A 57,671-nucleotide genomic window follows, 5' to 3' on the forward strand; every position below is an offset into this window, starting at 1 on the left:
GTTTCAGTTTTTGTTTGCTTTTCTAAGCAAACGAAGGGTTTTTGTAATGAGTAATAAACAGGAAGTTGAAACTCATTATAGATATCGAATTTATCTGGCTCTAATAAAATCGGAGTCTGCTCAATTCGATATATTTCCTGATAGGCTAATTGAATTTCATTTAAAGGTATAAAAAAATCATCAGTAGATGGTCTGTAACCTAGGTTTGCTCCTAATAAAATCCCTAAGATGTGCTTAGTTGTTTCATTCAAATAAGGATTAGAAAGAATATTATAAGTATCTTGGGCTTTTGAAAAAGCAAAATTATAAAAGAAATAATTTTTATCATGTTCCCAGCTTTTAATCATTTTCTCAATGAGATATTTTTGTACTGGTATCCACTTAGAATCATTTTTTAGACTATCAATCCATTTAGAAGAAAAAATTAATACTTTTGCTCGCCACGGGCTTCCACTTAGTAAGCTTATTTCTTTAAAAACTTCCCAATGATTTTGTATGTCTTTTGGTGTAGAGCAAGTAATACCTAATTGTCGTTGAAGATGCATATGTTTTTTTTGATTACCAATATTAGGAAGCATAAAAGCGCTTCTAGTGCCTGCAGTGCAAGACATTATTGAACTAGAAATATAAGTTCTTGCAGCTTTTTCAGCTAAGAGCTGGCGAGTTCCAATAAAAAATCCAGGGCCTTCAATATAAATAGGGAAAGAAGTATTTTCTTGAAAGTCAGATATAAACCACTCAAATTTTTTATCTAGAATCATCATTAGTGGGGAATTTTTAATACCATAACCTAAATTTTCAAATATGTCTTTTGGCGTGTTAGAGTCTCCAAGATGATAGAATTCTCCTGATTCATTTTTCAAAATTGTGCCTTTGCTATCTCCAATTGTTTCACCATAGTTATAAGATACTAAATAGAGTGGATAAAGATTACCTGGAGCTAACTGATCAACTAACTGATAAAATTTATTATCAATATTTTTTACAACCTTTCTAATTTCATTCCAATAAATTTTTTTTATTTCCATTTATTTATCCATTAAATAACAAAGCGAAAGAGAGGATATATTTTTTATATGATATTTTCCCATAGTTTTTACCATGCTAAAAAACTCATTTAATAAATAATAATTATATGGCTAAATAAGAGCGCAAATAATATAAGGTAATAAATTGAAATTGAAAATTTCAAATTAGCTCAGGATCAATAGCATGAATGCAGTAAATAAAGAATATACTTCGCGTAATTATCGATTATCTTCAACTAAGTCTAAAATTAATTTGAAAAATAGAGTAAGGAACCAAAAGAAAAAGCAAATTTTTAAAAACCCTCTTCCTAAATTTTTGAATTGGATTAAAAGGAGGATAGACTCTGGGGATAGAGAATATGCTCTAGATGCTCAAGACCTAATACTTTATAAGCCATCCCAAGCTAATGCAAAACTTATTTTCATTTTACCTGAAGTGTTTGAGCGATATTATCGCTACTCAGGAATATCTGCAAAGTTAATTCAAGCAGAGCTTAAGAAAGCATTGATGATAAATTTTACTTATACCATCGTCAGGAACGAAAAAGTTATTGAAGTATTTCCTTATCAACTTCCTCTACCTAAAGAAGATAATTAAATTAGTGCAGTCAAATAGATAATTACTTTCAAGAGAATTAAAAAATTAAGTTTAGTATAGTAATAAAATATACACCTTTAGAAAATTTCATATGAAATGGAAACTATCAATTTCTATATTTAACTTGATACGCTATGGAATATGAGCTCGTATCAGCAAATTTTTAAATATATGACTATTTTCCAATTGAGTGCTAGCCCTGAGTTGTCTTTAATCACATCAATATTTACCTGGCTTTAATTAAAAGAACAAGAGCCAGCTAGCATGGAAAAAGCCTTTTGAAGAGGCCTTTTTTTAATTAAATCCCTTGTTACAGCAGCGCCAAGTAATTTAACGAAACTCAGGAATAATGTTAGCTGTTAGGGTTGAGCTTGTTTGATTTTGATTACCAAATGACGACTTAAAAAATGAAAAATAATGAGTAGCCGGTTGCGATAAAGAATGAGACACACTGGGTTGAGCTGGATATGTTTCTTTCTTTAGGCTGGCTTGATTGCTTAAGTCAGTTAACAAGCGTTTCACTTTGGCACGATAACGGTCTTCAGGTAACTGGTAGGAGGGTAATAAGGGTTTAAGTTTAGTTAACAGAGCAATTCTATCCTGATGAGTGAGGCCTTGAGGCAAGCAGGATGCGATCTGTTTGTTTCTAGCTAAGAGGTTTTTAATCTCATCATTATCGGCACCTTCTAATGCAAGCAACGTATAATTGGATTGCAACGCATTCGCTAAATAGCTGATGCCCTTAGCACCTATTGTATTGTGACTTAAATTAAGCTTAGTTAGGCTAGTATTGCTTTTAAGTGCCGTACTTAGGTCTTTTATACCAATATCGCTAATGTCATTGAACGACAGGTTAAGATTAATGAGGCTAGTATTACTTTGAAGTGCTGCACTTAAATTTTTTACGCCAGCATCACTAATATTGTTGCTACCAAGATTAAGGTTAATGAGGCTTGTATTGCTTTTAAGTGCGGTACTTAAGCGGTTTACGCCAATATCAGTAGTATCATTGTGGGCAAGGTTAAGCTTAATGAGGTTGGTATTAATTTTAAGTGCGGTACTTAAGTGTTTTACGCCAATATCAGTAATCTCATTGTAGGCAAGGTTAAGCTCAATGAGGTTGGTATTAATTTTAAGTGCGGTACTTAAATGTCTTACGCCAATATCAGTAATATCATTGTGCTTGAAGTTAAGCTTAATGAGGCTAGTATTTTTTTTAAGTGCTTCACTTAAATCTTTTGCATCAGCAGCTTTAATACAGTGGCCAGAAAGATTAAGTTCTTTAACGCTTTGGTCATTATTGCGCAATTGCACCAAGATAACTTCAAATCGATTTTTCATATAATGTTGTACATTCTTTAAAAAAAGGGATTGGATAATATACTAATAGATTAATTGAAAACAAGAAATTTATTTAATGATCATGCAGGCGGCTGCAGTTAATACTGAAATTTTAAACTGTCGGTATAAAACGTCACTGCAAGCAAGATTCATCAGTGCACGAATTCTTTTCTTTGGTGGAGTTAGTTATAAAATGAAAACAAATCTTTATTGAAATTTAATAGTAGCTGATGTTAATTCACATAAACAAATAAAATGACTGTTTACGTGACATTCATTAACTGTTCGGATTGTCATCAATGCAGATTGATTTCATACCATCAACTATTGAGGCGCCATTACTTTAACGCCCTAGAATTTTAAATTCTGCATTGATGAATACATCTACCTATATTAAGTTACTATTCAATACTACGTTCTTAAATTATTTTTACATAAGTGAAACAGAAGGCTGCTCTATTGCTTGTTCTTCTTTTTCTTTAACTTGCTCTTTAAACAGATGCGATAGATTCTGTTTAATTTCATATAAGGTTCGCGTTAAATTATCTACAATTTGAGCAGAGCTCATCGTTGAAGCTGGTAAGTCATTTAATGAAGGATAAGTTTGAAGGCCGGGTCCGGCAATTTCAATAGGAACCTCCTCAGAAAGATTTTTCTTAAAAGCGCCAGTCACTGTGATGCCTTGCCGATCTAAAAAGGGTTGATGAGATAAAGTGACTACAGAAGGAATGGAAGGTAGCTTAAACAACAGATTGGCCGTTTTATTCTTCATTTTAGACACAAAAGTTGGAAAATAATTTACTGCGGCTTCCGCTTCATGATTAGTATTGCTTGGGTGCGCTAATGCTTGTTTTATTAATAATGGTTTTTTGTTTTCAGGCCAACGTAAATTCTCTATAACAAAACACATTGTCTCATGCATTGTAATTGAAGAGGGTATGTCTTTTTCAGATAATCCTTCTCGAAAATACTCTGGATGTAATTGCATGACCGCTTTCAATGTATCCATAAATTTGTCATACGGTTCAGTATTACCAGAAATGAGTACTTCACCTACATTAACCCCTTCTTTAGTAATTGCATCAAATAAATAAAAGAGTCGCTTACAAATATTGACTGTTGATGTTCCTAACAATAAAACAAGGTCAGCTTGTTTAGGAAAAGACTGGGCTTCAATTTGGTTATAGTCATTTAGAAGGATAGTTAAATCTTGTTTTTTCTTTGCGCTAAAATCATTATAATTTTCAAAAGCCCACCGTTGATTTTCTTTTCTTAAAAAATTCTTTTGCGTATAATCAACCATTACCTGTAAAGGTATCTTATTTTTATACGTTTCCATGAAAACTTTACTTTGCTGTTCATCTAACAAAGCAATTAATTTTAACCAAAGCTCAGACGCATAAAATTCACGTGTTTGGCTATCATAGGTCACATAATTTTTTAATATTATACTTGGCATGCATATCTCTTTATAGGTTTTTGATTTTTAATGGATTTTATTGATTGAGTGCTGGAAAATCAAGTCTAATTTGTTTGTTATTTAAGTGCCGGCTTAAAATTAAATAGTATTTAGTAGAAGCGCTTACTCAATTTATGCTTGATGTTTTTTTGACATCAATAGTCTATAAGGTATTAGGTGTAAAGCGACTAATCGTTTTAAATATATAAATGATGATAACCAATATATTGCAACAATTGCTCTTAAACCTACAATCAATTTTAGAAAATCAAATGATTGGATTGTATGTAGGTGGCTCGGTGGCAACAAATTATTTTAATGAAAAAACGAGTGATATTGATTGTTATATTATTACAACAAATGAACTTTCTACAAATACAATTCAACAACTTCAAGATATACATGAGCAATTTTATTTGAGTCAAACTCTGTATGCCCAAAAAGTTGAAGCTTCCTATATTCCTAAGTCTATCCTTATAAATTTCAATTCGAAGGATGTTCGCCCTTATTTTAACGAAGGGAACTTTTATCTAGCACCGTATGGTAGTAATTTTGTTATTGAATTATATGTATTGCGAGAGCAGGGAATTAGAGTTTTTGGTCCTGATATAAAAAAGTTAGCGAAAGAAATCACGATTAACGATTTAAGGCTTGCCATTGAAAGTAATTTAAATGAATACTGGCGGCCTATGTTAGCTAATGTAGAAAAATTAAGCAGAAGTGACTATCAAGTATTTGCCATTCTAACTATGTGTAGAACGCTGTATACATTAGAAACGAATAAGATAGCGTCAAAACCTGACGCAGCGCATTGGGCAATAGAAAATACGCCAGGAATGTTTAAGGAACTTATTGAAAAAGCGCTTAGTTGGCAACCTAAGCATTTTTTCGATCGATTCAAAGAGACTCAGTACTTTATTAACTATGTATTGAATACAAGTAGAGAGCAATCTAGCTAATTTCTAAAATCATAAGTGCTTACCATAATATTATTTGAAATGACTAGTTAAGTGACTAATTTACGAGATACTGTGAATTAGCTAGGAATTGTTCTGTAATCAGTCGTTTATGTGACGATAACTTCTAAGAGATTAATAAAGTGTCACCTTAATATTAATTAAATAACATGTGCCTATTTTTATTAATAGCTAGTGTAGCCTTGATGAAACGCAGTGCAATCAAGGTTTAATATGATTATTTTCATCAACGTATATTAAATACATTCAGCTGAAACCTTGATTACGCGTTGCTTCATCAAGGCTACATTGGCTAGTTCTTCAATCTGTTTTATAGGTTAAATTTTATATCATGGCTTAAGGCGTGACTTTCAAGAAGCTCAACTATCTCTTGATGATCCATAACCTGCGCAAATTGTAATGCAGTCATTCCAGCTGCACTATCATTTAAATCGGCACCGTGTTTTAATAACAATTTGACAATATCATTATGCCCAAAAAAAGCAGCAGCATGCAAAACAGTAAAGCCTTCTAATGAAGTAGGCATTGAGAGATCGCTTAAAGGGCCACTATTTTTAAGTAATGCTTCTAAAATTGACTTTCGGCCACATTTTTCAGCTTTTCCCAATAAAATATTGGTTGAGGCCTTTATGGGCATATCCACCTTTGCACCATGTTGTAATAAGAGTTGCGCCATATCTTTATGTCCATTTTGTGTAGCAATAAATAAAGGTGTAGCGCCATTATTCCTTGCTAAATCTGGATTGGCACCATGTTGTAACAAGAGCTGCGCTGTTTCTTGATGTCCCATTTGTGCAGCCATAGATAACGGTGTAGCGCCATTATCATTCCTTGCTAAATTTGGATTGGCGCCATGTTGTAATAAGAGTTGCACTGTTTCTTTATGACCATTTTGTGCAGCCATAAATAAGGGTGTAGCGCCATTATCATTCCTAGCTAAATCTGGATTGGCACTATGTTGTAACAAGCGTTGCACTGTTTCTGTATGTCCATTTTGTGCGGCAATAAATAAGGGTGTAACGCCATTATCCTTTGTTGCTAAATTTGGATTAGCATGATGTTGTAACAAGAGTTGCACTGTTTCTTTATGACCATTTTGTGCAGCCATATACAAGGGTGTAGCTCTATCATCCGTTGTTGCTAAGTCTGGATTGGCACCATGTTGTAATAAGAATTGTACGATTTCTTTATGCCCTTTTTGTGCAGCAATAAATAAAGGTGTGGTGCCATTATCCGTTGTTGCTAAGTCTGGATTGGCACCATGTTGTAATAAGAATTGTACGATTTCTTTATGTCCCTTTTGTGCAGCCATAAATAAAGGTGTAATGCCATTATCCTTTGTTACTAAATCTGGATTGGCACCATGTTGTAATAAGAGTTGTACGATTTCTTTATGTCCCTTTTGTGCAGCCATAAATAAAGGTGTAGTGCCATTATCCTTTGTTGCTAAATTTGGATTGGCGCCATGTTGTAATAACAATTGTACGATTTCTATATGACCATCTTGTGCAGCCATATATAAGGGTGTAGTGCCATCATTCTTTGCTAAATTTGGATCTACTCCCCTCTTTATAAGTTGCTTGACAAGACTTATCTGATTAGCTTCAGTAGCTAATAATAACCATGAAATATGAAATTCAAACGCTGTTTCGTTAAGATATCCCTGACTATCGCTAATTAAATCTGATTGAAACATCAATTCTGGTTTTATATACGCTTGTAATTTTTTTTCTATCTGAGTCAGTAGGGGGTTGATAGGATTTGTTTTTAGCTGTAGTTGGTTGATTTCATGAAATAATGCTAAGGCCATCTCGAAGCGAGAAAGTTTACGAAGATAATACTGCTGAATTAATGAGTTAATTGTTGGATAAGGCGTCTCATTTTGGCCTTGCTTTAGTTCGAGAAGAATATCATCTAACTGTCTGTTTTTATTCCCGAAAGTAATAAAGTCTAGGCTAAATGCTAGATTGTCTTCTTGATACAAATAGTCCGCGCAATTTTCATAAATTTTTTTCGCTAATTCTTGTTCATTTTTTAAAATGGGGAATAACGTAGCTGAATCAATTTCATTGGGTTCAAATAGGTAAAAACCTTCTTTAGTCTTTTCAATATAAAAAATATGTCCACTAAATGATACTAGGGCTATTTCTCCAACTTGAATGTTTCGTTTCTTCAAAAATTGAGTTAACTTTTCTTTAGGACAGATAAAACTATACGTTTTATCCCAGTTGGCATTAATTTGTAAAATAGATTGATTAGCTTGAGAACGGGAGACATCTTGTAAAAAATTACAGACTGTCTTAAAAGAAATAGCAGGACTATTAGCTTGTAGTTTTATCTCAATATCATGTTTTTTCCAAAAATCAGGACCTTTAGTTAAAATATTATCTAAGGCTTTCTTAAATAAGTCCATATTATTTGATTTATTTAATAAGCTAACAAATTGTAAGCATTTGATAAAATCAACTCGACGGTCTGATTTAGCATAAAGGGCATAACAGTATGTAAGCCCTCCACAAGTTCCTTCCTGGTTTAATTTATCTAGGTTTAATTCAAATTTTTCAAGGTAGTCAACTAAGTTATTAAAATTATTGATAATAGAATTTTGAGTTATAGATGGATAATGTAAGAAAAATTCTTCAGGAGGAGGTATATAACGAAAAAATCTGCTAAACATATACACTATCCATTGGCCTTAAGATTGCTATTTTTTTAATATATTAAATTGTATAAAATTCATTCATATATATTAAATTATAGACTTTTCTGCGGTTTTTAATGTAGCATATGTTCCAAGTTAATTTTTTTAAGCTATTTAAATAGTTATTGCCTCTGACTTTCTACAACCTAGCGCTTCTGTTAAAAAGAAATTTAGGGTGTGACTCATAATATATATAGAATAATCCTCCGTTTAATACTTAAACCATTTTTGTAAGGTATTAGGTGTAAAGCGACTACGGCGTTGGGTTTGAAAAAGCGGCTTGGTGCGGGCCATGGCTTTATCTTTCAATTGATTGACATGCGCTTGCAACGCCTCACGAAGTTTTTATTACTCAAATAAGCATAACGCTGTTTTTCTCTGGTCATGTCCCGCTTTAAACACACTTCATCAAGCATAGGTAGCTCGGTCGCAACAAATTATTTTAATGAAAAAACGAGTGATATTGATTGTTATATTATTACAACAAATGAACTTTAATTATAAGTGCTTATCATACTATTATTTGTGATGCTAATTAGCGGTATTCGTTATCAAATTCATCGATTAATTCTTCAAACTATTTATCTAGTTGTAACTTTACGGCGCAAGCTCTGAAGTTCTAGACTCTCTGACATCTATATCGTCTTTACAAGACTTTTCTTGTTGCCCCTTTAATTTCTTTTTTATAACGGTTGTTTGATACGTAAGATCACTATCATCTTGGGAATATTTAGCCGCTTTGTCTTGGAAAAATAATATATTATTAAGGTACTTTCCATTTTTTATAACATAGCCATTTTTTAGGATGTATTCTTCATGGAATTTTTTACAATGGTTTTGAATAAAATTCTCGAAAACATGGTAATTATTACTACGAATAATATCAATCAAACTTGCTATCGAGGCAGGTGAAAAATTAACACGACCATAATGTAATCCTATTAAGTCTGATTTTTCTGCTCTTGTTAAAACTAGATTTTTATTAGCACTATTTATTATTTCTGGGTAATTATTGTAATGAGAATGTAACCTTTTTAATAATTCATTATAAGTAATAAAAAATGCTTCACCGACATGTGGAATACAAAAGAATAATGGTTCTTTTTGGTTATTTAATCCCAAAAAAATAACATTTTCACCTTGGCTTGATCCAGTAGGGTGTTTTTTCGTATACTTTTTTATTCCACCAACCCAAAATCGAGCCCCTATATGACTATCAGCTTCAGATTGCAGGTCTTCTAAAGTAACTTCTTTATGTGTACAAAAGCTATAAAGTATTGAGTAATCGTACCAGTATGGCGTTGGATAATCACTCATTACTCCAAGGCGCAATCGATTAAGTTTCTGAAATGTTTCCGTTGCAGATTTTGAGCCAAAAATTTGATTAAAATGCCTAGAACCTTCTTCCAATCCAAAGACTGATTTTAATAGATCAAGTAACGTTAGGTAGTAAACAATTTGTACTCCACCACGGCATTCAAAAATGGTATGAGAAAATAATAAATCAGATAAGGTTTTAGCCGCATCTTGGCACTCGTCATCTAATATATATGAACGTGGAACAATATAAGCATTATTATCATCATGATAGATAATAGGCTTTAGCGAAGAGAGTGATGATCCAGTTCCGAGATCTTTCCAGGCATAAGGATGGGCAGGCTTGACAGCATGTGCCAAATCATTTTCATAATGTAAGCTTCCACGCTGAAATGATCTACAGACAAGGTACATGTTTAAGATATTTTTATATTGTATCCATTTGTACAATACATCATGATTAATAGATTTATCGCTATCTTTATAGGTGGAAATTATTTTATTTAATTTTTCTATTTCTTCTTTTGCTTTTTTTAATAGCTCATGCATTTGATTGCCTCTGTAAAAAATTATGACTTATTAGTTTTTTTTGTTAAAACAAGAAAATTAAGGCGCGCGAGCTTATCATATAAGTTTGATTTTTAATAATTTTAATTTAAGATTTTATCTACTTAGAATGTTACATATTTAGTTTCAGTTTGGCTGACTAGACTAAAAACTCAGTATTTCTGAAAATTACATATTAATAAGCATAATTTGCTACCTCAAAATAATACTTCATTGTAAGATATTGATTAATTGGTCTAATCTAGTTATCAGCTAATTATCTAAATTAGATAGCTAATTTTTGTTTTTTAGCAAAATTTTCTTCTTGCGCTTCAATATAAGTAAAAATTTCACTGCGCAAATCATAATTTGGAATAATATTAATGACTTGCAAGTCTTGATTAAGTGGGCATGGTTTCTGCATAAGGATTATGGTATAGCTAAAGTCATATAAATTGATTATAGTCATAATTTTTTTAGTTATGATTTGTAATGACTCATTCAGTAGATTTTAGACGACATGTACTAAAGGTAAGAGAAGATGAAGGTTTGAGTTTTGAGGAAACAGCAAATCGATTTAAGCTAAGCAAAAGCAGCCTCTTTCGTTGAAGTAAACTACTAGAACCTAAGTTAAAACGCAATAAACCGAGTGTAACAATTGATATGGATAAATTAGCGCAAGACATTGCCCACTATCCTGCCTATCAATATGAGCGAGCAGCACGTTTAGGCGTTAGCCAGTCAGGTATTCGCTGGGCTTTACAACGCTTAGGTGTAAGCTATAAAAAAAACGCTTGTGCACCCGAAAGTCGACGCCGAGAAACGATTATTATTTCAAGAAAAAATAAATCACTATCAAGCTGAAGGATTTGATATTGTTTACCTTGATGAAAGTGGATTTGCTCATGATATGCCACGTACCCATGGCTATGCGCCTATCGGCCAGCGTTGCTACGGCACTCAGGATTGGGGTTCCGTGGTCGAACGAATGTCATCGGCGCCTTGATAGGACAACGCTTATTAACCGTTAGCCTCTTTAAAACATAGGTTGATACGCTTATCTTTGAAAGTTGGCTTGCTCAAGACTTACTGCCTAAACTACCTAAACAGTGTGTCATTGTGATGGATAATGCTGCTTTTCATAAATCCTTAACCACCCGCAAGCTCATTGAAGCACACGGACATATTCTTGAATATTTACCACCTTATTCGCCTGACTTCAATCCAATTGAGAATAAGTGGGCCCAAGCTAAAGCTATTCGTAGGGCTCATCAATGCTCTATAGACGAGCTTTTTCAATGCCCTTTTATATAATCATTTTATATGACTTTATCTATAAAGGTGAATAGGTATGGAAAAAGGCCTTTGGAAGAGGCTTTGTTCTTAAATAACTTGAAAATTAATCCCTGGTTACAGCAGCGCCAGCTAGTTTAACAAACTCTAGGGTTAGCACTAGTAGTATTTAATTTCTGGATAATAAGAATAGAATTAAAATAAAAATAGTAATCAGCAAAACCCAAAGCTGAGTTGTTTTCTTATTTCCCTCATCTATTTTATTACATAATAATAAATTATCTGATGTAAGCCTTGTGCTTAGAATTATAGCAAGTGAACGGATTAGTGAGTTTAATGAGTGTTGAAATGGTTGTGATCTTAATAACCGAATTGATAAGTGTAATAATTTAACAGGTGTATTTGCTTCTACAGTTAAAGAGCAAGGCTGCTCTTTAATCAAACGCATCTCGCCTAAAGACTCTCCTGAGCTTAGAGTAGTAATTAAACGCCTCTTTTTTCCTTCCCTACTCATTTTATAAAGATTAACTTCGCCTAAAATAATTATATAAATATCATCACTATATTCGCCTTCTGTCAGCAGAATCTGGCCTTTATTGAAATTAAGCACCTGAGATACTTTAATTATTTCTTTAAATTCATCTTCAGTCAGTGACTGAAATAACAGGCTATTTTTTAATAAGGAGCGCTCCTTTAACGTTAGCTCATTCATGATCATATTAATTTGATTGTCTGATGTAAGCTTTGTGCTTATCATTTTGGCAAGTGACAAATGCAATAAATTTAATAGGTATTGAAACGGTGGTGAGTTTAGTATTTGAATTGATAAACGTAATAATTTAACAGGCGTATTTGTTTCTACAGTTGAGGAGCAAGGGTGATCTTTAATTAAACGCCTTTCGCCTAAAGATTCTCCTGAGCTTAAAGTAATAATGAAGTGTCTCTTTTTTTCTTCGCCACTCATTTTATAGAGATTAACTTCGCCTAAAATAATTATATAAATATCATCACTATATTCGCCTTCTGTCAGCAGAATCTGGCCTTTATTGAAATTAAGTACGTGAGATATTTTAATTATCTCTTTAAAGTCATCCTCAGTCAGTGACTGAAACAATGGACTATTTTTAAGTAGAGAGCATTCCTTTAAAGTTAATTCATTCATTATAATTCCATTACCTTAATATTCAGCTAAATTATAGTTGAGATTAACAGGTAATGTATTAACTTTATTAAGTTGGTATTTTGGTAAGCTTAAGCTAATTAATCTAAATATCAAATTTATCAATTATTATTTTTAATAGGTAATTAATACCTTGATTATGATGAGGATGCGATAAAAGTACCAATGTGACAAGGCTAATTAAATAAGGGAAATTAGTAGGGAACAAGGGCCTTTGGAAGAGGCCTTGTTCTTAAATAACTTGAAAGTTAATCCCTTGTTACAGCAACGCCAGGTAGTTTAACAAACCCTAGGACTAGCACTAGCTGTGAGTGTTAAACTTGTTTGAGTTTGATTACCAAATGATGACTTAAAAAAAGAAAAATAATGAGTAGGTGGTGGAGACGAAGAATGAGGAACATTGGGTTGAGTCGTAGGTGTTTCTTTCCTTAAGTTCACTTGATGACCTAAGCCAATTAATAAGCGATACACTTCGGTACGATAGCGGTCTTCAGATAATTGATGGAAGGGGGTAAGGTTTTAAGTTTAGTTAACAGCCATCTTATCCTGATAAGTAAGGCCTTGCGGTAAGCAGGATTCGATTAGTTTGTTTTTAGCTAAATGTATTTGAATCTCGTCACTATCAATACTTTTCAATTCAAGCAACGTGTAATTAGATTTTAACGCCTCTGCTAAATAGCCGATGCTCTCAGTATCAAACAGGTTGTACTTAAGGTTAAGGCGAGTTAAGCTAGTATTGCTTTGCAGTACTTTACTTAAATAGTTTACGCCAATCTCACCAATGTCATTATACGCTAAGTTAAGGTTAATGAGGTTAGTATTGCATTTAAGCGCGGCACTTAAATGTTTTACCCCCTGATTACCCATATTATTGTACGAAAGGTTAAGCTCTTTAACGCTTCGGTCATTATTGCGCAATTGTATTAAGATATCTTCAAATCGTTTTTTCATGTGATTTTGTATATTATTTAAAAAAGGGATTGGATAATATGCTAAGGGACTAATAATAAACAAGAAGATTATTTAATAGCCATTGAGATGTTTAATTCAATTTGAGAGTTAGCGTTTCTTCTTGCCTCTTCATGTCAAGTCGACTGTTATAAAAACTGGCAACCTAAAGCAAGGTTCATCATAAAGCGATTAAATCTCGCAGCTAGCCTATATACCTTAATTTTTTAAAATAAAACCTTAAAATATGCAAATTTTTTTGCAATTAAGTTTAACTTGAGACATTTCTGTTTATTAATTGGATTGAAAAAAATAGGCCATGTGATATGCTTGCCGCCAAATAAATTATGTTAAGGATTAATTCAACATGAACAAAAAAAACCTTCCCGTATTTTTTATAGCCAGTAGCCTTGTAATAAGCCCTCTATTTGCTGCTAATATTGTTCCTAAATTTCCTTTTGCATCATCAAAAAAATCTAGTGCAAATTTAAAAGAAAATTCAGGTTTTAAAATAGAGAAGAGTGCTAACGACTATATAGACTTCTCAGGAACTTGGGTAGGAAAATGTGATGATTCTGACGAACCTGTTACGGTCGTTATCAAAAATAATGATGATATTTTTACGTGGGATGGCGATCAGTTTAAAATTGGCTCATTAGAAACGCGCTCTAATGCCAATGAAGAAAATACTTCTTTTTCCCATACCTTATTAGAATGGAATTCGAATCATTCTCGACTATTATTTACTAGTTCATTTTTTAACTATCATCATACCCAAGAAGGTAAGGGAAAAGATTTTGGCTATAACTATGGTTTCATTATATTGAAAGATAATCAATTAAGAATGAAATTTGATTTTCACTCATCTGAAGGAAATTTCACTTCCATTTGCACTTACGATAAGCAATAAGAATTTCACGAAGGAAATGCGCGTACCGCACGCTTGCTAGCTGACTTAATAGTTAGCAAGTAAGCCCCATAATTTTATAATCAGCTAGTGTAGCCTTGATGAAAACGCAGTGTAATCAAGGTTTAGTATGATTATTCTCATTAACGTATAGTAAGTACATTCAGATGAAACCTTGATTACGCGTTGCTTCATCAAGGCTACGCCTGATAATGAAATTTATGACTCCGTAATTAATTCAACTCTTGGATATCAAACATCTTTTGATTCGAAACGTTTGCGTAATTGTCAGATGTCGATGTCTCCTAAGTTGCGGCAAGATTATATCTGCCTAAAGTCCAGTATTGTGTAATGGGCCTTTATTTTTTATCTCATCCTTCTCAGTCGCATATTCCTTTATTAATTTATCTAAATCTTTCTCTAAATCTGATTTAATATTTCTTTCAAATAGACCGCCTTCGTTTTTTCTAGAAGAATATTTTCTACTTAATAAATCACTTAATTTATCCTTTAACTCTTCCTTTAGCCCTTCATCATTATAAGGTTTTTTTTCTTGAATAAATGTGATTATTTCTTTAAGCTTAGTTTTTTGTTCTTCACTTAATCCTTTATATTTAGTTTGATAATTACGTAAAGATTTCAACACGTTATAAACCCAGTTTTTACCTATATCATCTGAGGTAATCATTGATTCCTTGAATTGAGTAAATAATTTTTTAGAATGCTCAACTGTTTTAGAGATAAATGGAATAGGTGCTGCTCTTGGTTCAGTTGATGCTTTAATAATTACATCATGGCCTTTTTCAGCTAATTCTTGTAATAAAAGTTCAGCAAAAGCCGGTTCTCCCTTATGACTTTTAGCACCCGCATGGCAAGCGATTAAACTAATTTCAACATTCTTGGCTTTACCATCTGGGAATTTCCTAGCAAAGATATTATCTAATGCTTGAGCAATATCTTTATAATCAATATTAAATGTACGACCACCTACTTCTAAAGATTGAAGGGTTGTACTGCCATAATCACAGTGTCCAGCAACATATATTTTTAATCGTGTATTGTCACTAATATTCGTATTGATGGCTTCTATACTATCCTTATCTTTATAGTACATAGCGATTTGACCGAATTCCTCCATAGCTGTTGAGCTTTCGTTCACCACCAAAGTATCTTCACCTATTGTATCAAAATCATCATGTGGATTAGCTGCAATTTTCTTAGCGATAAGGCTATCATCTGCAGGAAATAATTGTACTATGCCCCTCTTATTATCTTGTGTTGTATGTTTACTAGCAAGTCCTTCATAAAGATCATAGACATTTCTTAAAAAAACGTGATCACCGACACGCACAATTAAGCATTGACTAGAGAACTCTTTTTCCCTCATTAAACTTTCTTTTTCTATATTTTTTCTATGCATTTGAATGCGATCATGTAATTTTTCACCCAGTGATTTAGTAACATTTTTTTCTATCAATAACTCATGGGCTAATAGACCGCCAATACCATAGATTGGCAACGTAGCTAAAAAGGAGATCCCAACAACAATTTTTTTGAAAAACCGGGTTAACGAACTGTCTCTTTTTGCAAATAATATTTTTTTATTTTGCTCATCATCTAAATGGCTTAAAAAATCTTCTGTTGTGGTTTTTTCTTGGAAAGATTGAACAAGTCCTAATTTTTTCATACCAAGTAGTACATTAACAGCATCTTTTGTTAGCTTATTATCCCTTGATATTAAAATATCCCTATATTTATCAGGAAATGGGCTTTCCATAAATTGCCTTAAAGCACTTAGTAATTGTTCTTTTTGTTCAGGTATCTGTTCAGATATGAGCTTTGCTCTTACAAGTGCCCCGTATACCTGTCTTAATTCATTTTCATTTAATTTTTCTAATTCTTTTACTAGATTTATTTTAATAGTACTTTCATATTCTTTACAGGATTCTTTAAAAATAAATAGTGCTTTTTGCTCATCTGGTGGAGATAATTTTGGATACTCACTAAGTGATAAATCAGCTGCTAAACGTGCGGATATAGTTCTTGAATCTTCCATCTTATAATACTAATTTTATAAATATCGTTAAGTATAGAATATAAATTAAATTTTTAACTAAATTTGTACAGTAATCCGCAGTGAAAATGGCATAAATAACCCTAACTATTTATATATTAAAAGATTATTAACGTTATCTTAACAAGTGAATTATGTTTAAGCCCCAGAATTATAAAGAAATTTTTTTAAACACAATTCATAGTATGAAGTATTCTAATCAGGTTAAAGAAAAGAAGAGCAAATAGAAGATTTTTTAGATGCAGCAGAGAAGCTAATGAACTTCGAAAACCCCTATATGATATTCAGTATGAAATTAGAATGATTTTTAACGATGTATTAGGATTCCAAAAGATATGAATTACATGATATATCCCATTATAAGTTAGCAATAAACGAAGCAATAATTGATATCGATGGGAGTACTTTAATCAATAAACTACTTGAAATAAAGAAGGATTTTGTTAGTGAATTTGAACAGACATTACTTCAAATTGAATAGAGTTGGTTTAAAGATATTAAGAAATTTGCAAGTGTTATTAAAGGCTTTGTCTTTATGTATCCGTTTAGTCGCCTGAATTTTAATAGCTTGAGTGCTTGAATGATGTTAATTGACCAGTTAAGTGACTAACGTTAGAATTTTTTAGAGTGTTATCCTAACCGGTCATTTAGATGTAGTTGTGGTAGCAAAGGCTTATCTGTGACTAATCCTTACAAACACAGCCGCGAGTACCACGATGACAACGAATGCCATTTACATCGCGACACCACTTGCCTATTTTATTCTGTTGGCAGACACAGTTTTGCGTTCCGGCGTTGCAAATTTTGCCATCTATTCCTACGCATGGGCTTCCTGGCATGCCATTTGCGAATGCTAAATTTGCCATTGCGAAGCATGAAATACCAAATATTGTTGATAATAGTTTTTTCATAATAACTTCCTTGTTTTAGTCCATGAAGCACAGCATCCAAATTAAATTTTAGTTAACTATAAGCGCAAATCAATTTAAATCACTAAACTAAGCGGTAGAAAATAGGCTGTGTATATAAAATTAAATGACTAATTCTGCTGAAAAAGCTGTTTAAGTGGATGTTAAACAGCTTGAACAGGCTTTTTATATGCCTGAAATAATCCTATCTTGATAAGATCACTATTTTTTATTTTCTGCTCATACATTAAAATCTCGCTTAGCTTTTTGATAGGGTTTAATCATTTTACTGCTAGAGCAAGTTTAACCAGTTGATTGCAACTGATAACTAGTAAATAAGCTATGGGCCGCTAGTGTTGAGAGTTTAAGTCTTTTTATTGTAAATACGTCATGAAAATGAGGTTCGAAGTAACTACCACTATTTTGCTCATAAATATACTAAAAATATGCACCTCACAATAGAGTAGTTACAAAGATAATCATGTATTAAAAGCTACCTAGTTAATATTCACTTAATCTTTTTGAATTATACTTCCGCAAATTTTTCAAAATAAATCCAATTTATGCTATTACATCTTATTTTATGGGATTTATATAGAGCATTAATTTATAAAGAGATTTCAAATGATTCTGTAGGTCTATGTCATGGTTTCGCAATACGCTGGCTAGAAGCTACTTTTCTAGGTGAGGAAGAACGACAGAGGTTTGAAAATCGCTTAATATTTATTGAAAACACGCCCAGAGATCAATTACTTGATAAACTCAAGCAGGCTCAAGCCAAAAAAGGTGAGGGGCTTACTGATGAAGATAAAAAAGTGTTGGATATACTTGCTTTTTTCAACAGTTTAGAATTGTTTCATTCTCCAGTAGAGCATAAGATTTTATTTAATCATTCTTCTTTTGTAACTCAGCAATCAATTGAACTCGTTTCAACAATAGCATCTTCATCACTGGTTGAAATGAAAAGGGGATTAAAGGAGATTTATTCAGAGCCTAATATTTTAACTAAGGAAGAGCTTCATGATTACCTTCTTAACCTAAGTAAAATACTGGATGAAACATTAAACGATGTTAATACGCCTGTAGGTCTTTTATTAGGGAGCCATAATCATGCTATAGCTTTAAGCTATAGCACTAGCCAAGGCTGGTTATTTCGAGACATTAATCAGCCGTTAGAAGCAACAACGTTTGACCAAATAGCCGAGAAAATTAAACGAAGTTTTATTGATACTCACTCATCATCCTACGTAGCGTTTAATACAAGTATTTTTCTTACCGGGGATAATAAGAGTAAAGCTAAATTAGAAAAATTAACACAATTAAGACCAAGCAATGATTTCATTAAGGCGCAGTCCTTACGTAAGTCAAAAGATGGCGTAACTTTAGCTTTAATTGCTGCTCAATTTGGTCATTCTACTGTTATTACGACTTTAGCCGAGGCAGGCGTAAATTTAAATATAGCTAAAGAAAATGGTGAAACGCCCGTTTTCGTTGCTGCTCAAAATGGTAAGGCAGATGTAATTACAGCCTTAGCTCAAGCAGGGGCCAATTTAGATATGGCTAGAGAAGATGGCATGCCCCCGATAGTTATTGCTACCAAATATGGTTGTATTGCGGCCATTAAGGCCTTGGCTGAAGGAGGGGCAAATTTAGATAAAATGACAAAATATGGCGTAACTGCAGCTTTTGTTGCTGTTGCCGATGGCAATACTGAAGTAGTTGAAACTTTATTAAAGAATCACTGTAATTTTGAAATTCCCATTGAATGGAAGGCGCAGGATTGGATAAATCTTGCGATGGGATTAGCGAAAATAAAAGGAGATTCACGCATTATTCAGCGGATGAACGAATTTTTACAAGAAAATAAATCAGAGCGCGTTAAGATACGGCCATATGATATGGCTAAGATAATAGGCCAGGAAGAAGTCATTAAGTTTATTAAAGAGCATCTTGAGTTAACAAAAAAATGTGCAGGTATAGAACAATTTCAGTCTATTAATAATAATTGCTTCTCTGCAAGCCATACTTTTTTCGTTGCTGATAAAAAATCAATACAAAAGCCAGTTCAGGAAGAGCATAAATCTATTGTTAAAATAAGCGGTGGCTAATAATTATCCTATACATTCTTTGATAGATGACAAAGCGGATTCATTTCATGAAATCTGCATAAGCTTGATAAGTTGTTTAAGCAGTTTCTAAACATTTTATCTGCAAATAGCTAACAGATGTTATTAAGTTTTCGTCCGGTTTTAATTTTTTAAACAGCTTAAATATTATATACTAGCTTGCGTAATGAGCTGGTGGCCACTGTATAAATCCTGTAAGTTTGAATTTTTATTCACCATAAGTTGTCTAATACAATCAGGGTCAGTCGTCTCCCTATACACCATATCAAAGTAATAATCGAGTCCCGTACCAAATAGGTTTACGCTAAAATCTGCACCTAGGCCATTCAATGAATCATCCTTATTAGTAATAGGAAACTCTTTCATAGCGCCACCCCCTCTGAATTTATAAGTCCGGGCAATGTCTTTCTTATCTATTACATAATGAATTCCCTGCGCCATTGTGCATCGATCAATCCCTGGTAAGCGTCTCATTTCAAAACCAATCAATTGGCGCCACACTAAATCAAGCTTGTTATAATTATTTCCACTCGTTTTGTATAGTTCGGCCCTTTCACGGTCAAGTATTTCAAAGGCATGCATAAGGCTGGCATAGTTATAATGCATGCAGGGCTCGTTCAACACGCGAGGTGCCCAATCCTTGCGAAATTGAAGGAGCGTTCTACCTAGCTCAGTTTCAGTGGTTGCCTTTTTATTGAGTAAGGCCATTATTTCTTTAGGGGGAGCTTTTTTAATTAATTCAATTAAGGCTGATAGATCGTAGGGTTTTTGGTTTAGTATGCTGTCAATATGAGGTTTATAGCGCTCATATTGGCGCACTCGTTCTTGTTCGCCATTGTTTATTTTTGCAAAATAACCTTCTACCTTCTTTGCCAGCCCATAATCACCTGCGCCTAATAGAAATTCATAGACAGTGACACGCCTTACTTCATCCCCACCTGGCGTTTTCACATCGCCTGATTGCAAAAGTAGTGAAGGATTTTCTTTTAGTAGCGTAAGAAGTGCTTTTACATCTTCTGTGCGCGCGAAAGCTGCGTGTTGTAATGCTTTACCAATATCGCTATTAGAATCTCTATCGTAACCCATATTGATGATATGTGCACAAATCTCTTGTGGCAACCAACCAAGCGGGTTGTTATGTTCAAAACGACGATTTTTTATCATTAATACTGTAATACTTTGCTTTTTATCTAGCACGAGAGATTCTCCTTTCTTATTATTTATGACCTTCAGGGCTCAACATGGGGGGGATATTATGGCTACGTTGCAAAAAATTTAAAATCTAAAAATATAAATTTTAGTGGTAATTTAGTCGGATAAACCGAGGTGCTCATGAATAAAAAAACTTTTGTAAGCTAGATTTTCGTCGCTATTGCTTCTATTGGTTTGACAGCCTCTTGCAATTTATTAATACCCATAGACACATTCAAATCTTAAGTTTTAAAGGCTATCTGCTTATAGAATAATAATTTCTATTGTGCTAAAGTTATACATGTATTTTATATTTTGAACCAATTTTATATAAATTAAACTATAGTTATTCGTGAATTAAATTATTTTCAGAAAACTTATATGAAACGTAAAGGCAGCGAACTTCAAGCAAATTTTAATAAGAAAGCTAGAAAAAGTGAAATTTTGCTCTTTGGCCACGCCGGCTGGAACAAAGAAGATGGTTATGTCACTGTGCCTGAAAATACTTATCTTTATATGTATGCACCTGATGGCTCGATGCTTACTTCCTCGATTCCTAAAGCATTAGCCAGTGGAGAAAAAATTGAAAAGGGCGATTTGACTATAAAACGTTTAGATCCCATTACCCTCTTTAATCATGGATTTGCTGATGTTGGAGAATATGCTGGTGATTATAATAGCAGAGATGAAGAGATGAAAGGCTACCCTCTATTATATGGGCCAGGGGATCAAATTAAAAATTATAAAATGTGTTCCTCTGATGAGAAAATTACCACAAGTAATAATTGTTCAATTGTTATTCAAAATATTGATACCCTAACTAATTTAAAAAATTTATTAGAAAAGCATAAAGGTAATACGTGTCATTTTGGTGGTTGCTCCTGGATTAGAGAAGAAGATAATTTAAAAAGAAATGCTGTTCAATTTAAAGATCAGCACAGAGAAAATAAATATAAAAAAACATTAACCGAAGAAGAAAAAAAAGCAAGAAGAAGCGAGCGATTTGGTAATTCAGGTAGTATGTAGTTTTACGTATGCCGTTTCTGTTTTTTAAATTAAATATATTTAATTTTTAATTATTATTAAGTAGTCAACATTTGAATGCTTTTTTCAACTAAATCATTGATTATTTTTATAGTTGAATTTTACTACATAATTTTTCATAAAAGAGGGTAGCGGAGTAAATATTAAGCGCCTTTACCTTTTAATAATAAAGTAAGATTACCTCGAACTTAATAATTCCTTAAGATAAAAATTGCACAATAATTGTGCACAAAATATTTTTTGTACGAAATATGACAAAATTATCTCACAAGGATTTAGTTAATTTAGACAAAGTTCTAGGTTACCCCTCTATGGAGAAAGGGGTATGCCGCGGGTTTTCCTGTATGTGGGCACAAGCGGTATTAGCTCAAGATGAAGCAAGCTTTTTTGATAGGCTTGATTTTATTGGTTCTTATGCGCGTGATTTTGATAGATTAAGAAGAGAGCTTGAGCAAGCTAGAGAGCAAGTCAAATCGAAAAAACCCCTGGATGAACGGTCCCAAAAATTACTGCAAATTCTTTTATTTTACGATGGGATGCAACTTTACTTAAATCCGGCAGAATATAAAGAATTATTTAGGGGAGAGTATGTTTTACAAGGGCAATTAACAACCATTTATCTTCTAGCTAAATCAACACAGTTAGAACAAATTGATCTAAGTGTTTTATTGCATAAGCCTTATGCATTTACACGGGAAAGTCTAACCAGTTACCTAAATCAGATAGCAGGCTTAGTCACTGAGTCCCAATCAGAATACCCTATTTTATTAGGTGGTACCGGCCATAGTGTCTGTTTAAAGTATAATAAAGACAATCATAAGTGGCACTATTTGGATACCAATAACTTTAAAAAAGACGCTAACGATCACCGTTATGTGCGCGAGCTTAGTGTTACAGAGACTGTTGAAAGCATTTTTCAATCTTTAAAGGCAGGTAATCATGCCGTTTTTACAACCACGGTATTAACAAGCGCTACTCAAGATAGCATAGCCATGGAAGAGGGCTTTTTAAAATTTCATGAAAACTACCCTATGAGTGCTAATTTGTCTGTTATGTACAATAGATTAGGTGTTGGAATATTGTATCTTAGTTGTAAGGATGGCCATCTTGCTATGGTGCAAGAACTAATAAAACAAAAAGGAATAGATATTAACAAGGCACAAGTAGATAGTATAACGCCACTCTGGATAGCCTGCCAAAATGGTTACCTTGCTATTGTTCAAGAATTAGTAGTGCAAGAAAAGATAGATATCAATAAACCAGATAAGTATGGTATCACGCCACTTTACATTGTTTGTCAAGATAGCAACGAGTTGATTGTTGAACTCTTATTAGAGCAGAAAGCATAGAGGTTGATGCAATAAGTATAGAAGGGCATACACCATTACAAGTGGCATGCTTATCGCCTGATACGAAAGATAACTTTACGCTATTTAGATTACTCTTAAATAAGAATGCAAGCCTTATCCACCAAAATAATTTAGGGCAAAGGGCTTTAGATATTGCTATTAAACAAAATAATAGCGCAGCGCTTACTACATTATTACTATTTGCCCGCAGTGAAAATCTTGATATTCATAAAATAATGTCTGCCACTTCTTTAAAAAAAGTGGTTAAATGGTCAAGAGAAAATTTACCTGAAGTGGTAGGGTATCTAATAAGCACAAAACCTGAGCAATTTTCAGCAAAGTTACCCCTAGTATCGACCTTGTTTTCTCCAATAGAAAAGGAAAAACGCAGCTATAGTAACTCGTTATCGGAAAGATTAGGTACTTAACTTAAACGTAGTTTGATTCTAGTGATTTGTTATAGTAACTAATTTTTATTTAGCTAATTAAAATTAACTTAAATTAAGGTACAACTGTCTGATATTTTTCATCACTAACATGCTTATCTAAAATTTTTAATAATTCTTCTTTAATAGCATCTACTTGTCGAGCACTTAAATGAGGAGACAGTATTGGCATAGATAAATCGTGCACTTCCAATTCAGCATAGTCGTATTGATTATAAATATGCCCTTCTGCACCAAAGAAATGACTATTCCATTGACGTGGTTGGCCATGAAAATGTTCAAATTCATCACATAAAATGACAGGATCATCATTTTCAGATTTTAGATTTTTTAACAAACGAATTAATTTTTTGTTAGAAATTGCCTGACTTTTTAATAACGGAGCGTTATAAATAACAAACGAATGATTTTTTTCTTTGTCCTTAGTCCATAACGTGATGACTTGAATACTTTCAAATTTTTTTTCCTTTAATTGCTTTAATAGGGTATCAATTACACTTTCTGAAACAGATTCTCCACAATTACCTATCTTTAAATTCTTAATTAATTTAGCTTCTGCCAACATGTATTTAATTAAACTAAAGTATTGAATAAGTGTTTGTTTATCATCTAATGACATGGAAGAAAAAATCGTATTTTGCATTACTGTTTTTTGGGAGTTTACATACATGTTGCGCGAGGAATCATCAATTCGGTTCCTTTGGGCGCTTAATTTCATTTGTGTTAAGTAATAATTTGATTCTAATAAATCACTTTTCTTGTTTTGAAAAAAACCATGATGAGTGCATACGGAATTATATGGTGTACTACTGGCATTAGAATTAGACATTTGAGCATAAAATGTAAGATAGCCAACTAAAAATTTCTTCCAATCATAAAGCAACATAAATTTAGCCAGTAATTTTTGTTAAATTATTATACATTAATATAAAAAATTAATCAATAATATCTGATTTCTTTTAAAACTAGAAACATATCTTAGATTCAATGGGCCAATTACTATAATCATTGCCTATTGCTACGACATGTTACCTATAAGCTTTTAATTCATCTGCATTATACTATTTTTCTGAGTATGTGCTGAATCAAAGGCTATAGGCTTTGTGGAGCATTTGGATAGCGCATTATAGGATGATAATGCGAATAATTTAGGTTGCTAGTTGTTTTTGCATAAGCCTACCAAGGGCTACCAGCCTCGCTTGTCCCTCGCTTCCGTGGCTGGCAGTCAAGTTTCTTTTGACAAATAGGTCATAAAAGACTTATAAATGTATTATTTATAATAATGATTAGTTCTTATTTTTAGAATAAGATTCAAATAGCTGTAGCATAGCCTCATTAAATTTCGGAATATCTTGTGGTTTACGACTAGTCACTAAATTTTTATCTATAACCACAGCCTCATCACGCCATTGAGCTCCTGCATTTCTTAAGTCTATTTCTAAAGATGGCCAAGAGGTTATTTTACGATTTTGTGCAACACCAGCATTAATTAATAACCAGGGCCCATGGCAAATAGCTGCAATAGGTTTATTTTGTTGTGCTATTTCTTTAACGAAGGAAATAGCTTTATTTAATGTTCTTAAATAATCAGGATTATGAACGCCACCAGGTAAGAGTAACGCATCAAACTGTTGTGCCTTTGCGTCATCTAATGGCAAATCTACATCAAATAGACTTCCTTTCTCCGTATGATGCCAGCCTTGGACTTGTTGCTTCTCAGGAGAAACTAGAATTGTTTGCGCGCCTGCTTTTTCTAACGCTTGTTTTGGCTGTTCTAATTCAATCTGCTCAAAACCATCGGCCACTAAAATAGCCACTTTTAAACCTTGTAACTCACTCATTTTATAATCTCCTTATTAATATAATTCATTAATTATAGTTAATAATTAATTTTCTTCTGGCTCTTCTAGAAATCCTGGCAGATTAAGCTTTTGTAAAGAGGGTAGGTTTCTGGGCACATTAACTGGTTTATCAAAATTAAGTATGATTATTCCCAGCAACGTATATTAGGTATATTCAGATGAAACCTTGATTACGCGTTGCTTCATCAAGGCTACACTGGCTGCAATTAAATAGTTTACATCAATATCATTAATATTATTGTATGCCAGGTTGAGCTTAATGAGTTTGATATCACTTTTAAGGATTAAACTTAAGTCTCTTATACCCTCATCCCCTATACAATTACTTCGAAGGTTAAGGTGAATCAAGCTAGCAGGCATAGCCTGCTTAACTGGGGGTGTTCAAATTTGCTTGACCACCTCAAACCAATTTGGCTTCATACGCTTGTTCAGTAATATCTTGTATTTCTTCCTGTATTGGTAATATGTCTTCAACGTTAACCCAGTGTTGAGTAAGATGACTTTGTATGACTGCCTCAATCCAAGCCATGCCTCTTATGCCATCTATTAATGTTGGATACTGAATGGTAGGGGAAAGGGCATTAATATCTTGGGCAAAGTTTCGGTAATGTGTAGCTAGGGCTTGGTAATCTTGTTCCATCTCTTTTGTATCTTCAAATATTACGTTTTTTACTGGCTTGAAAAGCTGGGGTGATGATATGGGTGTACAAATTTTAAGGAGGTTACGATTATTAAATTCCCATTTCAGCGTGCTACAATTACCATAAATGCTTATTGTTAAATTATTTTCACCAACAGCCATTTGCATCACAGAGATAATGCCAGTTGCATTATTATTAAATTTTAATAATACGCTCGCATCATCATCGAGCTTACGTCCCTCTACATGCATGGCTATAAGAGCATAGAGTTGTGTTATTTTTAACCCGGTCATATATTCTGCTAAATAAAAAGCATGGGTGCCAAGATCGGCAGTAGTGCCGGCTAATCCACTTTGTGTGGGATCAGTTCGCCATGCGGCTTGCGGATTGTCTTTTTCAAAGGCTTTATATAGCCAGTCTTGGTGAAAAGTAATTTCCACTTTTCTAATCTTGCCTAATAAGCCTTGCTCTATTAAATGACGCGCTTCTTTTACTTTAGTATAACCACCATAGCTATAATTTACACAAACCTTTCTTTGATATTTAGAGGCCAGCACTTGTAATTCTTTTGCTTCTGCTAAAGTCAAAGTGATAGGTTTTTCTAATATAACGTGAAATCCTAAGCGCAAAGCCTGGCTTGCTGCTGCAAAGTGTAAATGATTAGGGGTTAAAATGGAGACCACCTGCATTCGCTCTTGTTCCGGAAGCATTGCCTCTTGATTTAGCATTTCTTCAAAGGTTGGATACAATCGTAGTTCAGGGTAATTGAGTTTATTTTTAAACGCTAGCGATTTTTCAGGAGAACGACTAAAAGCACCACACACTAGAACATAATCCTTAGCTCCCTGTGCCGCCTTTATATGTACATCTCCCATCATTGAACCAATACCACCTCCTATCATGCCATAACGTAATTTTTTCATATAGATTCCTTTCGTACCGTAAGTGTGTCCCAAGAATACATGGTTTTGATAAATAAAGGTAAAATCACTTAATTCTTAATCTTGATATCGGACTAGGCGAATGTCAAAGGATAGATCAGCAAGCGTAGCCTGCTGATCTTATCTGCCTGGCATCATAGAGGTACATACTAAATATTTTATGTATTAAAATGGTAAGTCGGGCAATACCTTAAATGAGAATGAATAGATATGTGGCAACGTTTTATTAAAGAAAAAGATTTACCTTTCTCTGTAAAAATACTAAGTTTTTTTCTTAGGGGCAAGGATAAAATTTATCGTAGTCAGTTAGCAGAGGCTGTTCAGGCTTATGAACAACAAAGCTCTGGCTATATGGAAGCTGCAATGAATAATCTACATGCTTGGAAAAAAACCTCAAGGCCTACTCACTCAACTTGCAACATTTTTGTGTCCACAAACGATTCTTTAACTGAGGCGCGAATTCAAACAAAAAGACAAGGTGAACCGCAAGCCGTTGTTAATTTTGCGAATGCCTACGATGTTGGTGGTGTTTTTCAATATCGAAGAGGAAGTCAGGAAGAGGATATCGCTCGCAGAACAAATTGGTCTTTTACAATTCATGAAGAACACCTAAAAGACTCCCGCCATTACTCGTCAAACATGTCCCGTTTAATCAATGCCGAAGAGGGTAGAGTCTATTTTAATCCTACGCCATTGACCCTGATTCGAGACAGTGATGGTAAGCTTCTAAAGCCTCACCATGACCAGGGAAAAATTTTTTCATTCTATGAATTGCGTGTAGCGGCAGATGATTTGCGTCGGAGAATTTTTGGTATTCCAATTCCCTTTTTTCCGCGTTCGTTTAATAAAGAAAGTATGCAAAAAAAGATATATGCGCAGTTGGATACACTTATTGAAAATAACCAAAAAAATATTATTTTAGGTGCGTTTGGTTGCGGTGCGTTTCGTAACCCTCCTAATAAAGTAGCTCATTTATATCATGAAATTTTAAGTGAGAAAAAATATAAGTATTTTTTCAAAAATATTGTTTTTGCAATCAAAGGTAATGGCAGCGATGCTAATTTTAAAGCATTTAAAAAAGAATTGGGTAATTGGGATAATACTGTTGGCTCTTATAATCCCATGATGCAAATAATGCCAAGCCACCTAGAGATGTTAACAGAATCAAAAAGTCAGGTGTTGCATCAGAATGTCTTTGAGCAGCAAGGAAAACGAAAAAGTTTTTCTCTTGAAGAGAGGCCATCAACATTAAGCATTTCGTAAAGGACAACCTATTAGGCAGGCGTAGCCTGCTTCCTAAATTTTATAATTCTTAATTAATTTACTAAAATAAAAGAAAGCGACAGAGTTTGGAATAGGGATGCGCTAGCGTTTAACTGAGATTCATGTGCTTTTAGCCGCGATGCTGAATGTTGCTACAAAGAATCACAAAGAAAAATTAAGTGCTCTGCAGACAAGCTCAATAAAGGCAGTTTACTCTATTATTTTTAACCATCAAATGAGCTTTCTATAAAAGCATTGCCAAAAATAATAAGCAATGATTTTGCACTTTACTTTCCTGAAGAAAAGGCAGCTGAGTATGCTTTAAGGTTTTTAGTCGTTACAGCGTTAATGGATGGCAGTATTAACCCTAACAAGATACAACGAGTATTTGATTATGCTGAACCAACCAATATCGAGCCACATTATCTCTTACAACTTAAAAAAACCTTAGAGGATGACTTGCCCTGGTTAGTTAAAGATATTAATCAAAAGAATTTAGAAAGTTTCAATATTTTCCCTGATTTAAAAAACGAAAAAGATATAGATAATTGGCTTTTTCCTTATCGTAATAAACAAGATTTACTTTTAGTGAAGCGTTATGAAGCGCTTTCTCAATTAGAAAGACATTTTTGGTTATAGCATCTGGCAACAATTTAAAAAGAATAATTATAAATTTCCTGGAGAAGCAGAAAGTGTTAACTGCGAGTTCATAATGCCGCATGATTCTATTCATGTGCTAAGTGGATATGATACTACGCCCTATGGTGAATTATTAGTTTCTGTTTTTACTTCAACCATGTTAGATAAAAATCCTATTGAGGGGCATATAATTCCAGTCATGTATTCCTTTTATTTAGGAATTAAACTTAATGATCTAGCTGGTAGCGCACGGGTAACTATTAATCCTTATGAATTTTGGGAAGCTTGGTATCGTGGTCTACAGATGCAAGTTAATTTATTTGCGCCTGAATGGAATTTATGGGATGTTGCAGATGTCCCTTTAAAAAAATTAAAACAGCTTTATTGTGTTTTACCAACAAAGTATCATAAAAATTCTTTTTAAACTGACAGAGTAGTGATTTAAAGTTGAATAAAGAAAACGATGAAAACAATACTATTACTAATTGGTTCTAATATTTTTATGACGTTTGCTTGGTATGGTCATTTAAAAAATTTAAATGATAAACCGCTCTATATTGCTATTTTCGTAAGCTGGGGAATCGCTTTTTTTGAATACATACTACAAGTTCCAGCTAATCGTATAGGTTATACGGAATTTAATTTAGGCCAATTAAAAATAATACAGGAAGTCATTACATTCTCTGTTTTTGCGCTTTTTGCTTATTTTTATATGAATAAACCTCTAAGTATTAATTTTTTGTATGCTGGCCTGTGCATGTGCGGTGCTGCTTATTTTATTTTTAAAAATTAAAAATTTTACTATATTTAGTCTAATTATTGCAGCTTAATAAGCGTTTTAGCATTTAACTATCAGAACTATACCAGCAACTATTAATAGCCTATCTATAACTCTCCTAACTAAACCAGTCATATTTATCTATAAGTAACGACATTAGGAAATTAGCAATTATTGTTAGTCTGAGCAAAAGTTCCAGTATCTATTCCATGCACAAAACGTAATCCGGCAACAACTGCGAATGCACCATTTGTTATTTTTTTAATCAATTGTATAAAATATATACTATAATTTAGTTTAAATTCTGCCTTACAAAAAGTGGATTAATGAAATTTCAATTAATGCAATTAGATAAAATCCTTAATTTACAACAACCTCGTAAAAATTTTAAAGAGCACGAAAGAGGGCGTTTAAATCCTGCGTTAACACCGATAGAACATCTTGAAGAATTGCACGAAGATATTCCATACATTTGGGCCATTGATAGAGAAGGTAATGTTATTGTTGGGCTGGAAAAACCTTGGGCTTATCCCCATGCGTTCGGTTATGAGGGTGATGAGCCTTTGTGGCAGGAAATTAAAAAGCAATTACTATTAGAAAATGAAAAATGGAATTATGGTCATCCTACTCTTACGCCGCTTTATAATGAGAATGGAGAGATCATAAGTTCAGACACGTCTGAATTAGCTTTTTTAGGAGGGGAATTGGTCTATAAAGATGACATATGGATAATTAATAATAAGTCTGGCCGGTTTAGAAATACCCTTAATAAAGATAATGAACTTGCCTCTCCGGAAATAATAGAACAAATACTGACTCACATTGCTGAAAAATTAAAAGAGTCAAACCTCGTAGAAGACATAACGACTGCCCTTTACTCTAAGCAAACAGTAGCCCTGCCTGTTGTAAATGAGCAGGAAAAATTAAAAGTAGTTGCGGCTCTAACTCATTATTTAGACTTGTATCAGCCAGCGAAGTTGTTGAAGAAAGTTAAAATGTTTGATGATAATAAAGATTGTGAAATCGTGAGGCAAGCATTAGCTAGATTAGAGAAAAATATAGATAATGGTGTAGTAGAAACAATAGCATTTTTATCGCAAACTAGTTCTGAACGAAAGATCAGTTCAAAATTAGAGGATTTATTGGATGAGTTAAAATCTTTACAGACTGAGCCAACTCAACCGGAATTTATTAATCGATGATAAACAATTTAGCAATGGGTAATACCTCAAGAAGTAGCGCCCTGTCTACTTTCCTAGCTTATAAGAGAAAGGAATAGGTTTACTTACAATAAACCTATTCCTCATTATTATATAGCTTTAAGCTATTCTGGCCATTTTCTGAGGTTACTTCGTCGACTCCAAGGGTAGACTCCTTCACCTGTATTGTTAACTACATGCCGAATACCTGTATTGTCTCTACCATCTAACCAGAATAGAACAATGTGTTGTAAATCTATTGTAGGCTTAAGGGGGGCTTCTATAGCACTATCAAGGTAGAGGTTAGTGGCGTCTCTAAAGTAACTATAAATCCCCATTCCCCATACTTGATTTGTCGTTACATCATTGCCTATTTTGTAAGAAGCATACCCATTAACTGAACCATTTTGCCATTCTCCCTGAGAGGGTGGGTCGTAGGGAATTTCTGACTGATATTGATATACTCTACCATTATTACCATTCCAAATGGTTTGATATTTTTTAAAGTGCTCAACCATTAAATTATAAACAATGACATTATCACCATTTACAGTAAGCCCATTATCACCATTATTGATGTACCAGCCAACGTTTTTGCCATGATCTGCACGCCATAGCCAAAAATTATCACCAACGACATCATTACTGTTAATTTCTAAGCAATTACTTGCTTGACTGCGATAAGCAGGGCCACCTACGCGACAAAAGGTATCATAGAGAAAAGTAGGGTTACTTGCATGACAACGGGTAGTTTTATGCTCCCCTATTTGCAGAAGCGTAGGTGAAAAAATTGGGCCTGCGTCAAATATAAGGCCTGCTAACTGCACACCATCTACATCACTAACTACCATAGCCGGTTGTCCAGTATCACTTACTAGAGTCGGCAGCCCTAGTCCATAAATAATAGTATTAGCCTGTGTTACGCGAAGAGAGTCGTCTAAGTGATAAACCCCAGGGGTAAATATTATACAGCGATTAGTCTGTAAGGCAGTGTTTAAGTCACTGGTTGAATTATTAGACTTAGCAATATAACAACTGCTTACCGGAAGTGATTCGCCTGTCACTTCCCAGTCAGTACCTGTTGTATTGTGTTTTAACGCAGGTACTTTTAAATAAAATTCCTGATTATCTTGATTAAAATAAAGATAGGGTTTCTCACGCATTATTGGGGTTTTATCTACAATCGTGTATGATGGATTAGGCCAATCCCCGCTTGGAATAAAGCCTGAATCGCCAACAAAAACCATACTCCAAACGCCACCATTCCATTGACCAAAATTTGAATTACGGGTAAACCACTGTTGTTGTGAACCAGAATAAATTGTTCCATCAACTTGAGAATTAGCAAGAAATCCACCGCTTGAATAACCTAGTTCAAATAAACGCAACGAACCTTGCGTAACTTTTACGCGCCGCAAAAAAGTTGCTTGTGAAACAGCCCATACATTTTGGTCTTTTGGTATGGCATTAGGATAACCTAATGAGCCTAACGTAGGCTTTACCATAAAATTTTCTGCACCACGCCAAAAGTTAACCAGCGCACCAGGTCCTTGGTCAGGTTGACTTGGATTACCAGGAGGCATATCTTGTGTGCGCACAGCACCAGTAATAAACGTATCTTCAGGCCTCTCCCCTAAGCCTAAAATATGCATATAGTAGCCTACTTTAACATCTATATTTTCATCCATGCCATATTGACCTGGCATAAACATTAACGCGTAACGTTCCTCGCCAAATTCATTAAATCGTTGCTGGTTATAGAGAGTGCTTATGGTCGTGTTAATATCACGTGGACTCATATTGGTATCAAAAATAATGACATTAGGGCCAAAAGGGTTTGGAATAGGCTGGGCAAAGATATAACTGGATGAAAGAATTAAAGTGGCTATATAAATTTTTTTCACAAAAACTCCTTTTTCAAATATTGATAGTTAAATGATATAAATTGTTTTCTAAATTTATATCGTTCTAGGATTAAAAAGACTTAAATAACTATTTTTATTTAAATCAGAATGCAAATGGCTTTAATACTTAGATAAATTTTAAATAAGTAACTATACTAAAAAAGCCAGGTTTAAATTATTGATTAATAAGGATGAGGAAGCCATGAAAGTATTAAATGGATTAGATGTAGTTGTGTTAATTATATTAGTTATTGGCGGTATTAATTGGGGACTTGTTGGTCTAGCTAATTTTGATTTAGTGGCTTTTCTTTTTGGGCCGATGAGTATTTTGTCACGTATTGTATATTGCTTAGTGGGCTTAGCAGCCTTATATACACTCTACTTAATATATAGATTGATGAGATAGTCTAGACAATTTATTCAAAAAGTAAGCGTATATTAAATAGTATTTTTATTTTAATTATAATTTTTTTCAAATAAAATCAAAAACTTATCTTCATTAGGGCTGATGATACATCTATCTAATCAGCCCTATAAATTTTGCCACTTCTTGTAATGCTTTAATGAAAGCGGTCATCTTAGCAAGCTAATTCTTGCAGTTAAGAGTAATTAAAGAGTTTTTTAAATTTAAGATTTATTTTTTAGATTAGTAAATATGAATTATTTTATAGTCTATAATTCGATCTAATTGTTCAAAATTAAGTTAATATGTTTATAATTAGTCTTCCTGAGCAAGGTTTTGATCCTAGTGAGGCAGTAATTCCTTGGCATATATTATCGCAAGCAGGCTGTAGAGTGTGCTTTGCTACACCTGATAAACAGGTTTCAAAAGCTGATAAACGTATGGTAACACAAGGATTAGGTCTGCTATCTCCTTTTTTAATGACCTCAAAAATAGCCTTAGATTTATATCAATGTATGATAAAAACGCCAGAATTTAAACAACCTTTTGCTTATGAGGAAATTAACACAGAGGAAATTTATGGCATGATTTTTCCTGGAGGGCATGGGGAAGGTATTAAATCAATGCTGGAATCTCAAATACTTCATAAGAAAATAGTTGAATGCTTTAATCAAAATAAAATTATAGGTGCCCTATGTACAGGTGTACTAACCGTAGCACGAAGTATCGATCCTAAAACACAAAAATCAGTACTATTTAATAAAAAGACTACAGCGGTTACTCGTTGGATGGAGTTATCTGGCTGGTACCTCACACGTCATTATTTTCATAATTATTATCGTATTTACCCTACTACCGCTCAAGACGAAATAGAAAAACTCTTAAGTAATAGAAAGCAATTCTATACGGGTGGGGCACGTGTCTTCCCTATGAAATATAGCAAACGTTTTTTATATAACCAATTTACGGTGCTAGATGGTAACTATGTGTCGGGACGCTGGCCAGGTGATTGTTATCGATTTGCACATGATTTAGTTCGGTTGGTTAAAAGGCAAGGAGTAGAAAAATATGAGACCACTTAGGCCGATAAAAAATTGGGGGAAAACCTTTGAATATACACCTAAAGAATTGTATTACCCGGCATCTTTAGATGAGCTTATTCTTATACTACAAAAATGTTCCTTTGAGGAGAAAAAAATTCGGCCCATGGGCTCACGTTATTCTTATACACCTTTAATCTCAAGTGATGATGTCGCACTTTCTTTAGATAAATTTAGTGGCATTGAAGAAATCAATAAGGATGAGATGACGGTGACTGTGCTGGGTGGAACTAAAATTGCTGACCTTGAACGCGAATTATTTATAAATGATCTTTCTTTAATTAATTTGGGGGATATTAATCAACAAACTATAGCGGGATTAATTGCAACCGGCTCGCATGGCACGGGGCTATCTTTTGGTATTGCCTCAACACAAATAGTTTGGATGCAAATAATTACACCGCGTGGTGAGGTAATCGAGTGTTCTGAAACTAAAAATTATGAAATTTTTAAAGCAGCGCAAGTTTCACTAGGTTGTTTAGGCATTATTAGTAAAGTAAAAATAAAAGTACTGCCTAAATATTATATGTATCAAGAACGCAATTTAGTGGTATTTGATGAGGCACTAGATAACTTATTAGACTCTTTTATAAATAATCGCAATTATGAGTTTTTTTGGTTTCCTTATACCGAATATGTTTTTGAAAAAAAGCATAATATATCTTCAAAGATACAAACTAATAAAAAAATTAAAAAATTTGTTAACGATTATGTCTTAGAAAATGGGGCATTATGGTTATTATGTGAAATGTCACGCAATACGCCAGGTTTTTATAAAAAACATATAAATTCTATATTAAAAAAATTAAATTCTAATATGTGTGGCACAATACCTAGTACCGAATGTTATGCAACTAAGCGTTTGGTTAATCATAGTGAAATAGAGTATGCCATTCCTATAGCTCACGCTACCAATGTTTTAAATATTATTAGAGACCTACTTAACCATCATTGGCAGCAAATTTCATTTCCTATCGAAGTGCGCAGCGTTGCTACTGATAACATTTATCTAAGTCCTAATTGTGGGCGCAACACCGTTTGGATTGCTGTTCATGCCTATACTAAAGATGCCTATAAAGAAGTATTTCAAGAAGTTGAAAAAATTTTCTTAAATCATCAAGGAAAACCGCATTGGGGGAAGTTACATTGGTTAGATCACGACAAAATTAATAAATTATACCCTCATTTGTCAAAATTCAATGCGATACGCAAACAACTAGACCCAACAGGTAGGCTTCTTAATCCTTATTTAAGTAATTTGTTAGGAGTGAAATAGGGGCGTAATAAGTATGACAATTGACAAGAAAAAGCATGTAATTATTACCGGTGGTTCCAGTGGAATAGGTAAAGCTTTAGCATGTCACCTTGCCTGCCAAGGATATAATGTTTCTATTATTGCTCAAGATAAAAGTAGGTTAACAAATGCTGCAAAAGAGATTAGGCATTTTTGTCAGAACAAAAGCCATGTAGTGACCTTAAGCGCTGATGTTAGTCAAGAATTAAGTATTAATAAAGCGATTGTTAGCGCGATAAATCTACAAGGTTCACCAGATATATTAATTACCTCAGCAGGTATTGCTTATCCTGATTATTTTGACAATTTAAGTACAGAAATCTTTGAAAAGTCTATCACTATAAATTATTTAGGAAGCTTATACGCAATTAAAACAGTTTTTCCCTATATGAAGAAAAATAAATTTGGCCATATCGTTATGATTTCTTCAGGTGCAGGGCTTATGGGCCTCTTTGGTTATAGCGCATATAGTCCATCAAAATTTGCTATACGGGGGCTTGCAGAATCATTAAGACCAGAGTTTAAGCGATTAGGAATTAAAATATCTATTGCCTATCCACCAGATACAGATACACCGCAGTTCAGTCAAGAAAATTTAACAAAGCCACAAGAGACTAAAAAAATTTTAGGTCCTATGAAGTTATGGACGGCAGATGATATTGCTAAGTGCATTATTCGAGGAATAAATAAAAATAAATTTCATATCACTCCTGGCTTAACTACTCGCCTATTAAGGTTTTCACATAGTTTTTTATTTAAACCGCTTAATTATTATTTCGACAAAATAATTACGCCTAAATAAGTTTTCATTAAAATAGTTAAGGATCAAATTATGAGTAGTGGTTTTATTGATACCTTTTATAAAATTGCTTATCAGCATCCACAAAAAAGTATATTTACCTATTTAGATGAGGAAAACGCAGAAAATACAATTAGTTATGGGCAGCTTGATTATAAAGCTCGACAAATTGCAACGTTACTAAAATTGATAAGCTCAGTCCCAGGTGATACCGTGTTGGTGATGTTTCCTCCGGGGCTAGATTTTATCTATAGCTTTCTAGGGTGTGCTTATGCACAAAAAGTGATTGTTCCTGTCATGCCTCCTGTGAGTGTTGAAGCGGCTAATAAATTAAAATTAATCATAGATAATGCTAAACCAATTGCCTGTATTACTACCAAAACCATTTATGAGCGCTTAAAGAAATTAAAATTAGTTAATTCATTAGTGAAAAAACCAATTTTAGGATCCCTTATTACTAAATTTAGTTCTAATTTACTTAATAAATTTGAACCGCTCATGGCAACAGACCTATTTTCTCTGCATTGGCTAACGACAGATAGCTTATCCAATAGTACCTCAGCAGACCTTTTCAATTTGCCAACTATGAATCCACAAGCCCCTTTATTTTTACAATATACTTCAGGCTCAACAGGAAACCCTAAAGGTGTTATCGTTACTCATCAAAGTGTATTACATAATATTCAAGCTATAAAATATGGTCTAGATATAAGAGAAAAAGATATTTTATATAGCTGGTTACCTCAATATCATGATATGGGACTTATTGGTTGTATTTTAACTCCCTTATATACAGGTTTATATACGATTATAGATTCTCCCTTTAAATTCTTAACCAACCCTATAAGCTGGCTGCAAGGAATAAATAAATATCAATGCACTATTAGCGCCGCCCCTAACTTTGCGTATGAACTCTGTGCTAATAAGGTTACTGTCGACGAAAAGAAAGCCCTTGATTTACGATCTTGGCGCGTAGCTGTGAACTCAGCTGAGCCAATCAGAGCATCGACTATAAAAAAATTTTATGATGTATTTAAAGAATGCGGTTTTAAACAAGAAACCTTTTATCCGAGTTATGGTTTGGCAGAGGCTACCTTATTTGTAACAACTAAAAGTGTAAGTTCTAGATTTCATTCTGTCATACTTGATAAATATGCTTTGCAATTAGGTGAAGTTAAATTAGTAGAGCCAGCAGATCAAAGCGCTCAGCACTTCATAAGTAGTGGCGATATAGATTCTAACATTGAAAGTCATCACATAGTCGTTGTAGAACCTAATAATCATATACCTCTATCCGAGCAGAAAGTGGGCGAAATTTGGATTTCTAGTCCCAGTGTAAATCCTGGGTATTGGAAGCAAGATCAAGAGAGCCTGAATATCTTTCAAGCCAAACTCGTCGGAAAAAAAACTTATCTTAAAACGGGAGATTTAGGCTTTATTAAAGACGGGCAACTCTATATAACTGGACGCATTAAAGATTTAATTATTATTAGAGGAAAAAATTACTATCCTCAAGACATTGAGTACACTGTTGAGCAGGCCGATAGAAATATTCGTGCAGGTTGTATTAATGCCTTTGCAATAGAACAAAATGATCATGAAGCTTTGGTGATACTTGCTGAAATTAAAATAAAAACTAAATATCAAGAAATTACTAAAAGAATTACAGAGGCGGTATTTAAACATCACGGAATAATGCCTTTTAGTGTTGTTCTACTAGCGCCAAAGGTTTTAAAAAAAACTACAAGTGGAAAAGTAAGAAGAAAAGAAATGAAAAAACGCTACCTCGCTGGCGAGCTACCTTTATTATTTACCTGGCAACAAGATGGTTCTCAAACAATCACTGAGCCATCGCAAACTAACCGATTAATAAGTAATGTAAATGATAATTTATCGTTGATGGTAATTAAAACAATTACCGATACCTTAAGAAGTACAGAGCAGCAGGAAGTGTTAATAACAAAAAAATTGACAGAATTAGGTTTTGACTCCTTACTCATGGCAGAACTAATTAGTAGTTTAAAATCTCAGCTGCCTGTATCGGTTGAATTATCAGTACAATATATTATAGAAAATAATCCAACTGTTAAAGAGTTAATCAACTATATCAAAAATCAAAGTAGTGAAATAGTTGCTTTAGATACTCATCAAAAATCTCATCAGAGTAGGAAGGTTTATACAGCGTCAGAACAGCAACATTGGATGGATATAAAAAATTTACCCGATTATAAAAAATTAAAATACTCACAAGATCTTCTTGGTGAGCAAAATGTATCTAAATTATATTTTAATAGTGTTAAAGGAATCTCAGACAACTTAGTTGATTTAGAAGGTGAAAAATACATTAATTTTTCTGGTTATAACTATTTAGGTTATGCCGGTGACAAGCGTGTCATTGCAAAAACTAATGAAGCTATCAATCGTTATGGTACTTCAGTTTCTGCCAGCCGTCTAATTTCGGGGCAAAAGCCCATTCATTGCGAACTAGAAGAAGAATTAGCCGCTTTTATTGGTACTGAAGATGCTGTGGTCTTTACTGCAGGCCATGCGACTAATGTTTCAGTAATTACTCATTTATATAATGCTGAAGATATTATCTTTCATGATAGCTTAATCCATAATAGTTCTCTACAAGGTGCCATTTTTTCTAAGGCAAAACGTATTTCTTTTCCTCATAATGATTTTAATGCGTTAGAAAAATTAATGAAAAAAGAGCGTCATTATTATCGGCGCGCTTTAATCTTAATTGAGGGCGTCTATAGTATGGATGGCGATATACCAAATGTTCCTGAGTTTATAAAAATAAAGAACCAAAATAATGCGCATTTAATGATTGATGAGGCTCATTCGATTGGCACTATAGGGAAAACGGGCAGAGGTATTAGAGAGTATTTTGATTTAAATGCAGATGACGTTGAGCTATGGATGGGAACATTAAGTAAAGCCTTTGCTAGCTGCGGAGGCTATATCGCTGGAAAATCGTCTATGATTGATTATATCAAACGCAGTTGTGGCGGGTTTGTATTTTCTGCTGGTATGACACCTGCCAATGCTGCTGCGGCTTTGACAAGTATTCGGCTTTTAAAGCAAGAATCGTTTAGGCCGTTGAAATTGCAACAATGCGCTGCAAATTTATTAATGTATTTAAAACAATATAAAATTAATACGGGTAATAGTTACAATACACCCATTATTCCAATTATTGTAGGTGATGAAAATAAAGCGATAGATTTGTGCTTAAAATTACGTAACCATAAGATCTATACTATACCCATTATTTATCCAGCTGTAGATAAAGGACAAGCTCGGATACGCTTATTTATTAATTACATGCACACAGAAGAGCAAATTGCTTATACTGCTAACATAATTCACCAAAATTTAAATTAATTTTGATGAGCTTTTGTATAACAGAAAACTAATAGTATTATGAGTTAGCTTGATTTTAATACTCAACTACCCAATTGAGTATTAAGTTCGTCGTAGTCTTCTGACGACTTATTTTTATAGTGGCGTTCTTTTTCTATTAAGGTTGTCACTTGATCAAGTATTTTAAGTCGCCTTTCGTTATTTTTTTCTGTAAAAACATCCTCTGCTAAGTTAATTAATTCATTACGATTAGCAAATGTTATATCAATTTTAGTGTAAGATGTCTCATTACGTGGATAGTGTCTGCCTGCACATTCATTCCAAGTTAGAGTATCAGTATATTCGCATACAAAATCGCCCCAAAAATCAAAGATATATTCAGGCGTTGTATGTATTCTAATATAAGTATGACTCTGGTCTGAATATAGGGTTTCTATTGATAACTCTACATCCATAAATTCAGCTGCCAGCATATAAGCGCCAACTATTGCATAATTTTCACATGTTCCTGTTGCATAAAGATAAGCATCTGCAAAATATTTAGCATAACGTAAAAGCGGCTCGCTGGGCTTTTGTTCAGTCTTTTGCTCTTCATCAGAAAAACGAAGGCTGTTTGCTATTACTGCCGGAAGAACAGCAAGTTCCTCTTTAGAGTAATTAATAGGAAAGAACTGATTTTTATTAATATTACCGTTAAGGTTAGCGACTCGCTCAGCAGTTGGGCTATTAGACCTTCCAAAGAGCAGCACTTGATCAACTTCTTCTTTTAGTTTTGCAAAAACATCAGACATAAAATCAAGTTGATCTTCTTTATCAGTAAAGGTGTTTAGTTCTGCATTAAGATTGAGCATACAAGTGAATATTGCTTAATTAATGTGCCGCTAGTCTACTATTTGTATCATAATTTGTCAATTTATATTTATGGTAAACCGATAGGTCGCTTTAAAACCAATATTGAAATGAAGGCATACCATAATATGGAATATAAAAATTTGATTAGCTAATTATTAAGGCTATACTGGCTATCTAAAAATACAATTATTCAATAATTTATCGACAAAACTTACCACTTCAGGTAAATTTGCTTCTATCCTTTTGTACAATTTAAAAGCATTTTACACTAAATATTTCAATTCTTTATTAAACCCTTTAGATGTGACCAAGAGCCAGCAAGTAGCCTGGGTGAAACAAAGTGTAACCCAGGTTTTAGTCCTTTGGACTGACATTTGTCCCTTGATACGATGTGACTAAGAGATAGAAACGTACCTAGAGCATGCTTTTTTTATTAGCCCTGAAATCAATCTAGGGCCTCTTTTCTTAAATCATGACATCTTTAAATTTGTACTTAAAACCTCACTGGGTAAATACCTATAAAACTCACTATTCATTAATTTAAGCATTGGTTTTGATAGATCTCTTAATTGCATATTTAGAGAGCGGCTGGCTAAGTTGCATAGCATTTTTTTATTTTCAAGGATACTTTCAAAAAAAATCGATAAAAGTCGCGATGATAGTCCATTATCCTCTCTCTTATTGAGAGCTGTTAAAACTTCTTCAATGCGGCAGCAATCATAAGGTTTTAGTTTATCCAGTGTCTTTAATATTTCTGTTGAGGGCTTAGCAAAAAAACCGCTAATAAAGTTACCGATACCAACCTGACTTCTTGTTTTAAGCGAAAAAAGTGGAATGCTATGTAAATCAGTAGGTGTCGAAGGAGAGCTGCTATCAATTAGTTTTTCGTCATTGATTAATTGAATATAGCTATAAAAACACTCAGCCAATTCTTTAAAAATATCTTGCATACTAGATTCTTTAAAGGAACTAGCAATATTCGAACATAATTGCCCCAGACTTTTTAATATTAATTTTTTCTGATGTCGTTTATCCTTAATTGATTGGCGTATATCATTCGTTGGATGAACAACTAAATCGGTAAATAGAGGATCTGATTGACTAGGAATTTTTCGGGATTTTGCTTGCAGAATTAAAAGGTCATCATCCGGAATTGTTCGAATTAGCGCTCCAAAGTTAACGTTAGTTTTTGAAAGTGACAGCAGTAACTTCGCGATCAAATATAAAGTAAAAATTAATAGGAGAATAAGTAGGTAATCTGTATATACTCTGATGGTAGAACGAGCATGATCTATTTTAAGGTATCGTAGCTGTCTTAATTGAGTTTTCGAATCCACAAAATTTACGTATTGATTTGCAAATCTATCGACAATTAACTTAAAGCTAATATTTTGTTGCATTAATAAATGAGCGGCCATAATCATATGCGCAGCCCCGCCGCACATGCCATAAAGCACAATATTTTTATCTCTTTTACGATAATAATGAACAAAGGTAACTACATCTTGGGCCAAGTCATGGATACTATTGGCATGAATAGCTGCACGGGTAGAATAGTTGCGATGATTAATAAAAACCGTATCCGTGTTGAAAAGTGCTTGAAAATTTTTGACACAGCAGGCTATATAATTATGTTCAGATTGAAAATGACCAACTAAGGCTAACACAACGGTATCAGATGATTGGTCTTTTCGTTTTACCTGTAATCCATCGAGAATAATATTATTATCTGCTGGAATGAGTAGTTTATTAATCAAATAATTTTCGTTATTGTATAATTCTAGGGCCTGGTAAAGTGTATGTGGACAAAGGCTTGCGGTAATTAATTTATTGGTAGCAACACCAATACTTGGACTTTGTAAAAAAAATTCTTTTAGTCCCGTCCATACGGGCGAACTTTTGTGAGTTTTTTGAGATAATGCATCTGCTAAAAGAGAAAGACATTTTTCATATATGTTGTGCGTGCTTGCTAATTCTGGATTTCCATATGCTTCTTGATTTAGAGCTCTAATTATTGCTGCAAAGGTTTTAAAGAGTTTTTCAGGTGAACATGATAACCATTGATAATGTATATTATAAAACATCAAGAGTTCTAATTGGCAACGTTGAAACATTTTTTGTACTTTTGCTTGTGAGGACCACAAACTAATTGCTTTATCTAATGTTATCAGGCATTGATACATTGCCATTATATAAAACTCATGGTGTTTAAAGAGCTCTTTATATTTAATCTTCTCAAAAGAGCAATTTGAACCGAGCCAACCGGCAAGAATAATTTTGAAAACCGCATTTTTCTGACTAGCAGGTACAGAATCTAATTTTTGAATGAGCGTATTTCTATTATCTAAATTAATTAATGCTGATCTGAGTTCATGTTTTTTTACTAGCATTTCAGGGTAAGATGGTTATGTTAATTTTTGCGCAGTATAGTAGTGGCAAAAATTTGAAACAAGACTATCTTACTATGAAGAAAAGAAAGAGCCGAATAAGCAAAGTTAACTAGTGATCTTTTTACCTGTGCTTAATTAGCGCCTGCTTGGTATTTACAGCAAAAAATAGGATGTTAAAACGGTTTACTGAGAGGTAGTTTTTTTATTTGTTATAAATTTATACCAAATAGAGCTTGAGATTAACTTAGCTTAAAATTCTCCTAGAATTGGATTTTTTAAGGGTTTGTATTCAGCAACAAAAGCGCTAATGATTGTTCACATTCACGCATCAATTCCTGCGCTTCTTTTTCTGTGAATTCGCGCTCAATAAAACAGCCTATTCCAATAGTGCCAATAACTTTTTGTTCATGAAAAATAGGGGCCGATATCATACCGCCCACGCCGACTTCTTTTTCCATAGGTTTAATAATGGGCGCATCTGAACTAGATAAATTACTCACTACAACAGGTTTTTTATGACGATAGGTTACACCGACGACACTTTCTTTTTCTACGGGTATACGTTTTGATGCTGCAATTAAATTATCAGGCAATCCTTTGGTGTAAGCTACTAAATACAAACACCGTTCTTGTTCATTAAGTTGATGAATTGTTCCTACATCCGCTGAAAATTTGGTAAGAATTTTTGCAAGTAATGTATTAAGAGAAGCCATAGTTTCATCCTTAGTCATGAGCAAAGTTTAAAACATAATCGCTCATGTTCCATAGTTGCCCAGGCCCATTGCCTTTATCATTACATTGGAAATCATAGCCTAAGAAAATATACATATTATTTTTAACGGCAACTGAACTGCTCCATTTTATGCGTGGTAAAGGGCCGCCTTTGACCTTTGTTATTTGAGACCACGCACGTTTACTAATATCAAAACGCCACAAACTATTAGTGGGATTTTGCGGGTAAGGACTGCCACATTTTGTAGAACCTGAGCTTTGCAAATCGCCTCCTTGTAAATACAAGTAATTGCCAATCATGGCTGCATTGGCATAAGCAACCTGTGGCAAAGAACGATTATTGGTTTGACTAGGGATAATGTTTTCCCATTGCTTGGTCTCTACATCAAATTCCCAGGTGCCCTTATCATCATAGGTTAACAATTTTTGATTGCCTGCCACTAAGCCGCCCACAGGTTCTTGTATAGGTTCAGGTATGTTGGTTTGAGGTTGCTGAAAAACGACCTGATGCCATTGATTTGCAGTGAGGCTATATTCCCACATATTAGGTAATATTTCCCATTTTGCATTAGCGCCGCCATAAATGTAGAGCTTGTCATTCATTAACCACATCATAGGCTGTGCACGTGGTGGGGGAGAGTTAAGCGGGTGTAAGCGCGTCCAGTTATTTTTCTTAACTGAATAAGCGAAGAGATCATTATACATGGTCATATTGGCAAAATTTTTGCAGTAATAGGCGCCGCCAAATACGTAGAGAGTACCTGATTTCTCATCAGCCACAGCAGTAGCATAGCCACGTGGTGACGGTGTGTCGCCTGCTGGAGAAAGTTTTTCCCAGGTGTTGGTTTTTACATTAAATCGATACAGATCATTATAAAAATGATTAACTTTGCTGGCAAAATCATCCTTTACACCGCCAAACAAATAGATATCCTCACCTAGTGTAGTGATTGCAGCGGCATCACGCGCTGTAGGATGTTGGCCAGACGTTGCTAGCTTGGTTACGGTGATTGCATGCGTATTAAAACTAGCCAGTATTAAAGAAGCAACTATAAAATGAAGTATCATTTTGTTGTAGTAAGACATGCTTTTCAGTGGACTGCGTTTTAATAAAGCCATACAGTTGCTCCTTTTAAAATATAGAAATTTAGATGTAAATACACCTTAAGGCTTAAGGAGTAAATACATACACATTCTGATTAAAAGTTTGTTGGCCCGTGCCTTTGCCATCAGGCGGACAGCTAAAATCATAGCCAAAAAAGTAGTAGATTTTGTTGTTAACAGCGACCCCACTTCCCCACTTAATTTTAGGTAGAGTAACGCCTGCAGGCGTTAATTGTTTCCATATGTGTTGCCTGAGATCAAATCGCCATAAATCATTACTTTCACTTTGTGGGTAAGGGACATTGCATCCTGTGATTTGCTTGCCGCCCATTTTATCACCGCCTTGTAGATACATATAGGGGCCTAAAAAAGCGACTTGAGAATCGACATAGCCTGCAGAAATATTGTTTGGTTTAGCAGGTGTGATGTCTTTCCATTCGGTGGTCTTTAAATTAAATTCCCACGTTTGCCTACCATCAAAAAAAATGAAATGCTCTTTATCTACATCTCCCCCTAACGGTGTTTGGTTAGTTAGAGGGGCTGGGTTTTTAGGCGTTAATTTACGCCAGGCCGAAGTTGCTAAATCGAAAATCCACATGTCATTAACAATCCCCCAGTTAGGTGTGTAGCCCGCCAAAATATAAAGACGATTGTCAATAAGATGAATGAAGGGATGAGCTCGCTCAGGCGGTACTTCTGGAGTGGACGGTTCAATTTTGCGCCAGCTGTTGTTAGAGATGGAATAAGCCCACAAATCATTGTACATGGTCATGTCTTGGTAATTTTTGCCAAAGTGACTGCCGCCAAATATATAAATGATGCCTGTTTTTTTATCGGCAATTGCTGCCACATGGCCTCGGGGAGAGGGCGGGGTGCCTGTGGGCGAGAGTTTTTCCCATGTGTTTTTTTTGGTATTAAATCGATAGAGATCATTAAAAAAAGTGTTTTCTCTGGTAGCAAAGAATTCTTTAAGTCCACCAAAAAAATAAATGTCATCGCCTAATGCGGCGGTACCAACGGCGCTTCTTGCTGATGGGACTGGCCCAGACGTGGTTAATTGAGAGACTGTCCCATCACTTGTATCTGCCCATAATAAATTGGCCGTAATAATTATTAATAAAAAGGTTAAGCTGCAAATAAATTGCTTGCTTTTTTTCCATACCTGACATCTAGTCATAATGTCCTCCATTACAGATAATTTTATTACAATTATTTACGTGCAGCTTGTACTTCACTGGCTATTACTAGGGTGCCGGTGTTATTGCCCCATGCATTCAGCTCATAAGTAATTACATCAGCAATGTCTTCGTCACTGCAATCGTCTTTAAAATCACGCATGGCAGTCCCAGGTCTTCCATTTAAAACAATATGAATATGATCTGAGACGACGTTTGTTCCAAATTTATTGCCTTTTAAAGGAGGAAAAATAGGTGGCATGCCGGCACCATCTGACTTGTGGCAAGCAATACATTTTGCCTGATATATTTTCTCCCCGCGTTTGCTTGCCGCTTTTAATTCGTTGTTTTGCCATCCAGAGCTCGCGGTCGTTGCATTGATTGCTGCCTCTTCGGCCCACAGCCCTGTCATGCTCATTAATGATAATAATAAGCTAGTCAAAATCCATTTAAGGTAGCGAAAATATAAATCCATTACTGCCTCTCTCCATTAATCAAGCCTCTTTTAACGGCTTCAATTTGTTACCAAGCTTTGGCTCATTTTTCAATAAATTTAACGTAAATAACAGAGCAATCGCCACAAATACCGCACATGTCCAAATGGATATACTGTAAGCTTGCGTAAAAGCTATTTTGCTCTCCTTTACAAGAAAATTGATTTGCTGTGTGCCTAAATTAAATGTAGGCAAATGGGCACCCTTATTAATCAGTACGTGTTCAAATTGTGATAGGGAAAGCGAAGGATAGCTAGCAGTATTTTCTCTTAAAAAGACCTGCAGAAAATAACGATTACTAACCACAATAATAGAAGTTAAAATCGCTAAACTTAAGCTGCTTGTGATTTGTCGTGTGGCATTCATGATGCCAGAAATGATTCCGCGCTCATGTAGCTCAACCGCTGATAAAACCGCGGTGTTGATAGAAGAAAGAATAAAGGGAATTGCAAAATTAAAGCAAATGATTCCGGGTAATAAATAAATGTAATTTTGATACGGCGCAAAAATAGCCTGTAAGATAAGTCCAAATACAGCAAATAATAAACCACCCAAAATGGATGGACGATAGCCATATTGATCGAACACTTTGCCTGATAGAGGGGCTGCGATAATTAAGCAAAGAACATGGGGTAAAAATAGCAGGCCTGCCATTGCTGCATTAAAGCCAAGAACCTGTTCAAAGAAAATAGCATCAAAGATATAGCGTATCATTGAGAATGAGGTGCAGAAAAATAGGACGAGTGCAAGGCGTAACAATTTATATCTAAAAATATGAAAACGAATGAGAGGTTCATGTTGATATTGCTGTAGGTAATAGAAAGCCAAAAACAGGAAACAGGAGAGGAAAAAGAGAGTTAGGGTGGTAGGCAATGACAACGTGCTACTTTCCATCACAGCAAAAATAAGCAAGGAGATGGATAAAGAAAAAGTGATTAATCCTTGCCAATCCAATTTCTTTTTTTGCGGTTGCTCATTAAACGATTTCATCACGCGCTTTAAAATCCATAAGCAAATAATAAAAAGCGGTAAATTAAGGTAAAATAGTAAACGCCAGCTTACATATTGAGTAAATACGCCTCCTAAAATAAAGGCTACTGGTGTAAATAATAAAGCACTCCCCATATAGATTCCCATGGCTTTTCCTCTTTCATTTTCAGGAAAAACATTAAGAATAATAACTGCGGTGTTCGGCAAAATTAACGCAGCGCCCAAGCCCTGCAATAGGCGGCCACTAATTAACCAGGCAATATTCATAGCGAGCGCGCAAATGAGAGAAGCAATTAGAAACACCCATAGCCCAATTAAAAAAACGCGATAATGTGCAAATAAATCGCCTAATCTGCCACCAATCACTAAAAATACAGCAAGAGTTAAGTAATAACCATTGGTAACCCATTGCAATAACATGGATGAAATATTAAATGTTTGCTGAATTTTTGTTAGCGCGAGCGCAATACCGGATTGATCAATCAATGTCATGCCAAAGCTAATTGACATAGCAGTAAGAACCCCCCATTTCTGCGTAGCCATAGTCGACATGTTAGGCAGTGACTTGTCCATGTTTGTCCTATTTACTTAACATCCTAAGCCTTTGAAATAGTTCTGAAAATTATGGAAAAGATAAGCAATCAGTTTACATAGCAAGCATGCATCTTAATCTAATATTGACTATTATAGTCTTCTTTAAAATTTCTATTTTACTTTTTGCAAAGCAAATGATGACTAATTTTATAGTTATGCTATTGATAATAAAAAACTATTATAATTTGCTGGTACTAATAAAACAGATGAAAAAGGGACAATGTGTACGGGTAAAAGTTAAAACATTGCCCAAGAACAAGCAAAATTAACTTTACAAAGAACAAATTTTAATTAACTAGAAACAAGTCTGTACGACTCGGTTAGGTTAACTATTACTTTAATTCTCGCTTTAAATCTGTGCTACCCTTTATTTATAGGATTAAAGAACCCTATTAATCTTGTCACTTAGATAGTATTGGAGGGTTTATGTTGACCTCATGGGATGAAAGATTAGCTGATATACTTACTAAATTCTCAGGCGATGTTGGAATGATTTATCATCTAAATCCCGAGGATAACAACCTACACCTCGTAGTCCGCACTGATGGTTTCCCTGATTATATGATTCCAATCATGAGCAAAATACCTATAGGAAAGGGAATTGCTGGGGAAACTGCTAAAACTAAAAAAGCTATCGTTGCCAATAATTTAACCGGAGATGATGCGCCAGAATGTGCAAGACCCCTTGCTAAGACTATGGGTATTAAGGGAATGATTTCAACACCTATTTTTTATGGTCAAGATGTCGTAGGAACGATAGGAATTGGGTGTTTTTCAGAACATCAATTTTTAGAACAAGATGTAAATGACCTTATAGAAATTGGCAGGAATTTAGCGCCGCAATTAGAATCTGAAGTTGCTAAGGGAGAAAATAATAACCTCAATGATGTAAAATCTCCTTTTCAGCAAGGGGCTGCTGTCCTACCCACGCCCATTTTAAAAAAACTGTCTACCAAAGGCTTTGAACCCTCAGAACGTGACTCGCCTGCTGCTGTAGCCTTAGATGGTTTTATTTATGTGTTTGGTGGCCTAAAAGATGATTTTAGTACAGGCGTTAATACGTTCTACAATGATCTTTATCGCTTTGACACTAAAACTTATACTTGGGAGGCGCTTTCGCCTACAGGTGAATTACCACAACCGCGTGGTTATGCGTCAGCTGTCGCATTGCAAAATGAAAAAAAGATATTGCTTTACGGTGGTACCTCTTATGAAAAAGATTTCTCAAATTTAATTTTGTTTAATGATTTATGGCTGTATTCCGTAGATAAAAATAGCTGGAAATCCATTCATGCAACCACAGAAGGCCCCTCAGCACGTACCAATTCTAAAACATGGTTTTATGAGGACAAATTATATTTGTTTGGTGGTGTGAATGGCTTGAATCATAAATTTAATGATCTGTGGGTATTTGATTTAAAAACAAACTCATGGACTGAAATCATAGCAAATCAGAGCCCTCATTCCCCGCCTGCTGTCCATAAAGGACAAGGCTACTGGGAGCCCATCAGAGGCAAGTTAGTTATGTATGCTGTGAGTGAAAGGGGTGAGGATGATTTGGTGAATGAAACCTGGGAATTTGATTTAAAGACAGAGCAATGGCGCAATATTACGCCTAGTAAAAATAATATTATGCCACCTCGAACAGCAACAGTAGCCTCAATCATCGGTGACAACATGTATATTCAAGGTGGGGATTTACAAGGTGTTGGTTCTATTAAAGAATGTGGCACGCCTTTCCCGCAAAGTGCGACCGATGAAATGTGGCGTTTTGATACTAAACAACATGAATGGTCTAAATTGGGGGTGACAGGATGCGCATTACCACGGCTTAAACGTGCAGGCACTGCCACCTATGATGGAAAAATGTATATTTTTTCAGGATTTGATTTTCAATGTTATGGGGGTAAGGGACCTGGGCAAATTTGGAATCACGACGTTTATATGTTTACGATTGTGCCTGGCATGTTTCCAAATGAATTAAACTAAAACCCATTATGGCTAGGAGCTTTACGTCATGGAAAATTCATTTAATACTGTTTTAGCAACTATTGTTTCTCGCTTTTCTGCTGATGTAGGCACAATTCACAAATTAGATAAAAAAGATAATCAATTACATCTTGTAGCTTACACGCACGGTATTCCAGAAAATATCATTGAGGGTGTTAGGAAAATACCTTTAGGCAAAGGCATAGCAGGCACCACAGCACAAGAAAAAAAACCAACAGTCATTGGCGATTTGGTTACAGACAGAACCGATTATGTGATTCCCATCGCCCGCACAGCAGGCATACAAGGCATGATGTGTGTGCCTGTTTTTGATAAAGAAGAGGTGGTTGGAACCATATCAGTAGGGTGCGTAAAAGAGCGCCAATTCACTGAACCGGAAATAGATAAACTGATAGAAATTGGTAAAGAATTAGCTGATACATTTTAGCTGTTAACTAAACGCGTATGAGGAAGTGTCTCGAGAAATTGGGCTAGGTTAAGGGAGACCTTAAACCAAGCCCTACTAACTAGATTACGCGTTAGCTATTACAAATTGAACCACAATTGACGGTAAAATTAGCGCTATCTAAGCCTGCACAGAAAGCATCTTTTGCCGGGCCATTTAAAGAAACAAAACTTCCAGCCTCATACGCGTTACTGTCATTGTATAGCCTTGCGTCATTAAACCAACCGGTATTAAATGGCACACATCCAGGTATACTGTTTCCAGTTTGTGTTGATAATTTACAGTTTGGTGAAGAGCTTTGTGCCCCATCAAAACCATAGCGGAAATCGCTGTTAATATAAACCACTGCTTTTATTGTAGAAGATAAGTCAATGGTTGGATTGTCCTTATCTGACTTACAAGCTGGCGAGCGATTTGGGTTAGCTGGGTTACAGTTTATGGGCACAACGCCGTTATAGCTAATTAAACCAAACAATCTATTTACCCAATTTGTAGAGGCTTGTTTATAGGCATTTTGCCAAACAAAGTCGCTGCCATCATTAGGATGATTTGCAGATCTGTCCACATAATTGGTAATTGCTGATTCAGAAAGGATAACTGGTTTACCCATTGCATCTGCGAAAGCCACAGCCCCTAAGATGTTGCCATCAACAGTAAGGCGTTGATCACCTATATTACACGTTGAATTAGGAACATAGTTGTTTGCCGGGAAGCCATTGTAGCTATAGTTAGCGCCATTAAAGTGTGGGAGACACAGATCATGCTCAAACACACTCAAGCCTATCCAGTCGACGACGTCATTGCCGGGGTATAATGCTTGGTATTCACCTCGGACTGGGTGATAAACGTAATGAATTCTTGCACCGCTATTTCTAGTGCCATTGTTTATTAAATTACGTAAATGTTTAAACATTCTTTTATAGACCTCGCAGCCAACTTTAGGATCCGTGTTTGGATCGCAAAAAAAGTTTGAGCTGACTTCATAGTCTAGACGTAATAGATAAACTGGTTTTGGATTATTATTAATGTATTTAATTAAATTTGCATACAGCTTATCGCTCTTGCCATCTGCAATGTCATGCACAGCTGCAACAGATGCTTCTAGCGTAGTGCATTCACCTTGTTTTGCACCATTAGGACAACGTGTGCTGTTGGGTGGATTGTCTTTTACACTGATTGCCAATTGAATATAGATATCTTTCTCAGATTGGTTTGCTTTATTGACTAAGAATGAAAAATTTTCTTTAGCGCTGCTTAATAAATCACCGGAGGTTTCGCATGGTTTATTTGGTCTAGATTGATAGTAAATAGAGCCACCATCTGGTGTTTGTCCATCACCTAACATAGCCTGTAAATTATCCCAAGACTCATTATTATTCTGCCCAGATAAAAGTAAGCGTTGCGTTACCGGAGGCGGGGTAGAATCACTAATTTGGTCTTGATCTAATGTCGCTTGATAAGCAATGTTATTGCTATAACCTTTTGCTGCTAAAGTTACTGCAAACATAACTGAAAAACTGAGTTTGCTAAATTTCATGTTATACTTCCTTGAGTTTGTTAATTTGATGAATTGAGGGAATTATCAGGCTAATTAACAAACGATTGGTCCTTGCAGATTATCAGTTAAAGAGCCTTCCAATTTGGCCTCAAAAAACACATACAATCATGTAACTAATCAAAACCATTAGGGATGAAGACCTAACATCGATTAGATACATTTTTCGATTGTAAAACAATTCTGTACAATACTGCAACATATTCGAGCAGAGTTAATTGATCAACTTTCGTTTTAAAGATCCTATATAGGGGGTACCCTTGATGACAGGCTGCCTAAAAGTTCTGGGCAAAATTTCATTTTCTGAGCGAGATCAACTTAAGGATGCCCTAATAATAAAATGATAAAATAAGGGTTTATAAAATATAAAATTAATAGTCGAAAGCCTATTAATAGAGGTTTTTATAATGTTGAGCAAAAGCGAAGAAAATTTAAATACCAAGCAGGTAAGGGAGAGATTTTTATTCTGCAATGGACTAGAGGGTGAAATTAGTCTTGATGATTTTGTAGGTACTGCAGAATCGAAAATTGGTAAAGTGTTAATTTCAGATGGTTTTGGACCATGCCAAGCCGTATTAGCCCGGCTTAAAAACGGTGAATATGCTATATATCATGCTCTCAAAATGGATTGTAATAAATCATTTCAGAATTTTGTTAATTCTATAAAAAATAATGTTGAAATTGTCTATGTTTTTCAAAAGTCAAATCCTGCCATTAACATGCGCAAAGGCCCCTATTTAGCAATGAATTTAGCCAGAGAATTAAATTGTAAGGTTAAACGAATTAATGTTGATGGATATACGGGTATTTATGCCAATGCAGATAGTAGTGAAGTTGTTTTATTCCAATATCCTGCCTATGAAAGAAATAGCAAAAAAACCAAAATTCATCTTAATGAGGAGCAGATTAAAATAATTAATCCTGAGCTCATTGGTATAAAAAGGACAGTATTTGAATTATATGATAATCATCAACATGATTATAAATCGTGTTCCAAAGGTGTTATTGTTCACAATGATGTTGTAATTCCAGAAAAATTTATTCCTTCTGGTCACGGGCTCTTCAACTCAAATTATCAAGATAAAGATTCTAATGTTGAATCAAAAAAGGGACATACTTCTAGCAATAAAAATAATAAATGCACTCTACTTTAAAATGGACGCACCATACTAAATTATGGTAAGCGAAATCTAGCAATTAAAGCTATTTGATTTCATATAAACATTGCCAGTAACAGGCTGGATTAATGTCGCCTGTTACAAACATTTTTACCGCAAAGATTTTAATCCTTTAGCTAAGTGTCCTATACATCAGGACACTATCAATTTATGGGCGTACAGTTTGCCATTGACCATTTAAGAAAAAGGGCTGTTTCCACTGAACTTGTAGTTGTTCATCTTTGTTTTTAATTGTTGTTGTCAATTTATCTGCCTGCACGGTAATAACATGATTAGAATCATCTATTTTTCTAATCGAAATTAGATTACTGCGTTGAAAGTTAATAAATTTGGGCAAGGTTATTTTAACATCGGCATCTCGAGCATCAATATCAATATTGCAATCGTTAGGATTAACAACATAATGTGGAATGTCTCGACCGTGAATTGTCGTGTGCGTGCAATGATTTGCTGACGAGACTAAAAGCTCATTTTCCTGATATTTTTGAGACTTAGCAAGGCGATTTAGAAATTCAGCGAGATCACCACTGTAGCCACATAAATTAATGCGTATAAAATCATCTGTAGCGCCCATGGTATTACCATTATCAACCGCAACATTAATATCTTTATATAAAATGTCTTCGCCCGTCATTTTTGGAATATCAGAGCTGTGGAGTTTGGCAAAAAGCGTGGGGCTGCCGGGAATACTGGTGACTTCTGTTCCAGGATAACGCTTAAGGAGCTCAGTTTTAACAAGATCATGTCGTTTCACAATTGTTTTAAACGCATCAGTACGTAATGCTTGTCCTGCATCAGGAAGCGCGAGTAGAGCAGAGACGAGATTTAGAGCCTCAGCCGTACCTGGTGTACTCCCTCCAACGGTTAGGCGCCAGATATAAGAGAAAAAATTGTGAAAAATACTGTTAGCGTAGGCGTCACTCATAGGAAACCAAGTATAGCCAAGTCGATATCCTGGTTTTCCAAGGGCCTTAGAGACAGAGTTAAATGCAAAGACATGTTTGCCTTCATTGCGTGCCTTAGAAAGCCAAGCAATGTTGTCTTTTATGTAGCCTGTACCATCACTGCCATAGGAAGGTGAAGCAAAGACGAAATCAGCGATGATGATATTTGCTTGCGTATAGGGTTGGCGAAATGTCCCATCAGGATTGTTAGGGGAGGTAACAAACTCGACTAATGTTTCGCCTGGGTTTAGCTTAATTTCGCTAGGAGAGTTAAAACCTTGAAACCGTGCGTTGGGATAGGGTCGATAGGAAATGGCATGCTCATGGAATGAATAAAAAGGGATCTTTTCAACAAAAAGGAATTGCTTTTCAGGTTCTGTCATAGCAATGGCATAGACTAAACCAAAAATCATTTGCAGTGAACCGTTGGAGGGGCAAAAGATAGGCTTCGTTTCTTTAGGATCAAGAAACAGTTCTTGGTTACCGATGCGTTCATGGTAGGCGCGAAGCGTTTTATCCACTTCATTAAAAAAAACTTCACTGGAAGGGATGACTAAAGGACCTTTTTCACCCGGCTGCCCAAGGTAGATTGCGCTGTCGAAAACATGGAGAGCTGGAGGATTAAGTAATCCATAACGTTGATAAAGTTCGGTAAACATCGGCGTTTCGTTTGGCCGCATGTAAACAAGCGGCTCAAACGCGTTGCTACTCTGAATAAGGAAAAACGTTAGCAATAAACTCATATTGAGCTTAAGTCCAACTGGGGTAATAAGTTTATACACGTAATTAGCGAAAGCTATCTTTAATAAGTTCTTCCTGAACATGAGTGAATACTCCTGTAAATGTCCTTAAGGGACAGGACTTACGAAAAACCTCAATCGCTTCGTTAAGAAGTTTGCCTAGACCTTGAAGTTTTTCGTAAGTCCTGATGGAGTCAATTTTAAGCCTTGCAAATTCATAGAAACGATAATCATATTACTCCATTATAATAGTGAAAACAAAAGATTGATGTATGCTTTAGCAAGTAAATCATTGAAAACAAAACGTGGGCGGCTAAAGTCGATGCGTGAAATTAATTTGATTAATTCAAATTAAAAAACCTAATCGTTTGCATCTTGATTCTAACAAATAAAGGTATTTTTCTCGCATTTCTTGCGATAAAAAGCTAATACCAATCAATTCTTGCCATTTAGGCAAGGCTTGCTGGAATTCTTGTACGGTATCCTCAATAATTTTAGCATTTAATCTTAAGCGTTCAGTGGCAAAATAGTCAAAAAAATCACCTTTTGTTAAATTGTTTTTTCTGCCTCTCATAGGTAAAGCAAGTTCTTCTTTAGCATTTTTTTGAGCAATCGTTGAATTGAGTAAATCATAGGCTGGCGATAAAGAAATTTGATTATTCTTTGTAATAAGAGAAAAATTTTTTAAATGCATGTCTTCATTGCCGACAAGAAAATTAAATAATGTTAGTTTAAATAATTTAACGAATTCAATTTTTGGAAATGTACAAAATTTTTCTATAACCAATATTATTTTTTCCATTGAGCTATTATATTTTGTATAGCGATCTTCACCTAACAATTGGGCAAAATCTTCTAGAGCTAACTTTTTATTACGTCCAATGCGGTCAAAGCGTTTAATAAAATACGTCATACTGTTGTCTTTAGAATAAACTAATCCATGAATAGGTACTTGAAGACCAATAGCTTTCGCCAAAGACATCGTGATAGCTTCATTTTCTGGTAATTCTGGGTAGATATCACTTTGAGGTTTTAAAATGTAATGGCCTTTTTGATCAACGATTGCAAAACATCCGGCTTTAATTTTTAATTGTGCACTTAATTTTTTTTGTACGCCCTGAATAGACATTTTTCCTACACGCTCTAGCGCTTCTTGGCGCTGTTCATCGGCACTTAAATCCAATGGGCTTAGATTGTTTAATTGCGAGGAAAGAAGTTGTAGTCCACGCTTGGAATAGTTTTCTTGGTGATTGATGATTTCGTAAGTAATAGGGCAACGTTTCATTCTAACTTCTCAATAGTTACAGCACCCACCACATCTTGACCAACTTTTATTAATTGCTCAAAATAGTTATTTTTATCGATTTTATATTTACGCAATAGCGCCTCAAGCATGACACCTTCAGGTAGCAATCCTTCAAAAAATGGAGGAAATACCTCATATTCATAAACCTTGTTTGCTAAAGGCATTGTGAGAGAAACAGGTGCGCCTTGATAATCAGGATGGTAGGCAAATTTGTATTTTCCATCATTTAATTTTTCCAATATCCCAGCTTCAACACCATTAACTGATACGCAAGCTTTGTTCATAAATTATTATCCATTGGCTGGGCAAAAGGTGTTTCAAATTTCAGTTGAATATTTAAAACATCTAACACTTTTAACAAGGTATTTAACTGCACTGTTTCTTTACCTTTTTCAATATCAAATATGACAGTTTTACCTACACCAGCTAATCTTGCCAATGCCTGTTGTGATAATCCGCTCTGCTTACGGTAATAATGAACTATCTTTGCAATCTCTATAGGAGTCATATTTTGCTATAAATTAAAGGGATATTACTGTTATAGCAGTAAAACTAATAGAATAAAAGGATTATAGCTTTATTTTATGACTAAAATATAAGAATTTTACTGCTATAGCAGTTATTTTTAAGTGTTTTGAAATTAAAAACGTGTAAATCGTTTAAAAAACAAATAATTACTGTTAGAGCAGTACTCTTAAGTTAATAGTTATTGAGGCATTATTGCGTGGATAGAAAAATTGATCAAAACGACCTTGTATACTGTCTTTAAAATCAAGCTAAACTTTCATTAAAAAGCTAGTTATTTCTAAGGATAGTATCTAGGTTTACTGTCATCTTCGCGTAGGCGGAGATCCATGCCTGATATTAGCATTATGCCATTACCAGGCTAGATTCCCGTCTAGACGGGAATGACAAGATTCGGCGTTATTCATATTGTGAGACCTAGCAAGTAGCAAGTAGCAAGTAGCCTGGGTGAAACACAGTGAAACCTAAGTTTAGGCTCTATGGGCCTGCACCCAGTCTACGTTTATTTAGTATGAAATAAATCACAACCGAATTACCGCGGCGTGTCTGCGGTATCCAGTGAAACGGCACTGATGGGTATGGATACCGTAGTCAAGCCACGGTATTTCGGACTAGGGTAGATAAAGCAAGTAGATGCTGTCTTAAAAAACAAAAAACCTTTTAACGAAACTTTGCTTGCTATTAAAGACAGTATCTACGTTTTAATTTATCCCCGCAACAATACCAGTTTCTGATGCTCTTTCTATAGTTTATAACTGACTAAGATGTAAATTTGCTAAAAAATTCTCAAATAAATGATTAATTTCATTAGGTTTTTCTAACCAAGGCAGATGTCCAGCTTTTTCAATGTAATGTTTAGAAATATTTAAACGTTCAAAGCGTTTATCTTCCATAAATAAAGCTGCCGGACAAATCGCGTCAAATTCGGCGCTAACAATAAGTGTAGGTACACTGTTTGGAATCCATTTGGCGTTAAAATTTGTTGCAAATGCTTTTCTTTGCCACCAGACAG

53 protein-coding genes (2 of these 53 running past the window's edge) are annotated in these 57,671 nt (G+C 34.5%); 23 read left to right on the forward strand and 30 right to left on the reverse strand.

Features of this window, described 5'->3' with window-relative positions:
* Positions 1-1,028, reverse strand: partial view of a hypothetical protein gene (locus tag DYE47_RS02320; protein ID WP_115301726.1) — the 5' portion only. The gene continues 310 nt to the left of window position 1, outside the view; 1,028 of the gene's 1,338 nt are visible here — the first part of the coding sequence; it begins with the start codon at positions 1,026-1,028; its stop codon lies beyond the left edge, outside the window.
* 184 nt (positions 1,029-1,212) lie between these two features.
* Between DYE47_RS02320 and DYE47_RS02325 the strand changes: the two genes are divergently transcribed.
* Entirely contained in the window at positions 1,213-1,626 is a 414-nt protein-coding gene (locus tag DYE47_RS02325) for a hypothetical protein (RefSeq protein ID WP_115301727.1), read from the forward strand.
* Positions 1,627-1,956: 330 nt separating this feature from the next.
* Here the strand turns inward: DYE47_RS02325 and DYE47_RS02330 are convergent, their stop codons facing one another.
* Together DYE47_RS02330 and DYE47_RS02335 are read right to left on the reverse strand one after the other, a co-directional pair.
* The gene (locus tag DYE47_RS02330) at positions 1,957-2,967 is read right to left on the reverse strand and encodes a leucine-rich repeat domain-containing protein (RefSeq protein WP_115301728.1); all 1,011 of its coding nucleotides are present in this window, start codon (positions 2,965-2,967) and stop codon (positions 1,957-1,959) included.
* 430 nt (positions 2,968-3,397) lie between these two features.
* Positions 3,398-4,426: a hypothetical protein gene (locus tag DYE47_RS02335; protein WP_115301729.1), complete on the reverse strand. Its 1,029-nt coding sequence runs from the start codon at positions 4,424-4,426 to the stop codon at positions 3,398-3,400.
* Positions 4,427-4,635: 209 nt separating this feature from the next.
* Between DYE47_RS02335 and DYE47_RS02340 the strand changes: the two genes are divergently transcribed.
* Positions 4,636-5,385 carry an aminoglycoside adenylyltransferase domain-containing protein gene (locus DYE47_RS02340; RefSeq protein ID WP_115301730.1) on the forward strand — a complete coding sequence of 250 codons (750 nt, stop codon included), beginning with the start codon at positions 4,636-4,638 and terminating at the stop codon, positions 5,383-5,385.
* Positions 5,386-5,713: 328 nt separating this feature from the next.
* Here DYE47_RS02340 and DYE47_RS02345 read toward each other — a convergent pair whose 3' ends face one another.
* The 3 genes from DYE47_RS02345 to DYE47_RS15920 form a co-directional block, all read right to left on the reverse strand.
* Entirely contained in the window at positions 5,714-8,080 is a 2,367-nt protein-coding gene (locus tag DYE47_RS02345) for an ankyrin repeat domain-containing protein (RefSeq protein WP_115301731.1), read from the reverse strand.
* 621 nt (positions 8,081-8,701) lie between these two features.
* On the reverse strand, positions 8,702-9,970 hold the full coding sequence (locus tag DYE47_RS02355; protein WP_115301732.1) for a hypothetical protein: 1,269 nt from the start codon (positions 9,968-9,970) through the stop codon (positions 8,702-8,704).
* A gap of 283 nt (positions 9,971-10,253) precedes the next feature.
* Entirely contained in the window at positions 10,254-10,436 is a 183-nt protein-coding gene (locus DYE47_RS15920; RefSeq protein WP_131750092.1) for a hypothetical protein, read from the reverse strand.
* A 194-nt stretch (positions 10,437-10,630) separates the two neighbouring features.
* On the opposite strand from DYE47_RS15920, the gene DYE47_RS16330 reads away from it, so the two are divergent.
* From DYE47_RS16330 to DYE47_RS16255, 3 genes are read left to right on the forward strand one after another with little or no spacing between them, the layout of a single operon-like run.
* Positions 10,631-10,831 (forward strand): hypothetical protein, encoded by a 201-nt coding sequence (locus DYE47_RS16330; RefSeq protein ID WP_242604240.1) that lies wholly within the window; start codon positions 10,631-10,633, stop codon positions 10,829-10,831.
* Positions 10,764-10,973, forward strand: a complete 210-nt coding sequence (locus tag DYE47_RS16250) for a hypothetical protein (RefSeq protein WP_207385202.1) — start codon at positions 10,764-10,766, stop codon at positions 10,971-10,973. Before DYE47_RS16330 ends, DYE47_RS16250 begins: the two co-directional genes overlap by 68 nt.
* A gap of 53 nt (positions 10,974-11,026) precedes the next feature.
* Complete coding sequence (locus tag DYE47_RS16255; RefSeq protein ID WP_207385201.1) at positions 11,027-11,281, forward strand: transposase; 255 nt, start codon at positions 11,027-11,029, stop codon at positions 11,279-11,281.
* 148 nt (positions 11,282-11,429) lie between these two features.
* Here DYE47_RS16255 and DYE47_RS02370 read toward each other — a convergent pair whose 3' ends face one another.
* The 3 genes from DYE47_RS02370 to DYE47_RS02375 all read right to left on the reverse strand — a co-directional run bounded on the left by DYE47_RS02370 (position 11,430) and on the right by DYE47_RS02375 (position 13,391).
* A complete protein-coding gene (locus tag DYE47_RS02370; RefSeq protein WP_115301733.1) occupies positions 11,430-12,422 on the reverse strand; it encodes a cyclic nucleotide-binding domain-containing protein in 993 nt (330 codons plus the stop codon).
* A 297-nt stretch (positions 12,423-12,719) separates the two neighbouring features.
* On the reverse strand, positions 12,720-12,911 hold the full coding sequence (locus DYE47_RS15925; protein WP_131750091.1) for a hypothetical protein: 192 nt from the start codon (positions 12,909-12,911) through the stop codon (positions 12,720-12,722).
* Positions 12,912-12,965: 54 nt separating this feature from the next.
* Positions 12,966-13,391 (reverse strand): leucine-rich repeat domain-containing protein, encoded by a 426-nt coding sequence (locus DYE47_RS02375; protein WP_115301734.1) that lies wholly within the window; start codon positions 13,389-13,391, stop codon positions 12,966-12,968.
* Between the two features lie 364 nt (positions 13,392-13,755).
* Between DYE47_RS02375 and DYE47_RS02380 the strand changes: the two genes are divergently transcribed.
* Entirely contained in the window at positions 13,756-14,298 is a 543-nt protein-coding gene (locus tag DYE47_RS02380) for a hypothetical protein (protein ID WP_115301735.1), read from the forward strand.
* Positions 14,299-14,626: 328 nt separating this feature from the next.
* Here DYE47_RS02380 and DYE47_RS02385 read toward each other — a convergent pair whose 3' ends face one another.
* Together DYE47_RS02385 and DYE47_RS02390 are read right to left on the reverse strand one after the other, a co-directional pair.
* Positions 14,627-16,351, reverse strand: a complete 1,725-nt coding sequence (locus DYE47_RS02385; protein WP_115301736.1) for a hypothetical protein — start codon at positions 16,349-16,351, stop codon at positions 14,627-14,629.
* Between the two features lie 701 nt (positions 16,352-17,052).
* On the reverse strand, positions 17,053-17,280 hold the full coding sequence (locus DYE47_RS02390; RefSeq protein ID WP_115301737.1) for a hypothetical protein: 228 nt from the start codon (positions 17,278-17,280) through the stop codon (positions 17,053-17,055).
* A 560-nt stretch (positions 17,281-17,840) separates the two neighbouring features.
* Between DYE47_RS02390 and DYE47_RS02395 the strand changes: the two genes are divergently transcribed.
* Positions 17,841-19,385, forward strand: a complete 1,545-nt coding sequence (locus DYE47_RS02395) for an ankyrin repeat domain-containing protein (RefSeq protein WP_115301738.1) — start codon at positions 17,841-17,843, stop codon at positions 19,383-19,385.
* 165 nt (positions 19,386-19,550) lie between these two features.
* On the opposite strand, the gene DYE47_RS02400 is transcribed toward DYE47_RS02395, so the two are convergent.
* Positions 19,551-20,600, reverse strand: a complete 1,050-nt coding sequence (locus DYE47_RS02400) for a hypothetical protein (protein WP_115301739.1) — start codon at positions 20,598-20,600, stop codon at positions 19,551-19,553.
* 375 nt (positions 20,601-20,975) lie between these two features.
* Between DYE47_RS02400 and DYE47_RS02405 the strand changes: the two genes are divergently transcribed.
* The 3 genes from DYE47_RS02405 (at position 20,976) to DYE47_RS02415 (ending at position 23,415) form a co-directional block, all read left to right on the forward strand.
* Positions 20,976-21,620 carry a putative adhesin gene (locus DYE47_RS02405; protein ID WP_115301740.1) on the forward strand — a complete coding sequence of 215 codons (645 nt, stop codon included), beginning with the start codon at positions 20,976-20,978 and terminating at the stop codon, positions 21,618-21,620.
* A gap of 269 nt (positions 21,621-21,889) precedes the next feature.
* Positions 21,890-22,987, forward strand: a complete 1,098-nt coding sequence (locus tag DYE47_RS02410) for an ankyrin repeat domain-containing protein (RefSeq protein WP_115301741.1) — start codon at positions 21,890-21,892, stop codon at positions 22,985-22,987.
* A gap of 41 nt (positions 22,988-23,028) precedes the next feature.
* Entirely contained in the window at positions 23,029-23,415 is a 387-nt protein-coding gene (locus tag DYE47_RS02415; protein WP_160149826.1) for an ankyrin repeat domain-containing protein, read from the forward strand.
* 73 nt (positions 23,416-23,488) lie between these two features.
* On the opposite strand, the gene DYE47_RS02420 is transcribed toward DYE47_RS02415, so the two are convergent.
* The 4 genes from DYE47_RS02420 to DYE47_RS02435 all read right to left on the reverse strand — a co-directional run bounded on the left by DYE47_RS02420 (position 23,489) and on the right by DYE47_RS02435 (position 26,859).
* Positions 23,489-24,319, reverse strand: a complete 831-nt coding sequence (locus tag DYE47_RS02420) for a hypothetical protein (protein ID WP_115301743.1) — start codon at positions 24,317-24,319, stop codon at positions 23,489-23,491.
* A 400-nt stretch (positions 24,320-24,719) separates the two neighbouring features.
* On the reverse strand, positions 24,720-25,274 hold the full coding sequence (locus tag DYE47_RS02425) for a type 1 glutamine amidotransferase domain-containing protein (RefSeq protein ID WP_115301744.1): 555 nt from the start codon (positions 25,272-25,274) through the stop codon (positions 24,720-24,722).
* A 165-nt stretch (positions 25,275-25,439) separates the two neighbouring features.
* A complete protein-coding gene (locus tag DYE47_RS16580) occupies positions 25,440-25,655 on the reverse strand; it encodes a hypothetical protein (RefSeq protein ID WP_115301745.1) in 216 nt (71 codons plus the stop codon).
* A gap of 40 nt (positions 25,656-25,695) precedes the next feature.
* Positions 25,696-26,859 carry a Gfo/Idh/MocA family protein gene (locus DYE47_RS02435; protein ID WP_115301746.1) on the reverse strand — a complete coding sequence of 388 codons (1,164 nt, stop codon included), beginning with the start codon at positions 26,857-26,859 and terminating at the stop codon, positions 25,696-25,698.
* Between the two features lie 228 nt (positions 26,860-27,087).
* On the opposite strand from DYE47_RS02435, the gene DYE47_RS02440 reads away from it, so the two are divergent.
* The 5 genes from DYE47_RS02440 (at position 27,088) to DYE47_RS02455 (ending at position 30,759) form a co-directional block, all read left to right on the forward strand.
* Positions 27,088-28,140, forward strand: a complete 1,053-nt coding sequence (locus DYE47_RS02440) for a TIGR02452 family protein (protein ID WP_115301747.1) — start codon at positions 27,088-27,090, stop codon at positions 28,138-28,140.
* Between the two features lie 255 nt (positions 28,141-28,395).
* A complete protein-coding gene (locus DYE47_RS16335; RefSeq protein WP_242604239.1) occupies positions 28,396-28,779 on the forward strand; it encodes a hypothetical protein in 384 nt (127 codons plus the stop codon).
* A 73-nt stretch (positions 28,780-28,852) separates the two neighbouring features.
* The gene (locus DYE47_RS16340) at positions 28,853-29,203 is read left to right on the forward strand and encodes a hypothetical protein (RefSeq protein WP_242604238.1); all 351 of its coding nucleotides are present in this window, start codon (positions 28,853-28,855) and stop codon (positions 29,201-29,203) included.
* A 39-nt stretch (positions 29,204-29,242) separates the two neighbouring features.
* On the forward strand, positions 29,243-29,572 hold the full coding sequence (locus tag DYE47_RS02450; protein ID WP_115301748.1) for a DMT family protein: 330 nt from the start codon (positions 29,243-29,245) through the stop codon (positions 29,570-29,572).
* Between the two features lie 311 nt (positions 29,573-29,883).
* The gene (locus DYE47_RS02455) at positions 29,884-30,759 is read left to right on the forward strand and encodes a hypothetical protein (protein ID WP_115301749.1); all 876 of its coding nucleotides are present in this window, start codon (positions 29,884-29,886) and stop codon (positions 30,757-30,759) included.
* 122 nt (positions 30,760-30,881) lie between these two features.
* Here the strand turns inward: DYE47_RS02455 and DYE47_RS02460 are convergent, their stop codons facing one another.
* Positions 30,882-32,660 carry a hypothetical protein gene (locus tag DYE47_RS02460; RefSeq protein WP_115301750.1) on the reverse strand — a complete coding sequence of 593 codons (1,779 nt, stop codon included), beginning with the start codon at positions 32,658-32,660 and terminating at the stop codon, positions 30,882-30,884.
* A 202-nt stretch (positions 32,661-32,862) separates the two neighbouring features.
* Here DYE47_RS02460 and DYE47_RS02465 point away from each other — a divergent pair, with 202 nt between their 5' ends.
* From DYE47_RS02465 to DYE47_RS02485, 5 genes are all read left to right on the forward strand, one after another.
* Positions 32,863-33,066, forward strand: coding sequence for a DUF378 domain-containing protein (locus DYE47_RS02465; protein ID WP_115303985.1), 204 nt, complete (start codon positions 32,863-32,865; stop codon positions 33,064-33,066).
* A gap of 302 nt (positions 33,067-33,368) precedes the next feature.
* Entirely contained in the window at positions 33,369-34,145 is a 777-nt protein-coding gene (locus DYE47_RS02470; RefSeq protein ID WP_115301751.1) for a type 1 glutamine amidotransferase domain-containing protein, read from the forward strand.
* The gene (locus DYE47_RS02475; protein ID WP_115301752.1) at positions 34,132-35,439 is read left to right on the forward strand and encodes a D-arabinono-1,4-lactone oxidase; all 1,308 of its coding nucleotides are present in this window, start codon (positions 34,132-34,134) and stop codon (positions 35,437-35,439) included. The genes DYE47_RS02470 and DYE47_RS02475 overlap by 14 nt, the downstream gene beginning before the upstream one ends.
* A gap of 13 nt (positions 35,440-35,452) precedes the next feature.
* Positions 35,453-36,259, forward strand: coding sequence for an SDR family oxidoreductase (locus DYE47_RS02480; RefSeq protein WP_174224081.1), 807 nt, complete (start codon positions 35,453-35,455; stop codon positions 36,257-36,259).
* Positions 36,260-36,289: 30 nt separating this feature from the next.
* Positions 36,290-39,646: an aminotransferase class I/II-fold pyridoxal phosphate-dependent enzyme gene (locus DYE47_RS02485; RefSeq protein ID WP_115301753.1), complete on the forward strand. Its 3,357-nt coding sequence runs from the start codon at positions 36,290-36,292 to the stop codon at positions 39,644-39,646.
* Positions 39,647-39,708: 62 nt separating this feature from the next.
* On the opposite strand, the gene DYE47_RS02490 is transcribed toward DYE47_RS02485, so the two are convergent.
* From DYE47_RS02490 to DYE47_RS02520, 7 genes are all read right to left on the reverse strand, one after another.
* Complete coding sequence (locus DYE47_RS02490; RefSeq protein ID WP_115301754.1) at positions 39,709-40,476, reverse strand: hypothetical protein; 768 nt, start codon at positions 40,474-40,476, stop codon at positions 39,709-39,711.
* Between the two features lie 471 nt (positions 40,477-40,947).
* Positions 40,948-42,867, reverse strand: a complete 1,920-nt coding sequence (locus DYE47_RS02495) for a hypothetical protein (protein WP_115301755.1) — start codon at positions 42,865-42,867, stop codon at positions 40,948-40,950.
* A gap of 275 nt (positions 42,868-43,142) precedes the next feature.
* Complete coding sequence (locus tag DYE47_RS02500; protein WP_160149827.1) at positions 43,143-43,580, reverse strand: GAF domain-containing protein; 438 nt, start codon at positions 43,578-43,580, stop codon at positions 43,143-43,145.
* Between the two features lie 10 nt (positions 43,581-43,590).
* Complete coding sequence (locus DYE47_RS02505; RefSeq protein WP_115301757.1) at positions 43,591-44,718, reverse strand: Kelch repeat-containing protein; 1,128 nt, start codon at positions 44,716-44,718, stop codon at positions 43,591-43,593.
* A gap of 52 nt (positions 44,719-44,770) precedes the next feature.
* Positions 44,771-45,880 (reverse strand): Kelch repeat-containing protein, encoded by a 1,110-nt coding sequence (locus tag DYE47_RS02510; protein WP_160149828.1) that lies wholly within the window; start codon positions 45,878-45,880, stop codon positions 44,771-44,773.
* 32 nt (positions 45,881-45,912) lie between these two features.
* On the reverse strand, positions 45,913-46,353 hold the full coding sequence (locus DYE47_RS02515; RefSeq protein WP_115301759.1) for a c-type cytochrome: 441 nt from the start codon (positions 46,351-46,353) through the stop codon (positions 45,913-45,915).
* Between the two features lie 19 nt (positions 46,354-46,372).
* Positions 46,373-47,935, reverse strand: a complete 1,563-nt coding sequence (locus DYE47_RS02520; RefSeq protein ID WP_115301760.1) for an MFS transporter — start codon at positions 47,933-47,935, stop codon at positions 46,373-46,375.
* Between the two features lie 447 nt (positions 47,936-48,382).
* On the opposite strand from DYE47_RS02520, the gene DYE47_RS02530 reads away from it, so the two are divergent.
* Together DYE47_RS02530 and DYE47_RS02535 are read left to right on the forward strand one after the other, a co-directional pair.
* Complete coding sequence (locus tag DYE47_RS02530) at positions 48,383-49,945, forward strand: Kelch repeat-containing protein (RefSeq protein WP_115301762.1); 1,563 nt, start codon at positions 48,383-48,385, stop codon at positions 49,943-49,945.
* Between the two features lie 28 nt (positions 49,946-49,973).
* Complete coding sequence (locus DYE47_RS02535; protein WP_115301763.1) at positions 49,974-50,393, forward strand: GAF domain-containing protein; 420 nt, start codon at positions 49,974-49,976, stop codon at positions 50,391-50,393.
* A 91-nt stretch (positions 50,394-50,484) separates the two neighbouring features.
* Here the strand turns inward: DYE47_RS02535 and DYE47_RS02540 are convergent, their stop codons facing one another.
* Positions 50,485-51,948 carry a glycoside hydrolase family 26 protein gene (locus DYE47_RS02540; RefSeq protein WP_115301764.1) on the reverse strand — a complete coding sequence of 488 codons (1,464 nt, stop codon included), beginning with the start codon at positions 51,946-51,948 and terminating at the stop codon, positions 50,485-50,487.
* 425 nt (positions 51,949-52,373) lie between these two features.
* Between DYE47_RS02540 and DYE47_RS02545 the strand changes: the two genes are divergently transcribed.
* Complete coding sequence (locus DYE47_RS02545) at positions 52,374-53,120, forward strand: hypothetical protein (RefSeq protein ID WP_115301765.1); 747 nt, start codon at positions 52,374-52,376, stop codon at positions 53,118-53,120.
* A gap of 172 nt (positions 53,121-53,292) precedes the next feature.
* On the opposite strand, the gene DYE47_RS02550 is transcribed toward DYE47_RS02545, so the two are convergent.
* From DYE47_RS02550 to DYE47_RS02575, 5 genes are all read right to left on the reverse strand, one after another.
* On the reverse strand, positions 53,293-54,912 hold the full coding sequence (locus DYE47_RS02550) for an aminotransferase class I/II-fold pyridoxal phosphate-dependent enzyme (RefSeq protein WP_115301766.1): 1,620 nt from the start codon (positions 54,910-54,912) through the stop codon (positions 53,293-53,295).
* 262 nt (positions 54,913-55,174) lie between these two features.
* Complete coding sequence (locus tag DYE47_RS02555; RefSeq protein ID WP_115301767.1) at positions 55,175-56,113, reverse strand: HipA domain-containing protein; 939 nt, start codon at positions 56,111-56,113, stop codon at positions 55,175-55,177.
* A complete protein-coding gene (locus DYE47_RS02560) occupies positions 56,110-56,418 on the reverse strand; it encodes a HipA N-terminal domain-containing protein (protein ID WP_115301768.1) in 309 nt (102 codons plus the stop codon). The genes DYE47_RS02555 and DYE47_RS02560 overlap by 4 nt, the downstream gene beginning before the upstream one ends.
* A complete protein-coding gene (locus tag DYE47_RS02565; protein WP_115301769.1) occupies positions 56,415-56,642 on the reverse strand; it encodes a helix-turn-helix transcriptional regulator in 228 nt (75 codons plus the stop codon). The genes DYE47_RS02560 and DYE47_RS02565 overlap by 4 nt, the downstream gene beginning before the upstream one ends.
* A gap of 766 nt (positions 56,643-57,408) precedes the next feature.
* Positions 57,409-57,671: the 3' end of an alpha/beta fold hydrolase gene (locus DYE47_RS02575; RefSeq protein ID WP_115301770.1), read on the reverse strand. 574 nt of this gene lie beyond the right edge of the window; the window shows 263 of its 837 coding nt (coding positions 575-837); its start codon lies beyond the right edge, outside the window — the gene reads right to left on this strand; its stop codon occupies positions 57,409-57,411.

The sequence above is a fragment of the Legionella beliardensis genome, assembly GCF_900452395.1.
Lineage (GTDB): Bacteria > Pseudomonadota > Gammaproteobacteria > Legionellales > Legionellaceae > Legionella_C > Legionella_C beliardensis.

Bases quoted from the DNA above. Each gene is read 5' to 3' on its own strand.
- DYE47_RS02325 (WP_115301727.1), top strand. From the start codon at position 1,213: ATGAATGCAGTAAATAAAGAATATACTTCGCGTAATTATCGATTATCT.
- DYE47_RS02330 (WP_115301728.1), bottom strand. From the start codon at position 2,967: ATGAAAAATCGATTTGAAGTTATCTTGGTGCAATTGCGCAATAATGAC.
- DYE47_RS02335 (WP_115301729.1), bottom strand. From the start codon at position 4,426: ATGCCAAGTATAATATTAAAAAATTATGTGACCTATGATAGCCAAACA.
- DYE47_RS02340 (WP_115301730.1), top strand. From the start codon at position 4,636: ATGATGATAACCAATATATTGCAACAATTGCTCTTAAACCTACAATCA.
- DYE47_RS02345 (WP_115301731.1), bottom strand. From the start codon at position 8,080: ATGTTTAGCAGATTTTTTCGTTATATACCTCCTCCTGAAGAATTTTTC.
- DYE47_RS02355 (WP_115301732.1), bottom strand. From the start codon at position 9,970: ATGCATGAGCTATTAAAAAAAGCAAAAGAAGAAATAGAAAAATTAAAT.
- DYE47_RS15920 (WP_131750092.1), bottom strand. From the start codon at position 10,436: ATGACTATAATCAATTTATATGACTTTAGCTATACCATAATCCTTATG.
- DYE47_RS16330 (WP_242604240.1), top strand. From the start codon at position 10,631: ATGGATAAATTAGCGCAAGACATTGCCCACTATCCTGCCTATCAATAT.
- DYE47_RS02370 (WP_115301733.1), bottom strand. From the start codon at position 12,422: ATGAATGAATTAACTTTAAAGGAATGCTCTCTACTTAAAAATAGTCCA.
- DYE47_RS02375 (WP_115301734.1), bottom strand. From the start codon at position 13,391: ATGAAAAAACGATTTGAAGATATCTTAATACAATTGCGCAATAATGAC.
- DYE47_RS02380 (WP_115301735.1), top strand. From the start codon at position 13,756: ATGAACAAAAAAAACCTTCCCGTATTTTTTATAGCCAGTAGCCTTGTA.
- DYE47_RS02385 (WP_115301736.1), bottom strand. From the start codon at position 16,351: ATGGAAGATTCAAGAACTATATCCGCACGTTTAGCAGCTGATTTATCA.
- DYE47_RS02390 (WP_115301737.1), bottom strand. From the start codon at position 17,280: ATGAAAAAACTATTATCAACAATATTTGGTATTTCATGCTTCGCAATG.
- DYE47_RS02395 (WP_115301738.1), top strand. From the start codon at position 17,841: ATGCTATTACATCTTATTTTATGGGATTTATATAGAGCATTAATTTAT.
- DYE47_RS02405 (WP_115301740.1), top strand. From the start codon at position 20,976: ATGAAACGTAAAGGCAGCGAACTTCAAGCAAATTTTAATAAGAAAGCT.
- DYE47_RS02410 (WP_115301741.1), top strand. From the start codon at position 21,890: ATGACAAAATTATCTCACAAGGATTTAGTTAATTTAGACAAAGTTCTA.
- DYE47_RS02420 (WP_115301743.1), bottom strand. From the start codon at position 24,319: ATGTTGCTTTATGATTGGAAGAAATTTTTAGTTGGCTATCTTACATTT.
- DYE47_RS02425 (WP_115301744.1), bottom strand. From the start codon at position 25,274: ATGAGTGAGTTACAAGGTTTAAAAGTGGCTATTTTAGTGGCCGATGGT.
- DYE47_RS16580 (WP_115301745.1), bottom strand. From the start codon at position 25,655: ATGCCTGCTAGCTTGATTCACCTTAACCTTCGAAGTAATTGTATAGGG.
- DYE47_RS02435 (WP_115301746.1), bottom strand. From the start codon at position 26,859: ATGAAAAAATTACGTTATGGCATGATAGGAGGTGGTATTGGTTCAATG.
- DYE47_RS02440 (WP_115301747.1), top strand. From the start codon at position 27,088: ATGTGGCAACGTTTTATTAAAGAAAAAGATTTACCTTTCTCTGTAAAA.
- DYE47_RS16340 (WP_242604238.1), top strand. From the start codon at position 28,853: ATGCCGCATGATTCTATTCATGTGCTAAGTGGATATGATACTACGCCC.
- DYE47_RS02450 (WP_115301748.1), top strand. From the start codon at position 29,243: ATGAAAACAATACTATTACTAATTGGTTCTAATATTTTTATGACGTTT.
- DYE47_RS02455 (WP_115301749.1), top strand. From the start codon at position 29,884: ATGAAATTTCAATTAATGCAATTAGATAAAATCCTTAATTTACAACAA.
- DYE47_RS02465 (WP_115303985.1), top strand. From the start codon at position 32,863: ATGAAAGTATTAAATGGATTAGATGTAGTTGTGTTAATTATATTAGTT.
- DYE47_RS02470 (WP_115301751.1), top strand. From the start codon at position 33,369: ATGTTTATAATTAGTCTTCCTGAGCAAGGTTTTGATCCTAGTGAGGCA.
- DYE47_RS02475 (WP_115301752.1), top strand. From the start codon at position 34,132: ATGAGACCACTTAGGCCGATAAAAAATTGGGGGAAAACCTTTGAATAT.
- DYE47_RS02480 (WP_174224081.1), top strand. From the start codon at position 35,453: ATGACAATTGACAAGAAAAAGCATGTAATTATTACCGGTGGTTCCAGT.
- DYE47_RS02485 (WP_115301753.1), top strand. From the start codon at position 36,290: ATGAGTAGTGGTTTTATTGATACCTTTTATAAAATTGCTTATCAGCAT.
- DYE47_RS02490 (WP_115301754.1), bottom strand. From the start codon at position 40,476: ATGCTCAATCTTAATGCAGAACTAAACACCTTTACTGATAAAGAAGAT.
- DYE47_RS02495 (WP_115301755.1), bottom strand. From the start codon at position 42,867: ATGCTAGTAAAAAAACATGAACTCAGATCAGCATTAATTAATTTAGAT.
- DYE47_RS02500 (WP_160149827.1), bottom strand. From the start codon at position 43,580: ATGGCTTCTCTTAATACATTACTTGCAAAAATTCTTACCAAATTTTCA.
- DYE47_RS02505 (WP_115301757.1), bottom strand. From the start codon at position 44,718: ATGGCTTTATTAAAACGCAGTCCACTGAAAAGCATGTCTTACTACAAC.
- DYE47_RS02510 (WP_160149828.1), bottom strand. From the start codon at position 45,880: ATGACTAGATGTCAGGTATGGAAAAAAAGCAAGCAATTTATTTGCAGC.
- DYE47_RS02515 (WP_115301759.1), bottom strand. From the start codon at position 46,353: ATGGATTTATATTTTCGCTACCTTAAATGGATTTTGACTAGCTTATTA.
- DYE47_RS02520 (WP_115301760.1), bottom strand. From the start codon at position 47,935: ATGGACAAGTCACTGCCTAACATGTCGACTATGGCTACGCAGAAATGG.
- DYE47_RS02530 (WP_115301762.1), top strand. From the start codon at position 48,383: ATGTTGACCTCATGGGATGAAAGATTAGCTGATATACTTACTAAATTC.
- DYE47_RS02535 (WP_115301763.1), top strand. From the start codon at position 49,974: ATGGAAAATTCATTTAATACTGTTTTAGCAACTATTGTTTCTCGCTTT.
- DYE47_RS02540 (WP_115301764.1), bottom strand. From the start codon at position 51,948: ATGAAATTTAGCAAACTCAGTTTTTCAGTTATGTTTGCAGTAACTTTA.
- DYE47_RS02545 (WP_115301765.1), top strand. From the start codon at position 52,374: ATGTTGAGCAAAAGCGAAGAAAATTTAAATACCAAGCAGGTAAGGGAG.
- DYE47_RS02550 (WP_115301766.1), bottom strand. From the start codon at position 54,912: ATGTTCAGGAAGAACTTATTAAAGATAGCTTTCGCTAATTACGTGTAT.
- DYE47_RS02555 (WP_115301767.1), bottom strand. From the start codon at position 56,113: ATGAAACGTTGCCCTATTACTTACGAAATCATCAATCACCAAGAAAAC.
- DYE47_RS02560 (WP_115301768.1), bottom strand. From the start codon at position 56,418: ATGAACAAAGCTTGCGTATCAGTTAATGGTGTTGAAGCTGGGATATTG.
- DYE47_RS02565 (WP_115301769.1), bottom strand. From the start codon at position 56,642: ATGACTCCTATAGAGATTGCAAAGATAGTTCATTATTACCGTAAGCAG.